44 protein-coding genes and 1 other RNA gene (1 of these 45 running past the window's edge) are annotated in these 57671 nt (G+C 51.8%); 13 read left to right on the forward strand and 32 right to left on the reverse strand.

The window, feature by feature from the left end; translation table 11 throughout:
* Nucleotides 1-476: 476 nt before the first annotated feature.
* Nucleotides 477-4331: a hybrid sensor histidine kinase/response regulator gene (locus QEH59_RS13360; RefSeq protein ID WP_308985879.1), complete on the reverse strand. Its 3855-nt coding sequence runs from the start codon at nucleotides 4329-4331 to the stop codon at nucleotides 477-479.
* A 347-nt stretch (nucleotides 4332-4678) separates the two neighbouring features.
* Between QEH59_RS13360 and QEH59_RS13365 the strand changes: the two genes are divergently transcribed.
* Together QEH59_RS13365 and QEH59_RS13370 are read left to right on the forward strand one after the other, a co-directional pair.
* The gene (locus QEH59_RS13365) at nucleotides 4679-5572 is read left to right on the forward strand and encodes a hypothetical protein (protein ID WP_308985880.1); all 894 of its coding nucleotides are present in this window, start codon (nucleotides 4679-4681) and stop codon (nucleotides 5570-5572) included.
* 41 nt (nucleotides 5573-5613) lie between these two features.
* The gene (locus QEH59_RS13370) at nucleotides 5614-6264 is read left to right on the forward strand and encodes a response regulator transcription factor (protein ID WP_308985881.1); all 651 of its coding nucleotides are present in this window, start codon (nucleotides 5614-5616) and stop codon (nucleotides 6262-6264) included.
* A 385-nt stretch (nucleotides 6265-6649) separates the two neighbouring features.
* On the opposite strand, the gene QEH59_RS13375 is transcribed toward QEH59_RS13370, so the two are convergent.
* Complete coding sequence (locus QEH59_RS13375; RefSeq protein ID WP_308985882.1) at nucleotides 6650-9376, reverse strand: TonB-dependent receptor domain-containing protein; 2727 nt, start codon at nucleotides 9374-9376, stop codon at nucleotides 6650-6652.
* A gap of 260 nt (nucleotides 9377-9636) precedes the next feature.
* On the reverse strand, nucleotides 9637-10194 hold the full coding sequence (gene efp, locus QEH59_RS13380; RefSeq protein ID WP_308985883.1) for an elongation factor P: 558 nt from the start codon (nucleotides 10192-10194) through the stop codon (nucleotides 9637-9639).
* A gap of 181 nt (nucleotides 10195-10375) precedes the next feature.
* On the opposite strand from efp, the gene QEH59_RS13385 reads away from it, so the two are divergent.
* Nucleotides 10376-10882 carry a hypothetical protein gene (locus QEH59_RS13385; RefSeq protein WP_308985884.1) on the forward strand — a complete coding sequence of 169 codons (507 nt, stop codon included), beginning with the start codon at nucleotides 10376-10378 and terminating at the stop codon, nucleotides 10880-10882.
* A gap of 72 nt (nucleotides 10883-10954) precedes the next feature.
* Entirely contained in the window at nucleotides 10955-11617 is a 663-nt protein-coding gene (locus QEH59_RS13390; RefSeq protein WP_308985885.1) for an energy transducer TonB, read from the forward strand.
* A 432-nt stretch (nucleotides 11618-12049) separates the two neighbouring features.
* On the opposite strand, the gene QEH59_RS13395 is transcribed toward QEH59_RS13390, so the two are convergent.
* From QEH59_RS13395 to QEH59_RS13425, 7 genes are all read right to left on the reverse strand, one after another.
* The gene (locus tag QEH59_RS13395; protein ID WP_308985886.1) at nucleotides 12050-15199 is read right to left on the reverse strand and encodes an efflux RND transporter permease subunit; all 3150 of its coding nucleotides are present in this window, start codon (nucleotides 15197-15199) and stop codon (nucleotides 12050-12052) included.
* 39 nt (nucleotides 15200-15238) lie between these two features.
* Nucleotides 15239-16378 (reverse strand): efflux RND transporter periplasmic adaptor subunit, encoded by a 1140-nt coding sequence (locus QEH59_RS13400; RefSeq protein ID WP_308985887.1) that lies wholly within the window; start codon nucleotides 16376-16378, stop codon nucleotides 15239-15241.
* 41 nt (nucleotides 16379-16419) lie between these two features.
* Nucleotides 16420-17793, reverse strand: coding sequence for an efflux transporter outer membrane subunit (locus tag QEH59_RS13405; protein WP_308985888.1), 1374 nt, complete (start codon nucleotides 17791-17793; stop codon nucleotides 16420-16422).
* A 48-nt stretch (nucleotides 17794-17841) separates the two neighbouring features.
* The gene (locus QEH59_RS13410) at nucleotides 17842-18087 is read right to left on the reverse strand and encodes a hypothetical protein (protein WP_308985889.1); all 246 of its coding nucleotides are present in this window, start codon (nucleotides 18085-18087) and stop codon (nucleotides 17842-17844) included.
* A 102-nt stretch (nucleotides 18088-18189) separates the two neighbouring features.
* A complete protein-coding gene (locus tag QEH59_RS13415; RefSeq protein WP_308949580.1) occupies nucleotides 18190-18807 on the reverse strand; it encodes a TetR/AcrR family transcriptional regulator in 618 nt (205 codons plus the stop codon).
* Nucleotides 18808-18968: 161 nt separating this feature from the next.
* Entirely contained in the window at nucleotides 18969-20462 is a 1494-nt protein-coding gene (locus QEH59_RS13420; protein WP_308985890.1) for a hypothetical protein, read from the reverse strand.
* Between the two features lie 101 nt (nucleotides 20463-20563).
* A complete protein-coding gene (locus QEH59_RS13425; RefSeq protein WP_308985891.1) occupies nucleotides 20564-21322 on the reverse strand; it encodes a hypothetical protein in 759 nt (252 codons plus the stop codon).
* Nucleotides 21323-21594: 272 nt separating this feature from the next.
* On the opposite strand from QEH59_RS13425, the gene QEH59_RS13430 reads away from it, so the two are divergent.
* The gene (locus QEH59_RS13430) at nucleotides 21595-22110 is read left to right on the forward strand and encodes a hypothetical protein (protein ID WP_308985892.1); all 516 of its coding nucleotides are present in this window, start codon (nucleotides 21595-21597) and stop codon (nucleotides 22108-22110) included.
* 111 nt (nucleotides 22111-22221) lie between these two features.
* Here the strand turns inward: QEH59_RS13430 and lipA are convergent, their stop codons facing one another.
* A complete protein-coding gene (gene lipA, locus QEH59_RS13435; protein WP_308985893.1) occupies nucleotides 22222-23142 on the reverse strand; it encodes a lipoyl synthase in 921 nt (306 codons plus the stop codon).
* Nucleotides 23135-24469 (reverse strand): lipoyl(octanoyl) transferase LipB, encoded by a 1335-nt coding sequence (gene lipB, locus QEH59_RS13440; RefSeq protein WP_308985894.1) that lies wholly within the window; start codon nucleotides 24467-24469, stop codon nucleotides 23135-23137. Before lipB ends, lipA begins: the two co-directional genes overlap by 8 nt.
* Before the next feature lie 58 nt (nucleotides 24470-24527).
* Here lipB and QEH59_RS13445 point away from each other — a divergent pair, with 58 nt between their 5' ends.
* From QEH59_RS13445 to QEH59_RS13460, 4 genes are all read left to right on the forward strand, one after another.
* On the forward strand, nucleotides 24528-26138 hold the full coding sequence (locus QEH59_RS13445; protein WP_308985895.1) for a S8 family peptidase: 1611 nt from the start codon (nucleotides 24528-24530) through the stop codon (nucleotides 26136-26138).
* A 137-nt stretch (nucleotides 26139-26275) separates the two neighbouring features.
* The gene (gene metX, locus QEH59_RS13450) at nucleotides 26276-27415 is read left to right on the forward strand and encodes a homoserine O-acetyltransferase MetX (RefSeq protein ID WP_308985896.1); all 1140 of its coding nucleotides are present in this window, start codon (nucleotides 26276-26278) and stop codon (nucleotides 27413-27415) included.
* 6 nt (nucleotides 27416-27421) lie between these two features.
* Nucleotides 27422-28033, forward strand: coding sequence for a methionine biosynthesis protein MetW (locus tag QEH59_RS13455; protein ID WP_308985924.1), 612 nt, complete (start codon nucleotides 27422-27424; stop codon nucleotides 28031-28033).
* Nucleotides 28033-29112, forward strand: a complete 1080-nt coding sequence (locus QEH59_RS13460; protein ID WP_308985897.1) for a coiled-coil domain-containing protein — start codon at nucleotides 28033-28035, stop codon at nucleotides 29110-29112. Before QEH59_RS13455 ends, QEH59_RS13460 begins: the two co-directional genes overlap by 1 nt.
* 9 nt (nucleotides 29113-29121) lie before the next feature.
* Here QEH59_RS13460 and QEH59_RS13465 read toward each other — a convergent pair whose 3' ends face one another.
* Both QEH59_RS13465 and QEH59_RS13470 read right to left on the reverse strand, forming a co-directional pair.
* Nucleotides 29122-30957, reverse strand: a complete 1836-nt coding sequence (locus QEH59_RS13465; protein WP_308985898.1) for a SulP family inorganic anion transporter — start codon at nucleotides 30955-30957, stop codon at nucleotides 29122-29124.
* Nucleotides 30958-30987: 30 nt separating this feature from the next.
* The gene (locus QEH59_RS13470) at nucleotides 30988-31773 is read right to left on the reverse strand and encodes an inositol monophosphatase family protein (protein WP_308985899.1); all 786 of its coding nucleotides are present in this window, start codon (nucleotides 31771-31773) and stop codon (nucleotides 30988-30990) included.
* Between the two features lie 199 nt (nucleotides 31774-31972).
* Here QEH59_RS13470 and QEH59_RS13475 point away from each other — a divergent pair, with 199 nt between their 5' ends.
* Nucleotides 31973-32992: an aldo/keto reductase gene (locus QEH59_RS13475; protein ID WP_308985900.1), complete on the forward strand. Its 1020-nt coding sequence runs from the start codon at nucleotides 31973-31975 to the stop codon at nucleotides 32990-32992.
* A 10-nt stretch (nucleotides 32993-33002) separates the two neighbouring features.
* On the forward strand, nucleotides 33003-33827 hold the full coding sequence (gene folP / locus QEH59_RS13480; protein WP_308985901.1) for a dihydropteroate synthase: 825 nt from the start codon (nucleotides 33003-33005) through the stop codon (nucleotides 33825-33827).
* Between the two features lie 17 nt (nucleotides 33828-33844).
* On the opposite strand, the gene QEH59_RS13485 is transcribed toward folP, so the two are convergent.
* From QEH59_RS13485 to QEH59_RS13495, 3 genes are all read right to left on the reverse strand, one after another.
* Nucleotides 33845-35272, reverse strand: coding sequence for an ATP-binding response regulator (locus QEH59_RS13485; protein ID WP_308985902.1), 1428 nt, complete (start codon nucleotides 35270-35272; stop codon nucleotides 33845-33847).
* A 133-nt stretch (nucleotides 35273-35405) separates the two neighbouring features.
* Nucleotides 35406-37898, reverse strand: a complete 2493-nt coding sequence (locus QEH59_RS13490; RefSeq protein ID WP_308985903.1) for a ribonuclease R family protein — start codon at nucleotides 37896-37898, stop codon at nucleotides 35406-35408.
* A gap of 123 nt (nucleotides 37899-38021) precedes the next feature.
* Nucleotides 38022-39089, reverse strand: a complete 1068-nt coding sequence (locus QEH59_RS13495; RefSeq protein WP_308985904.1) for a hypothetical protein — start codon at nucleotides 39087-39089, stop codon at nucleotides 38022-38024.
* A gap of 93 nt (nucleotides 39090-39182) precedes the next feature.
* On the opposite strand from QEH59_RS13495, the gene ffs reads away from it, so the two are divergent.
* Together ffs and QEH59_RS13505 are read left to right on the forward strand one after the other, a co-directional pair.
* An RNA gene (ffs, locus tag QEH59_RS13500) (signal recognition particle sRNA small type) lies at nucleotides 39183-39280 on the forward strand.
* A 68-nt stretch (nucleotides 39281-39348) separates the two neighbouring features.
* Complete coding sequence (locus tag QEH59_RS13505) at nucleotides 39349-39933, forward strand: methyltransferase (RefSeq protein WP_308985905.1); 585 nt, start codon at nucleotides 39349-39351, stop codon at nucleotides 39931-39933.
* Between the two features lie 123 nt (nucleotides 39934-40056).
* On the opposite strand, the gene QEH59_RS13510 is transcribed toward QEH59_RS13505, so the two are convergent.
* The 15 genes from QEH59_RS13510 to QEH59_RS13580 form a co-directional block, all read right to left on the reverse strand.
* On the reverse strand, nucleotides 40057-41085 hold the full coding sequence (locus QEH59_RS13510) for a DNA/RNA non-specific endonuclease (protein ID WP_308985906.1): 1029 nt from the start codon (nucleotides 41083-41085) through the stop codon (nucleotides 40057-40059).
* A 29-nt stretch (nucleotides 41086-41114) separates the two neighbouring features.
* Nucleotides 41115-41642: a peptide-methionine (S)-S-oxide reductase MsrA gene (gene msrA, locus QEH59_RS13515; protein WP_308985907.1), complete on the reverse strand. Its 528-nt coding sequence runs from the start codon at nucleotides 41640-41642 to the stop codon at nucleotides 41115-41117.
* Entirely contained in the window at nucleotides 41642-41908 is a 267-nt protein-coding gene (locus QEH59_RS13520; protein WP_308949141.1) for a DUF493 family protein, read from the reverse strand. The genes msrA and QEH59_RS13520 overlap by 1 nt, the downstream gene beginning before the upstream one ends.
* 188 nt (nucleotides 41909-42096) lie before the next feature.
* Complete coding sequence (locus QEH59_RS13525; protein ID WP_308985908.1) at nucleotides 42097-42801, reverse strand: M48 family metallopeptidase; 705 nt, start codon at nucleotides 42799-42801, stop codon at nucleotides 42097-42099.
* Nucleotides 42798-46112 (reverse strand): type I restriction endonuclease subunit R, encoded by a 3315-nt coding sequence (locus QEH59_RS13530; RefSeq protein ID WP_308985909.1) that lies wholly within the window; start codon nucleotides 46110-46112, stop codon nucleotides 42798-42800. The genes QEH59_RS13525 and QEH59_RS13530 overlap by 4 nt, the downstream gene beginning before the upstream one ends.
* The gene (locus QEH59_RS13535; RefSeq protein ID WP_308985910.1) at nucleotides 46105-46941 is read right to left on the reverse strand and encodes a hypothetical protein; all 837 of its coding nucleotides are present in this window, start codon (nucleotides 46939-46941) and stop codon (nucleotides 46105-46107) included. The genes QEH59_RS13530 and QEH59_RS13535 overlap by 8 nt, the downstream gene beginning before the upstream one ends.
* Complete coding sequence (locus tag QEH59_RS13540; RefSeq protein WP_308985911.1) at nucleotides 46938-47993, reverse strand: winged helix-turn-helix domain-containing protein; 1056 nt, start codon at nucleotides 47991-47993, stop codon at nucleotides 46938-46940. The genes QEH59_RS13535 and QEH59_RS13540 overlap by 4 nt, the downstream gene beginning before the upstream one ends.
* A 620-nt stretch (nucleotides 47994-48613) precedes the next feature.
* Complete coding sequence (locus QEH59_RS13545) at nucleotides 48614-51895, reverse strand: DEAD/DEAH box helicase (protein ID WP_308985912.1); 3282 nt, start codon at nucleotides 51893-51895, stop codon at nucleotides 48614-48616.
* On the reverse strand, nucleotides 51892-52686 hold the full coding sequence (locus QEH59_RS13550; RefSeq protein ID WP_308985913.1) for a hypothetical protein: 795 nt from the start codon (nucleotides 52684-52686) through the stop codon (nucleotides 51892-51894). The genes QEH59_RS13545 and QEH59_RS13550 overlap by 4 nt, the downstream gene beginning before the upstream one ends.
* A 31-nt stretch (nucleotides 52687-52717) precedes the next feature.
* Nucleotides 52718-53257: a hypothetical protein gene (locus QEH59_RS13555; RefSeq protein ID WP_308985914.1), complete on the reverse strand. Its 540-nt coding sequence runs from the start codon at nucleotides 53255-53257 to the stop codon at nucleotides 52718-52720.
* 2 nt (nucleotides 53258-53259) lie between these two features.
* Nucleotides 53260-54273: an AAA family ATPase gene (locus QEH59_RS13560; protein WP_308985915.1), complete on the reverse strand. Its 1014-nt coding sequence runs from the start codon at nucleotides 54271-54273 to the stop codon at nucleotides 53260-53262.
* Nucleotides 54274-54391: 118 nt separating this feature from the next.
* Nucleotides 54392-55783: a hypothetical protein gene (locus QEH59_RS13565; protein WP_308985916.1), complete on the reverse strand. Its 1392-nt coding sequence runs from the start codon at nucleotides 55781-55783 to the stop codon at nucleotides 54392-54394.
* Nucleotides 55783-56400, reverse strand: a complete 618-nt coding sequence (locus tag QEH59_RS13570) for a hypothetical protein (RefSeq protein ID WP_308985917.1) — start codon at nucleotides 56398-56400, stop codon at nucleotides 55783-55785. Before QEH59_RS13570 ends, QEH59_RS13565 begins: the two co-directional genes overlap by 1 nt.
* Complete coding sequence (locus QEH59_RS13575) at nucleotides 56387-57247, reverse strand: hypothetical protein (RefSeq protein WP_308985918.1); 861 nt, start codon at nucleotides 57245-57247, stop codon at nucleotides 56387-56389. Before QEH59_RS13575 ends, QEH59_RS13570 begins: the two co-directional genes overlap by 14 nt.
* On the reverse strand, nucleotides 57247-57671 hold the final stretch of the coding sequence (locus QEH59_RS13580) for a DUF4209 domain-containing protein (RefSeq protein ID WP_425609249.1). Its footprint extends 1450 nt past the window's final position; 425 of the gene's 1875 nt are visible here — the last part of the coding sequence; its start codon lies off the right edge, out of view — the gene reads right to left on this strand; its stop codon occupies nucleotides 57247-57249. The genes QEH59_RS13575 and QEH59_RS13580 overlap by 1 nt, the downstream gene beginning before the upstream one ends.

Genomic DNA, 57671 nt, shown 5'->3' on the forward strand with positions numbered 1-57671 from the left:
TGAGCCGAAATACAGTTTTCAGCCCCTGCCCGTCCGGGCTAAAAGTTAATTCGCCAAAGGCCCAGGAGCGGCTCTCCAAGCCAAACAGTTGATCCGCATGGTAGCGACAAGCGCCGCTGTTAACGCCAGGAACTCTCGTCTCTGAAGAGAATGATAGTGATTCATACAAATACAGGGGGGGATTAAACAAGTCGCCGAAGGAGGGATCATATATGAACAGCGAAAAAATTCTATCGCGCGTTTAAGCGAGATTTCGCCCTTTAATGTATTCAGGGCGAACTTAGCTTGTTGCAGCTGGCAGCAATGTCTGTGCAGGCAAAAGAAAGGCGCAGTGCCGAAGCGCTGCGCCTGCTATTCCTCTCCATATATCTCAAAGGTATGTGCTGTGTTTTAGCACTCCATTTTATTGGATGGAGCCTAAATGATCAGATACTCGATTTTATTGAGGAGATACTGCACTGGTCATGGTAAATGTCCTAATTTTGTAGTTCGACGTCTAGTTGCTCAATAAGTGGGGTAATTGTTTCTATCGGAGCTCTTTGTTTGGACTTTGTGGAGATGTTCTCGACCAATGTTTGAATGCTTTCGCATTGCTGTACGCGACAGAGGCCTAGGAGCTTGTGGGTAATTGTCTCTTGTGCTTTGAGATCTTGTGCTGCAAATGCCGCTTTAAGTTTGGCCAGCTCTTCTCGGAAGGTTTGTGTGTACTCAGCTTTAAGCTCCTGGAGGCTAATGGGGCCATTCTGAGAGAGATAGGCAAGTAAATCACTTTTTGTATCTGCTCGTGTATTTTGTGGGTGGAATTTCAATAGCTTTTTTAATTTCTCAGGATCGAGTGGTTTTTCAATGAAGTGCTTGAAGCCGGCGCCTAGGCACTTATCTTCGGCATCTAGACTATTGTAAGCACTCAGAGCTATAAATATTGGAGGTGGTGTGTGTGGGGCCTTTAGGTAGTTCTCCACGACTTCCAGACCGGACATCTCCGGCATGTTGATGTCTAATATGACAATTTCGTAATGTGTTTTGCGCAACATGTTTAGAGCGATGCGTCCATTTTCGGCGATGTCGATTTTGGCTCCCATACTGTTGAGCACTGCGGCGCTAATATAGCGGTTGAAGCTCATGTCGTCAGCAATTAGTACCCGTTGGCCTTTAAGGATTTCTGACTGAACTTGTTCTGGATTGGCTCTTGTTTTGCGCCGGAAGAGTTCAAGTTCAAATTGTAGAGTGAGCAGGAATCGGGCGCCCCCTGTGTAGTCCGGATCGAGTGTGAGCTGACCTCCCATCAGCCGAGCCATTTGAGAAGATATCGTGAGGCCGAGACCAGTGCCTGGAATATGACTGGTTTGACTTTCAGGCAGCCGTGCGAATTCTTCAAAGATGAATACTTCCTGTCCCTCGGGGACGCCGGGGCCAGTGTCGACGACTTCAAAGCAGGCCTTTACGGACTCGTCTATTTCCTGGCTGCTTAGCCTCAAGCTGACAGAGCCTTCCTTGGTATATTTGATCCCGTTGGAGACTAAGTTAATTAGGATCTGGCGTAAGAGGACTGGGTCGCCCTTCCAGTTGTGTTGAACTTTCGGGACGTCTAGTTGTAGTAGAATCCCTTTTTCCTGGGCCATACCGTTTTGAATTTGAATCACCTCTTGCATGAGTTCGCATGGGTTAAATGATTCGAATCGAGTTCTTAGTTTGCCGGCCTCTAAGCTTGAGTAGTCGAGAGTTTGGCTGAGCAGTTGATTCAGGTGCTGGCTGCAACTATAGAGATGGGTGGTCTCTTCAGTTTGAATGCCTTGTTCTTGCTCCTTTTGTTTAAGTAATCGTGCGATACCGATGATTCCATTGAGTGGATTACGGATTTCGTGGCTCATGCTGGCTAGGAAATTTTGTTTGGCGCGGTTGGCCTTGATGAGTTGTAACTTTTGCGTTTCGAGTTCGTAGGTCCTTGTGTTCACTAGCGCTTCTAATTGTTCGTTACGGATGCGTAGTGTGCGATTTCTCCAGTGGTTTGAGAATACGAGTATAGCGATCGCTGAGAGCGCATAGCCTACATAGGCGTAGGCGGTTAAATACCAGGGTCTACGGATCGTAAAGCGATACTCTGTGATGTTTCCGTTACGCCCAAATTCATCGATGGCTCTGACTTGGAAAGTATAGTGTCCATGAGGTAGGTTGGTGAATTCCCTATAAGTTGTCGGGCTTGGTTGCGTCCATGTTTCATGAAAGCCGAGCAGCCTAGTCTGGTAGCCCTTGACTTGGAGCCTAGTTGGAGGGGCAACGAAATTGACGACTAATGCTTTCTGGGGATAGTCTAAGAGCGGTTCTTTTTTCAAACTGCCATTTCCGTTGTAATAGACTTTGCTATCTTCTTGTTCGGCAACTGAAACGAGTCGTGTCGTCGGTGCAGGAGCGGATGAAAGTTTCGTTAGATTATATCGAAGCAGTTTGGATGTGCCTCCGACCCAGAGTGCCGCCTGTCCTTCGGATCTTTTTTCGTGGAAGAGCGAGGTGACTTTGCCAGCTTCGTTGAGTGAGGGAAGTTGCAGCGGGGACCAGCTCAAGCTTTTGTCGACGTTGACTTTTAAATGTCCGATTTGGTGGCGTTTTCCTGTGGCGGGTAGATTCACTATCCAGCCGTCGCCACTGGCTTCCCGACAGGTTTCGAGTGCGTAGGCGTCAGTGCCTAAGTCGTTTCCCAAAATAGGATCGTATTGAAATTGTCCGGTGTCGATCGCATAGGTGAATAGACCTTTATTGGTGATGACTAGAATCGTTTGGTCGTCCCGTAGGCTATACGCCCATACAAATTTATCCAGTAGTCCCTGCGATTGACCGAGTTTAGTGAGTGTCGATTGTGATTGCCAGTCCACTAGCAAGATGGGGCTGTTTTCACATGAAATTAGTAGCTTCTCATTGGGAAGTTCGGTGATTGATAGGACTGAATAATTGAAATTTTGAAGTGAGTCCAAATACTGCCAGCCGGTTTCGCTGTGCTGCCAGCGACTGACTTTTGGAGGATCACTGGTATAGATTAGTGAGGGGTTTAAGTTACTTTCAAACAAGTAGCCGACATGTCGGGATGAAGGTATTGTGTAGTTTTGTTTCCCAGATGTAATGACTCCGAGGTTCTGAGCGTCGCCGTACAGTAAATCAACTGAGGCGGAATATAAGTTCCAGATTGCATCGCCTTGAACGATCGTGCGGGGGCTCCACATCGCTCCTCGGCTTTGGTGGATTTTTTTTACTGCTTTCTCATTAGTATAGTAGAGTTCGTTTTGATGTTGTATGATGTCGAGTGCCTTATCGGGGAAGTGGCTTAAGGCCGAATTGGGGATTTCTATGATGGTACTGGTCGTTGCTGCCCAAATCGCACCTGAACTGTGTTCGAGTATATCATAGACTGAACTGTTGTCATGTCGCACTTGGCCGATGAGCCCTGTTGAGGGATCTATGATTTTGATCCCATCATGTGTAGTACTGACTGCGATGGTCTCATTTTGAAGTCGCTGCGCGTTTAGGATTTTGGACGCTTGCCACTCGATGTTGCTCGGGGTAAATGTGTCGTTCTTGAGTCGATGAAATCCATTGGCGACTGTGGCGCAGAGTAGGCCGGATTCGCTTTTTTCAATGATGGAAATAATGCCTGATGCGACTGCAGCTGTTTCGGGTGCGATCAGTGTGAATACATCCCCGTCTAAACGAAACAGGCCGGTTCCTCGATTATGCAGATACAATTGACCCTCGACCCAGTCCGTTAGGATTCTTCGTTCTATATCAAAATGCCAGTGTTTCCACTGTTGTCCGTCCCATCGCAACACTGATTCCGTGGTGATCAGGTAGATCTTGTCTTGCTGAGCGTAGATTGTCCAGAATGTGCCTAAATCTGGACTGTTCAATTGTTGTTGAATTGTATGAGTCAGGTCCGTATAGCGATAGTGACCTTGTGGGTCTAAGTAATAGTAACCAATTGTGGTTAGGCTTGATATCCAGATGCGATTTTGTGAGTCGATGGCGACTGAACTAATGTAGTCGGTTTGTCCAGTGGGTGGCATTGAATGCCAGTGTGCTCCGTCATATTTGAGTAATCCTGATTCGTTGGCGACAAACACACTACCGTCTACATCTTCAGCGATCGAACTGGACATAGGACCTCCTCCGTGTTGGTCCGGCGTATGTGCAGTGCTGAGTAAATTTGCGAGAGGTGCTGGCTGTGCAAATAAAGTCGCTAAAATGAGTTGGTTGCTGGCGATGGCTATCGCCCAAAAAATAGCTAGCTTTGATGGTAGATGCAGGGGGAGCGTGGAGCGATGGATCCAGAACTTAAATTTCATTTGCTTATCAAATATGGTGCAAAAGGACTAGTATGGTGGGTTGTCTTGAGCGTCGAATGCGAAATCTTTATCAAGTGCTTTCAATCAAGTCAGCACAGAATTAGGATATACATAGATGAAATCACTACTAAGCACCTTATTCCTAAATTTGGGAATGCATAAGAAATCAGCACATGTTGACCAAGTGCTTTCTCAATCTGAGGAGAAGACCAGTGTAGATGCCGCGACACCTACCTGTTTGCCCACTGTCTAATTTATAAAAAGTTAGCATGTCAGTGCCTAAATCAATGCGTGTCCGCGCGATGGTTTAGGCACTTTTTGTCCGATTGTTTTTAGAATAAAACCGTATGCTAAATTTAGCTCCGCTGCGTTATGTTAAGGTCATGGAGGCCGATGGTGGGCCGATTGCACGGCTGGAGCATGCGTATTGTGATATCTTTGGAGTACCCTGTGTTCACGCTGTTGCTTATTTAAAGCAGGGGATCGTAGCTCCTGAATTATTGCAGATGCGGGTGATCGCCCAACCGGATGGTGCAGGGGCTCATGAGAGTGCTCAGATTGCCTGTTACATGGCTATTTCGGAGGCAATGGAGCGTTGGGCAGTGCATTATTGTCGTGAGCGTTTAATTTCTGGTATGGGGGGCATGGATTTGGATTTTAGTTCAAATGGCTTTGCTGCCTATCCAGGCGTTTTTCGTCGACAGGCGCGGGAGGCTGCATACCGGGAGTCGATCGAACGTCATTGCTTGATTGGTTGGTGGGAAGGCTTATTAGGGCATCGCTGTATCGAAAATCCCAGACCCGGAGTTTCTGCGATTATCATCGATCATCGGTTTAGTGCGCACACGGTGGTATTGCTCTGGTCTATGACTGCTTATGGGCACTCTTACTCTTTCGGCGCGGGACACAATGTAGCGCATGCTGTTCAGCGGGCCTTGGTTGAACTGAGTCGCACCCAGAGTATGTTGAAACAGCTGGTTAAGCTCTCGCTTCCGCTTCGAGCGGGGCGACGCGGTGATGTGTTCGAACGTAGAATTCACTACTTTTCGACTGATGAGGGCGTGTCCCTTTTTTTGGAACGGCTGAAGCGGCAAGTCAAAACTGTACGCGCGCGGCCTAAGGTTTTATTTGATTCAGCCGTGTATGGACCCTGGGATGCCTATGCCAGCGTCTGGCGAACTGTTTTTGAGGCACCTAGTCAGGATTACTTGAGTGAGCGTGAAGACTATTTCTTTTGGTAGAATTCTTGCAGCTCAGGCTTTTGTGCCTTTAGTCCTCATACATGAAAGCCCTAATTGTTGAAGATGAGAAATTCGTACGCGAGTATCTCTCGAGCTTATTGCAGAATGAGTTCGATTTTGATGAAATCGTTCAGGCTGTGGATGGTGAGGCAGGTTGGGAGCTTTTCGAGCAGCAGTCCTTTCAGTTTATTATATTAGATTTGTTACTGCCTAAGTTGGATGGTATACAGTTGGCTAAGCGGATTCTAGAACGCGGGCGAGGACACCGTGTTTTAGCAATTTCCAGTGAATGCGATGATTTCACGGTGCGTGAAGTGACACGGAGTGGCATTTTAGGCTTTGTGAGTAAGAAGGATATGTCGGAAGGCATTATGAATCAGGCCTTTACTGAGATATTTGACGGGCACGTTTATTACTCTTCCAGTGTGTTAGAAGTTTTAGAGCGTGTGCGTAATGATCCCGATGCCTATTATAAGGTGCTCTCCCGCAGAGAGCTGCAAGTTTTGCGTTATATAGCCCAGCGCAAAACGCATGAGGAAATTGCAAGCGAGCTTGGACTGAGTGACTTTACCATTAAACGGCATCGTCATAATGCGATGAAGAAGCTAAATTTAAAAAACGAGTCGAGCCTACTTCATTTTGCTTTGGATAAAGGTATTTTAAAGCATAAGGGAGGTTTAGACTGGAGTTGAGAAGCTGATGTTTTCGGGAGATTAAAGTCGTTTAAATAGAATTGGTCTTTTTATACCATTTCCAAGTAATCGGCCTCCAGTTTACCTTTTTTGCCGATTAGCAGAGCTGTAACTTGTCTTTTGGACGCAGTGGATGATTGAACTATGGATTAAATTTGCTTGGCTGGAGTCTGTCGAGAAACTGGTTCATTCATAGTAGGTAATTCGTGCCAGACTTATTGCTTCGGTGTTTGCCCGAGGCACTTGTGAATGTGGTGACATTTGTGGGCTATTTTATGAGCCAGTTTCTTGATGCCTTATCTGGCTGGCAGTGGTTTTGTAGCTGATGTTACTTTGTCAGCTATTCGGATTCAGGCAGGGCATTGTAGATGTTTGCTATAGTTGTTTAGAATTCGCGACTCAAACTGATTCGGTACCGACGTCCTTCGAGATTGTAGAGTGAGGAGTCGTAGCCATCGGCAAAGGCTCCAGCTGCAAAAGGAGGTGGTGTATTACCTACATTATCTACGCCGAAGGTAAGTGTGGTGTTTGCCAGCCAGTCGTTAGATGTCTGGGGCCAGTGGTAACTGGCGACGAGGTCGAGAGTCGTCCATGCTTTTACTTCGCGTGGTTGATTTTCTGTGGTAAAGGCAATGTTGTCTTCAAGTGAATGGATATAGTTAAGCGTGCCTCCTAGTGTGAGTGATCCGCTTTGCCAAAGTAGTTCTAGATAGCCCTTGTACTCTGGAATGGAGCCGCGACCGATCACGTTGCCGCCTGACGCGCGTGGGTCGATTAGTTTACCCAGATAGTTGCTATAACTGGCATTCTCAGAAGCTTTTAATTTGTAGCTGAGCACTTGGTTCACCCCCAGGGTCGCTTGCCAATAGCCATTGAAGCTTGGTTTTTTGTAGCGTACTTTATAGTCAATACCGTCAGTGATGGATTCGGAGGCGTTAAACCAGTTGGCAAACACCCCACTGAGTGCCTGTGTGTTGGGGTCTCGAATCACTGCTGCGTTTCCTATGTCGTTGCCGAGCGCAGCTTGATCGATAAAATATTGTGCTCCATTAACGATGACATCCTCGGTTTTGATGTTATAGTAATCGATTGATAATAGCCATCCGCGGGTAGGATCTGGCTCGAATCGAATGCCAATGTTCAGATTAATGGATTGTTCCGGATCCAGATCGGGATTGCCACTGACGATGGTGTCGATGCGAGCACTGTCTGAAGTGTAGCCCAGAGGGTCCTTGTAGATAGGGGATGTGGAAATGCCAGCTCCATAGCTTTCTGTAAGGGTTGGGGCGCGAAAGGAGGTGCCTAAACTCGTACGCAATTGAACTGTATTATATGGACGGTAAACGAGGCCTGCTTTGTAAACGAGGGCGTCGTATTGATTGTCCCCTTGTATGCTGCCACTGGTAGGACGATCACTATAGTTTTCGTAGCGCGTCGAGAGGCTGACCGCTAGCTCATGCTGTGTGTCGGAAAAAATTGGAATCCAAGTCTCAGCAAAAAATGAGCTTACCTCACGCTGAGCGGAGTATGAGTTTTCCGCTGCGCCTCCCAGATTTTCGCCTGATTCGAATAAAGGATCAATTTCAACATCAATTGTTTCCTTGCGGTATTCGATTCCTGTAGCGAGTTGCACTGGGCCGTGTGAGAGTTCAAAGATTGAGGTCTTGGCTTTTAAGTCGTAGCTCCAGAATTTTTCGTTGTAATGATTACTTGGCTGACGAGCTGCACTCTGAAGCGCAGTTGCATTGTTGTAGCCGGGGCCAACGGCACCAGCGCTTGCGAATGGATTGAAAGCTCCGCTGTTGATGAGCTCAACTAATGCTGACTCATCGACAATGCCAGTGTAATTGGCTTCTAAATCTGTTTGGATGTAGAGGGCAGCCGTTTCCCAATTCCATTCGCCAAGTTGTCCGCGTAGGCCTAGTAGCCCACGTAGTGCGGATTTTTGTTGCTCAATCTCTAGTTTACCGAGTTCGAGACTACGATAGTTGACCTGTTCTAATTCGGATGGAACGATACCAGCGGGGAGGTAGGGGCTGCTGCGTGCTGCTTCGAGTACTGTGGGGTGCACTGGGAAGCTGAAACCTGCAAAAGGAAAGGAGCCACCAAACCATGGAGCTGGAGCTAACCCGTTGTCGAAGACACTTTCAGTCCATAGAAATTCCCCCCAAACTTGTAGGTCTGGTTGAATGTCGTGAGTGAGGTGGGCCATTAGGCTGCTGCGTTCAACTTCGGGGACCGCAATGGCTTGCTGGCTGAAATTGTAGAGATCCTCGTTCGCGTTCCATGGACGATAGTCTGTCAGATTGCTTGGACTCGAAATCCCTTCCTTGAGTGTATATTCGCTGCCATCTACTTTGATCCTCCCAGGATAGGTGGGACTGCCTTGGTTTTGACCGCCTTGATCTCGGCGGTCAGCATCTGCAGAGCGCGCCCGATCTCGGGTAGCGATCGCGTTGCGCTGATACCAGCTACCGAAAAGCAAGAGGTGCGTTGATTCGTTGAGATCTTGTCCTGACAAAAATGAAATCGTCTTTTCCGATGCGTCCCCGTCTGAAGTGTCACTGTAGCTTGTATCCACTCGATTGCCGATATATTGATCCTGTAATAGCAGATTTACGGTTCCTGCAACTGCATCCGAACCATATGCCACAGCAGTTCCCTCTGTGGCAACCTGCACTTCCCTGATCGCCATTGATGGGATTAGATTTAAATCGGCAAATCCACCATGTTGAAAACCAGTTGCACTATTGCCGCCAGAGCGTCGTCCATTGATCAGTGTCAGCGTAGATAAATTGCCAAGGCCATGAAGATTAGCACTTGCCGAACCGGTGCCGCTATTACTGTCATTCTCATTATTGCTGGCTCCATAAGAGAATGGCTGCTTGCGAATGGATTCGATCGCAGTGTACGTGCCCCATAGACTGAAGTGGGCATTCTCAATCTCTGTCAGGGCGGTAGCATGCAGTTCTTCGGAAATTGGTAAATGACTGCCAGTGACGACAAATTCATCCAAAACCATTATCTCACCCTCGGCGACACTCTGAAGTGCTAGTTGCGTATTCGTAAGCGCGGCACATAAGGTGGGTAGCAAAAATCGTTTGTTTTTCATTAGGAGAGGGCTGAACTGCTGTGCAGGTGAATACCTTAGTCATTATTGGGTATAAGGACTAATTTCGAGTAGGCTAGGTTATAGTTTGGTAAATGTGCTTCGTTATAATTATCGCTAATGGGTTTTGTTCGTTTAATAAGCTCAATGAGTTCATTATTGGTATGAGGACTGGTTCGTTTAGACAAAAAAACGGCGTCGATTACTCGACGCCGCTCACTTAGAGAGGGAGATCTTAATTTTGGAAGAATACCTATTATCTATTATGCGCGTCCACCGTAGGAACGGTCAGCAGTATTTACTTTAATGACTTCGCCTTCTTTGATAAAGAGAGGCACTTGAATCGTGAGACCGGTTTCAAGTGTGGCGGGCTTTTGCACATTGCTGGCAGTATCTCCCTTGATACCTTCTGCGGATTCAGTGACTTTCATCTCAAGGGACGCAGGTAGGTCGATTGAGATGGGTTTATCATCCACATGCAGCACGCTGTAAGCCTGTGTTTCCACTAAAAAGTCCTTTGCGTCTTCGACCAGGCTTTCATCTAGGATAACATCTTCGAAGCTTTCAGGATCCATGAAGTGATACCCATCTGCATCAATATAGCTGAACTCTAGTTTCACCATATCGGTATGCATAATTTCGACACTATCGGTGGTGCGAATCTTAGTGTTGGTGCTGGCACCGGTGTTTAGGTTGCGCATCGTGACTTGCATGAAGCCAGCTTGGCGGCCTTGCGTGCGGTGTTGCACATCAAGTACGAGGTGCGGATTGCCTTGATAGTTGAGAACTTTGCCTTTACGGACGTCTGTGGGTGATGCCATGGGTATTATTGGTTAAAAAACGTCTGATTTGTCAGTGAGCTGAGCCAGTGTCAAGAATCCCTCTATTTTAGATCGAATGTCGGCGTTTCGGCACAAATAAGACTCTGATTGGCACGATACACAGGAGTGGGAAATTAAAAATTGAATCGCTTTCGTCGCTAAGTTGGCTATATCAGTGGGTATGGTAAATGAAGTTATCGAGTCAATTTTACGCCTAATTGAGGCGGTTTTTGGCTATTCAATCGGAGAACCGGACTTCAATATTGTAGTGGGAATATGTGTATTTGCCTGGGTGTTGGCAGCGCGGGCCTTTATGGCCATTTTTTCAAGTAAACGTGGAATTCTGGCAGCTTTCTTTGCTTTTGCGATTCCAGTGACAATTGGGCTAGTTGGATACGCGATGGCGGAACTGTATGTGGTGCCATTGATGAAATCCTATGGCTGGAGAATCTTTGCCCTACCAAGTGCAGTGTTCGCATTATTTGTGTTTCTTTCCATTCTGTTGCTTGCGAAACGTGTTTGGGCGCTTTCTGCGGGGGTGAGTCTGTTTATTTATGTTGTTGCCACCGCGGCAGCGATTGGAGCCTACTTCGGAACGGAAGTGACTCTAGGGGTGATTGAATATGGTGAAAATCAAATGGAGCAACGTGATCAACGGGTGAAGAGCGAGATTGATGCGCTTCTCTAGGTTGAAAGCGCGGTCGCATTGATGCTCGGACTTTGACAAAGTATGTTCGGCGGCACTTAAGTGGTAGCCAGCATGCCAACATTTCAACCATCTCCCAACAGATCGTCTAGTTTTGGACTCAGTCTATTATTTGGCTTTGGGGTGGCTTTGTTAATCATGTTGTTGGTGCCGCTGACTCAATTAATTCCGCCGCAGCGGGAATCGGTAAATGTAATTGAAGTGGCGGAGGTCGCCGCGCCGCCACCGCCTCCTCGCATTGAGGATTCACCGCCTCCTCCGGACTTGGAAGAGGCGCCGCCCCCTCCGGAATTGGAGGTGCCGCCTCCGATGCCGACACTGGAGCAGCTTGAGATTGCGCTCAATCCGGGCACGGGGGATCTAAGCGTGGCCTCCGGACTGGGCTTTGCAGTTGATTTTTCGACTGAATCGGTCGCTCAGTTGGAACAGCTTTTTGGTTTTGGCGAACTTGACGAAGTGCCACATCTTGTGCGTGAGGGACGTTTTCGCTATCCGCCCAATTCCCCGCGTGGGCGCGGGGAGGCCTATGTCAAACTGCTCATATATGTTGAATCTGACGGTAGGATTTCCGTGCAAAAGGTAATCGACTACTCGCACCAGGAGTTCCTTGAGGCCGCGAAACGAATGGCTGAAGGCTCTCGCTTCTCACCCCCCATGCGAAATGGCTTGGCTGTGCGCTCACAGTATGAATGGCCCATCCGAATCCCCTTGAAGTAATATTGGTAGTGTCTCAGGATTCGATCGCAAGAAGGGGGAATTCCTGCTCGCTTCTACGCCGGTCGGTGTGCTTTCTGCGATTTTGGGCCGCATCACTTTGCCTGTTTTGCGAGATAGCGACCAAAGGCATGCATGCGCGTAGGTGTATGAGCGCCTGTGTATGGGCATATAGCCACCACGGCAAAGTCGGGGCAAATTCATGAATTCTAGTAGGCAAATGCCTAGCCCCCGGATCACAAAGCGCAGGCTCCCGTCCACTGCGCTGTCCACCGTCAACAAGCCGCGAAAACGTCGATTCAGCCATTTCCCGCAGGCGTCGACCACCTCGGCTGCTGTCCTTTGTTTACGAGGCTGGATGGGTAGGCACAAAAAACTCCCGCCGTTTTGAAGCTTGGCGGGAGTTGAAGCGTGTGTCTTCGAGCTCAAACTTCTTTACTTCAAGCGCTGTACTTTATGTGAGGACTTGGCGTATTTTTGAATGATCACGTAGAACACGGGTGTCATGAAGATTCCGATCGCGGTGACGCCGAGCATGCCGCCGAAGACGGCGGTGCCTAGGGCCTGGCGCATTTCGGCACCGGCACCTGTGGCAAATACGAGTGGGACTACGCCGAGGATGAAGGCGATGGCGGTCATCAAAATAGGCCGTAGGCGTAGGCGTGAAGCTTCGATTGCGGCGTCGAAGCGGTTCATGCCTTCGTCTTGCTTTTGTTTGGCAAACTCAACGATGAGAATGGCGTTCTTGGCGGCTAAGCCGATGAGTACGATGAAGCCGATCTGTGTTAAGATGTTGTTGTCAAATCCGCGTAAGGCAACGAGACCGATGGCGCCACTGAGACTGAGGGGGACGATGAGTATGATGGCCAGTGGTAGTGACCAGTTTTCGTATTGTGCCACGAGCACCAGGAAGACGAAGGCGATGGCCATCAGGAAGACGACGGTGCTGCCGCCGGCTTGCTTTTGTTGGTAGGCGAGATCGGTCCATTCATAGTCCATGCCGGGAGGCAGAATCTCGGCAGCGAGTCGCTCCATAGTGGCAATTGAATCTCCGGAGGAGTAGCCGGGTGTGGTGGAGCCTTGCACCTCGGCTGAGGAGAATAGGTTGTAGCGCACATAGCGGTCGGGGCCAGAGGAGTTCTTGAGTTCGACCAGGGAAGCGAGGGGCACGATGTCGCCGTTATTGTTGCGTGTCTTGAGGCTGTAAAGGTCTTCGGGTGTATCGCGAAACTTGGTGTCGGCCTGGGCGGTCACTCGGTAGGTGCGGCCGAGTAGGTTGATGTCGTTGACGTAGAGTGAACCGAGATAAATCTGCATGGTGCTAAAGATGTTATCGAGTGGCACATCCAGCATCTTGGCTTTGACGCGGTTCACATCGGCATAGTATTGCGGCACCGAGGAGCGATAGGAGGTAAAAGTCTGCGTGATTGAAGGCTCGGCATTGGCCGCCATGGCGAGCTTCCATGCGGTTTGTTCGAGCACGGCGGGGCCGAGTCCGGCGCGGTCGCGCAGTTGCATCTTAAAGCCACCGCCGCTACCGATGCCGCGCACGGGTGGGGGCGGGATGACGAAGACGAAGGCTTCTTGAATGTCGCCTAGTTTTTGCCGTAGTTCGGCGATGATGGTGTCGCTATCGCGTCCGGATTCGAGGCGCTCCTCGAAGGATTCGAAGGGTGTGAAAATGGCCGCGGAGTTGGGACTATTGGTGAAGGAGGCACCATTAAAGCCAGCAAAGGCGACGGTGCCCTTGATGCCGTCGACAGTCATGATGGTATCGACGATGCTACGCGTGAGCTCGTCGGTGCGCTGCAGTGAGGAGCCGTCGGGCAATTGGGCCACCACGATGCTGTAGCCTTGGTCTTGTGTCGGGATGAATCCGACCGGTACTTTGCCAAAGCCAAACCAGGTGACTGCGAGTAGGCCGACATAGATAATGATGGCGGCGAAGCCGAAGCGCACGATGCGGCGAATGATGCCGGTGTAGCCGCGGGTGAATTTATCGAAGAACCAATTGAAGCCCTTGAAGAACCAGCCAAAGAGGAACATGTAAATGCGAGTGAAGCGGTCCTGCGGCGCATTACTCGGGCGCAGCAAAATGGCACCGAGTGCGGGGCTGAGGCTGAGTGATACGATGGTCGATATCACCACAGCGCCAGAGATGGTGAGCGCAAACTGTTGGTAGAATTGACCCGAGATGCCAGGGATGTAGGCGGTCGGCACGAAGATCGCGACCATCACTAAGGAGGTGGCGATTACCGCACCGGTGACTTCCGACATGGCGGCGAAGGCGGCTTCGCGTGGGCTCTTGCCCTCGTCGATATTACGCTGAATATTCTCCACCACCACGATGGCGTCGTCCACCACGATGCCGATCGCGAGCACGAGTCCGAAGAGTGTGAGGTTGTTGAGGGAAAAGCCCATGATCGCCATGGTGGCAAAGGTGCCGATTAGTGAGATCGGGATGGCGAGGAAGGGGATAATGGCAGCGCGCCAGGATTGTAGGAACACTACGATCACTAAGACCACGAAGAGTATGGCCTGAAGCAGGGTGATTTGCACTTCGTCGATCGACTGCTGAATGAACTGGGTGGGATCGTAAATGATTTTATACTCCAAATCATCTGGGAAATCTTTTTCCAGCTCAGCCATGGTGGCGCGTATTGCGCTCGCAGTCTCCAATGCGTTCGAGCCGGGACGTTGAAAGATCGGCATCGCGAGCGCGGGTGTTTTGGTGGCGTAGTTGACGATGCCATAGTCTTGTGCGCCGAGCTCGACTCGAGCGACGTCGCGTAAGTGTACGACTTCACCGTTCTGGCCTGTTTTGACGACGATGTCTTCAAATGCGGTCTCGTTGTCGAGGCGGCCGAGTGTGCTGACATTGTATTGAAAAGCATTGCCTTGGGTGGTGGGCGATTGCCCGATCACACCGGCGGCGACTTGCACGTTTTGCTCGCGCAGTGCTGCGACTACATCGCTGGGGATCATCGACAAGGAGGACAATTTTTCCGGGTTCAACCAGATGCGCATGGAGTACTCACGTGCTCCAAATAAGCGCACGTCGCCCACGCCTTGTATGCGGCGCAGCTGCTCGCGCACTTGAGTGATCGCGTAGTTACTGACGTAGAGATTATCGTAGGTGCCCCCCGGCGACATCATTTGCACCACCAGTAAGATGTCGGGGCTGTTCTTGGTGACGGTGACACCTGCGCTGCGAACTTCGTCGGGTAAGCGGGGCTCCGCAATGGCGACGCGATTTTGCACCAGCACCTGTGCCTGATCCAAGTCGGTGCCGAGCTCGAAGGTCACGGTAATGGCCAGTGAACCGTCCGCGGTGGAATTGGACGACATGTAGAGCATGTTTTCCACACCGTTGATCTCCTGTTCGATCGGCGCGGCGACGGTGTTGGCGATGGTTTCCGGAGTGGCGCCGGCGTAGCTGGCGCGCACCACAACAGTCGGTGGCGCGACTTCTGGATATTGTGCGATGGGCAGTGTCGGAAATGCGAGTATCCCGAGCACGGTGAATACGATCGATATGACGATCGCAAAGCGCGGACGCTTAATAAAAAAGTGAGAGAAATTCATGGCTTGGTTCGGTAGTCGGTCAAAGAGGAGCGCGGAGGATTATTGAGCCGCCGCTTGTGGATCCACCGTCATACCTGGACGGATGAATTGGATGCCGCTTACAATGATGCGGTCTTCGGTGCTGAGGCCCGAGCGCACGATGCGTAGACCCTCATGTGTGGGGCCTAGCTCGAGTGTGCGGCGCTCGACGCTGTTGTCGTCTTTGAGTGCCCAGACATATTTGATGGTTTGGTCGGTGCCGATCGCTGTATCGGGAATGAGGATACGGTCGGCTTTTTCCGTGGTGGCGACACGTATGCGGGCGAAGAGCCCCGGTGTGAGGAATTCATCTTCGTTTTGGAACAAGGCACGCACAGTGAGTGTGGCGGTGTTGGGGTTGAGCTGATTACTGGAGAAGTTGATGATGCCCTGGTGTGGATAGCCCTCTTCATCGTCGAGGCCCAGCCAAGCAGGGATTTGCGCATCGGAGTGACGGCCCCCAGTTTCGCCATTAAAATAGCGACGCAGGCTGCGCAGGAAGGCACGTTCGTCGACTTCGTAGTAGGCGTAGATGGGGCTGTGCGGCACGATGGTCGTGAGTTCAGTTTCTGAGGCGACCACCAGATTCCCCACTGTGACTTCGCGGCGGTCGGCAATGCCGTCGATCGGTGCGATGACTTGCGTGAACTCGAGGTCCAAGTGAGCGGCTTCCAGCGAGGCGATGGCGGCGGCGACATCGGCTTCCGCTTGCAGTGCTTCACTGTTACGAATGTCGGCCTCCTCTTGGCTGATCGCGTTGACTTCGATCAGCTTTTCAGCGCGCTTCAAGTTTGCTTTGGCGAGTGAACGCGCAGCTTCGGCTTGATTGACCTGTGCTTGCAGGCGATTGACCTGTGCCTGAAATGGGCGTGCATCGATCACGTAGAGCAGATCGCCGGCCTTTACTTTTTGTCCTTCAGTGAAGTGAATCGATTCGATGTAGCCACTCACACGCGGGCGCACGTCGACGATTTCGACCGCTTCCAGGCGACCGGTGTAGTCGGCATACTCAGCAATGTGTTGTTGCGTGGGGTTGGCGACTGGCACCGGCAGAGCTGCGTTGGCAGCGGGGGAGGCGGGGCTGGCGGCTTTATTATCGCAGCCGACGAGAGTGGCCAGTAAGGCTAGAGTGGATACGGCGAGGGAGAGTGGCTTATTCATTGGTAGTGGTATTCTTTTTGATTTTTAAAGTGGGAAGCAGCTTAGTTCCAGTTGCCGCCGATCGCCCGGATGAGGCGGATGGAGTTTTCGTATTCGTCGCCGATGATCTGGGCTAGGCTACGTTCGGCCTCCAATGCGGTGCGCTCGGAGTCGAGCGAGGAAATGAAGTCGACGATACCATTGCGGTATTGATTGTCGGATATCGTTTGCGCGCGTGCGGAAGCGTGTGCCGCGCGCTCCAGTGCGGCGCGTTGCACGGAGAGGTGACGCCAGCCCGAGAGTGCGTCTTCCACTTCGGCAAAGGCTTCCACTACGGTTTGCTCATAGTTGGCGGCCGCTTCAGCGTAGGCATATTCGCTGCGACTGAGATCGGCGCGTAGGCGTCCTCCTTGGAAGAGCGGCAGGTTGATATTGGGGCCGAAGCTGTAAAGTTCGGAACCGGTCTTGAACCAATCGCTCGCTGCTGAGGCGGCGAAGCCACCGCTGGCGCCTAGGGTGATGCGTGGAAAGAAGTTTCCCTTGGCCACGCCGATACGTGCGTTGGCTGCGCGTAAGTTTTGTTCGGCCAGACGGATGTCGGGGCGGCGCTGCAACAGTTCCGAGGGGAGGCCAGCGGGCGCGTCTACGGGTTTGCCAGTGAGCGCGGTGACTTGAATCGAAAAATCCGGTGCCGCTTGTCCCGTCAAGACCGCCAGCGCATTTTTGCGAGTATCGCGCGAGCGCAGCAGGCTGGCCAGGTCCGCTTCCGATTGTGCTAGCAGCGTCTCAGACTGTGCGACATCGAGGTCGCTGACGGCTCCATTTTCATAGCGCTTTTTAACGATTTCCAGTGATTCACGGCGTGTTTCGACACTGCGTTGTACGGATTGCACTTCGCGCTCGATGGCGCGTAGGCGGAAGTAGTTGATCGCTACGTCGGTTTCGGTGATCAGGAGTAGATCTTGATAGGCGGCCTCGCTGGCCGCGGCATCCGCCTCGGCGGCTTCGACTAAGCGTGCCACACGACCGAAGAGGTCCAGCTCCCATCCTAAGGTGAGTGAGGCATTGTAGGCATCCTCCGCATCGCCAGTATTGCCCAGTGCCTCCGAATCTTTGTAGCGTTCGTAGGTACTGTCTGCATCCACTTGAGGGCGTCGGCCAGCCTGCTCTTGCCGAATGAGCGCACGCGACTGTCGTGTGCGCTGATAGAGCGCATTCAAGCTGTGATTGTGGGCACGCGCCTGGCTCACCAATTGAGTGAGTTGCACATCGGCGAAGAGCTCTGTCCAATGCTTCACGTCGATTTCAACCGAGGGGGTCGGCTGTGTGTATGCCTGGGGCGTGGCGGGCTCAGGCTGGGCGAAATCGGGCCCCACCGCGCAGCCGGAAAGCACGAGCGATAGGACAGTCATGGATGTCAATAGTGGTTGGATCATGGCTTGGTCGTTTGCGAGGTCGGTAGTGGTCGGTCGTCTTGTCGCGTATTATGCGGCGTGGCGCTTTGCGTGCGTGTTGAAGCTCAGCGTGCGTGGCTGACCGATGCCGCCCGGGAGCCCGAGCAACTTGTGGCCTGTGTATTGGCGCAAGGGACTCGGCTGCGGGCTGGCTGCTCTGTTACCTTCCGCTGGAGTGCGGTTGGTTCTTTGAACTCCGAAGATGCGATCCGCCAAGCGGTCGTGACGACCGTAGCGCGCGGCGTTGAGTTCGAGGGTGTCTTTGATTCCGATCATAATATAAATTGGTTAGTAGTTGACTGTTTAGTAAATAATTAAGCCTGAGTATCTGCCGACAATTGTGCATCAGCAATGGGTGGAGGCAGCGGGCCAGCGCTCTTAGGCGACTGAGATTTCGGGCAGCTGTTGAATGCGGAGGATACGGGCAGCTGCGACGGGAAGATCTTTGAGTATCTCCGGGTCGTTTTTCATGCGCGCTTGGGTAATCATACCCTCATAGAGGTTAAACAGAATGCGTGTGGCTTCTTTGGTATCCATTTCAGGGATATCTCCATTGGCGACCGCCTCCGTGATGGTCGCTTCGAAGTAGCGCTGGAAGCGGCTTAGCATCTGGTTCACCTTATCGGCTAGCTCCGGCTCGATGGTTGAGATCTCGGCGCCGATGTTAAAGAAGGGGCAGCCCAAGACGCAGCCATGTTCGGCCGCGACTTGCTGGGTGCGCTCGTAAGCTTCCTGGAGTTTACGGGCCAGGCGCTCCAAGGGCGGGCGCGAGGGTGAAAAAGTCGCATCTAGGCGAGGTTGGATCTGAGTCCACACATGGTCCATTGCGGCGATACCGAGATCGAGCTTGGACTTGAAAAAGTAATAAAAGCTGCCCTTTTTGACCTCTGCCTTTTCGCAGATGACATCAATCGTCAACGAGCCATAGCTGCGTTCCCACATCAGGAGCACCATCGCGTCGAGGAGTTGATTTTTTGCATTACTTGTTCGTCCCATGGGATGCACTAATAGATGACTATTTGGTAAAGTAAAGTCGTTCTGCTATTTTTTTTGAAAAATAGAGCGTTTTTCAGAATGGCGCCTGATTCAGCGGCGAGCAAGGGCGCGGCAATCCAGCGATTGCCGCGCGCAGAGTGTGCATGCTATTTTTCTAGCGATTACTCTGCTTCGGTGCGCGGCGTGACGCTATAAAACTCTGAGGTGGCTGCGGCATCGCTGCGGGTAATGATGCTGCTGCCTTCAGAGTCGCTCAATTCAGTCCATGTGCTGGCTGCAGTACCCAGAGTTTGGCTGCTTACGATTTTAAGGTCGTTGCTCCCGTTGAGGGTGAATACGGCTTCACCGTCGACTTGCACCAATCGTAGGTCCACGCTTTCTTCGAAGGTTTCGGGCGTATCGCTACTGATCTTTGTCAGCAGGCTGATGTTTACGCCATTGGTGTCTTGGCTAAAATTGTAGGCAAAGTTCTTAGAGGCATTAATGTACAAAGGAGCAAGATCTCCCGAATCGTTGAACAGCAGCGAGTTTTCAGTATTGGCAATACTGAAGCTACCATTGATGGCCCCGCTGGCATTGCCGGAGGAGTCGATGTGAATGTTACCTTGTTTGGTGGAAAACTCGTCCGTGTAGTAGATGTCTACGAGTTCTTCGCTCAAGCCAGTGCTGCCGGCATAGTCGTTAATATCGCCCGTGCGGTTGTTTCCTGTTTGGCTATTATAGTAGCTTTCCGTCATCTCGATAGGGATGAATAGGGAGGTGTAGCGCCAGTTGCCAGACAGCTCTGCCAGGTTTAGGGAAGAGGGGAGCTTGCTGATAATGATGAGTTCCACATATTCGCCTGCTTCCGTTTTGACGTGCACAATCACATCTTTGGCAGCATTGATGTTCATGGTCATCGGGCTGGTATCGTCGCCCGGGGCGATTACGGGGCGAACACCATTGACAGATATGCTGCCTGAAAAGAGTCCACTGAAAGAGCCATCATTGATGGTGAGTGTGCCCCAATTACTTTCGAAATCTTCAATTCGGTGTAGATCGACCAATCGCTCACCTTCCCGCGCGTAATCGCTAATATCAGAGTGACGTTGATTATCGGTACTCTGATTATAGTAGGTCTCCTGCATCGCAGAGCCAATATAAGCGTTGCCCAGGCCCCATTTGCCGTTGAGTTCACTTAGGCTCAGGCTTGCCGGTTGCCGCAGGACAATGCTGAGCTCTTGGCTGTTGGAGTCCGCAGTGGAATTAGTAATGATGTCTTTCGCTAGATTCACGTAAGCCGGGCTGGCATCGGATAAAGATTCGCCGTCATCTTTGGCCAGTAGGCGCCCCCGGTTATAGTCGAGAATTTGGGCTGCTGCGCCTCCGCTGATATTGCCGGTGGCGTCGATGCTCAGGCTGCTGGCCTCGGTGGCAAAATCACTGCTATAGTAAGTATCCACTAAAAGTTCTCCACTCTGCGCATAATCCTGAGAGTCGCTGGATCTGCGCGTTTCGCCTGTGCTTATATTATAATAAGTCTCGATGAGAGCGGCGGGAGTTTCGAGTCGCAGTTCTCTCCAATTACCGGCAAGATCGGCTGTGTCGTCCGCGTAGGTCGCGCATGTGACGCTTAGGATTGCGAGTGTGGATGTGAGTTTTTGGTAGGTAGGCATAATTTTCGCAACTATTTCGCTGCAAGTCGTGCAGTCAATGATTGGAATCGCATATCTTAATTATGTGATTGCTATATGGCCCTGCTCCAGGCGGCGAATGGTTATTTATTTTGTTTCACGTATTCGACGAAGCGCACGAGCCCTTGCAGTGCTTGTGCGAACATTTGTGGTCGGACTGTTTCACTGTCGTACTGGTGGCCCGTGTAATTTGAGTTGATTTCAAGTTGAATGCAGGGAGTGTCCATAGCCGTGACAAATTTCGTAACGGTCTGGTGTGCAGTGGCCGCGAAGTAATCCATTGAAAAATTCGACATGCCTTCCTGCTGTAGGTAGGACATGAGCGAGGTCACAATCCAGCGGTTGCCACGAATGCTTGCACCATTCATAGTGCCGAAGTCCACATCGTATGGGCGATACCAATGCGAGGCGTGGATATCGAGCACCAGTCGAGGCTGTTCCGTTTCGATGAGTTGTGCCAGTGCACGTTTAAAGTCGTTGTCATCGTAGTAGTTTGGATCGGAGGGGCTGGCATAGGTGGTGTAGATCACGGTGGAATCCGTCAGCTCCGCAAGCATGACAGCCAGTGATCCCGTGCCACCATCTGGAAAGCGCAGTTTTCCCTCGCGCGTGGGGCGAGTGGCGTGAGGGGCTACGATCAGCACATTCGAACTGCCGTGTTTGATTTCAAACCAAGACTCGCCGGCCGGGGCGAACTCTGCGCTGTTGTGTGCGAATGTCTCTTCGATTTCAATTGCACGATCAACATGTTTTTTGGTGATGATCGCCTTCTCGGGCAAGGTTGCGCATCCCGCGAGCAGCGAGAGTAGGGTGATTTGGAGGACTAATACTGAATGACGCATGTTTTTATTGATATGGTCGTCTCGGGTGGTGGCATGGCCTGTGGACACGGAAGAAGTGACCACGCCGAGCAAGAGAGTGTGTGGTATTGTGCATGCGGATGAGCACTAACTAAGCCGATTGCTGCGAGGGCTGGTTAAGTTTACAAATTTTTTGAGCAAATGTATGGGCTTTGATGACGTAAAAATATGTAAATCAGATGCTTGTGAGGAGCCATGCTCTGTTCCCGCTTGTTTTGTGGGTGTCGTTTTTGATATTTAAGCTGATCATAAACATGAAGAAGTGTATTCTAATTTGCATCCTGTTTCCTGCGCTCGCACTGACGCTGATGGCGAAAAGTCTGAAGATTGCGGATACGATTCTTTTTAAAGTTCCAGAAGATTGGAGCTACCTGAGGGCCGAGAAGCAAGTGGTGCCACACTTGGGCGTCTTAACCCGTGCGATGTTAGAGAATCCCGAGCAAGGGCAGAAGTTGACCGTTTCAGTGCTTCTAGTTGAAGAGCTCGATCCCAGCGTGCAGTATTCAACTGAATTGATCGAGGCGACTTTATCGCCCTTGGTTGAAGCCTATCGTAAACAGGGGAGTCACTATTATCCCCGTAAGATATTGGGGCGAGGGAACTTTGTATTTTACTCTCAGGAGGTGGGGCGTCTAGACGCTCGGAAGGTCGAGCTACGTGGTGTACTGATGAAGCGTGGCGATCATTGGGTGAATTTTTTCTGTCAGGGACCGACGGAGATCACGTGGACTCAGTATGAGCAACTGATCCTCGGCACGCGATTATTGTAGCCTGTACGGAATCCGCAGTCCTCACTCTCAGTGAGCTGTTGCCGGAGGTGGACTATTCGCCAATGTGGCTTTGCCGAGACGCTCGATCAGAGTGAACGTCTTTGCAGATATTTAAGCTTCGGCGAGCGCTGTTTCTTTTTGCGCAGCTTGGTTCGCCAGCATTTGGCGGCGACGGGCGCGCACATCGAACATGTCGGATTGTTTGTCCGCGTGGTAGGAGGAGCGAATCATCGGGCCGGACTCGCAGGCACCGAAGCCGATTTCCAGAGCAAATTCCTTCCAGCGCTTAAACTCCTCGGGCGTGACCCAGCGATCGATATTAGCGTGTTTCTTAGAGGGCTGTAAATATTGTCCGATCGTCAAGATGTCGACACCGGCTTGGACCATATCGGTGAGGACTTGTTTGATTTCGTCTTCTTTCTCGCCGATACCCAGCATGATGCCGGACTTAGTAATAAATCCACGTGACTTGGCGTGTTGCAGTACCCAGAGCGAGCGATCGTAGCGGGCGGTCTTGCGGATGGGGCGTTGTAGGCGCTCCACCGTTTCAAGGTTATGGTTGAAAATATCAGGGCAAGCGTCGAGTACCACGTCGAGGTATTCTTGTTGGCCGCGGAAGTCGGCGGTGAGCACTTCGACTGCGCACTCGGGGGAGCGATGGTGTACTGCGCGGATGGTGGCGGCCCAGACGGAGGCGCCGCCGTCTTTCAAATCGTCGCGGGCGACTGAGGTGATGACGGCATGGCGGAGGTTCATGCGGGCGATGGATTCGGCGACACGCGCGGGCTCGCCGAGGTCGAGCTCGGTGGGGCGACCGGTTTGAATCGCACAGAAGCGACAGGAGCGGGTGCAAATATTACCGAGAATCATCACGGTGGCAGTGCCGCGGGACCAGCATTCACCCATGTTAGGGCATTGGGCACTCTTACAGACTGTGTGCAGATCGTTGGTGTCAACGATCTCGCGCACTTCCTTATATTCGTGACTAGTAGGGAGCTTGGCTCGGAGCCATTCTGGCTTTCGGTTATCCATCTTGTGGCGCAGTGTTCCCAAAAATTGTTTTAAATTCAACTGCTAATCGCGCTTTTACGTCTGCTATGTTCACATCCTTATCGAGTTCATTAGCGAGTGAAGTCACCGTGCCATCCGTAATACCGCAGGGGACGATGCCGTTAAAGTGCGTCATGTCAGGGTTTACGTTGAGGGCGAAGCCATGGTAGCTGATCCAGGAGCGCACGGCCACACCGATGGCACAAATTTTGCGTTGGTTGTCGAGCCAGATGCCGGTCTTGCCCTCGCGGCGAGCGCTTTTGAGCCCATAAGTGGCTAAAGTCCGGATGACGACTTCCTCTAGATTCCGAAGGTAGGCGTGGAGGTCGCGCTGGTGGCGTAAAGAGAGGATGGGGTAGCCGACGATTTGCCCGGGGCCGTGGTAGGTGATGTCGCCGCCGCGGTTGGACTGCACGATACTGATGCCCTGGCGAGCGCATTCAGCCTGAGCCCAAATGAGGTGTTGAGCGGCATCCTTGCGCATGCCCATGGTATAGACGGGGGCGTGTTCGGTGAATATCAGTGCATCGGGGCAGCGCCCGGAACGCCTTAAGTCGACGCGTTCTTTTTGACGGGCAAAGGCCTCTTCGTAATCGGTGCGGCCCCAGTCCAGCACTTCCAGCGGTGCGGTCATGCCATCCAATATATTAAAGAGCACCTGGCGCATCCGGGCGTAGGTCTGGGGCGGCTCGGCCAGCAATTGCTCCGCGTTCATGACGAATGGACCGTCGTTTTCGAGCTCGTCGGCGCAGTTTCCGATCAGCGCGCTGAGGCTTTCGTGAGTGGTCTCCAGGTGACACTGCCAGGCTAAGACGCGCTCGTTATAGAGGAAACTTTGATTGGGACAGGCGGCGCTGGAGGCGATACGGATGGCTCCATTCGGGAGTTCGAAGCGGTCACCGTGCCAGTGTAGCACGCGCAGGTCTGTGGGCAGTTCGAGCCATGCGGGAGTCGTTTCCTCGGGCTGGATTGGATACCAGCCGATCTCCACTTGCGGCCCCTTCGTGACGCTGGCGCCCAGCGCGTCTGCGATCAGTTGTCCGCCCAGGCAAATGCCGACCACATATTTACCTGCGGCGATGGCTGAAACTATCAGAGCTTTTTCGGCGATAAGCCATGGATGCGCTTCAACTTCGTAAATATTCATCGGCCCGCCCATGATTAATAATAGATCGAAACGATCGATGGTGGGCAGTGGCGCTGATTCGAAGAGTCGGTGGCAGTGGAGGCTGTGTCCGCGCGAGTGGGCCCAGTCTGCGATGGCGGCAGGCCCTTCGAATGGCACGTGTTGGAGACATAGAATACGCATAGTGAATCGAATGCAAAGACGGTTGTCTTTATCCGCTCAGAGTCTAGTTTAAATATATATGAAATCCCTTCGTTTGCCTTGGATCCTGCTCGCTTTCGCATTGCTGGGAGCGCTGATCGGCTACTATCTCTCGACCCAGCGGCCCTTTTTTCTTGCGGTAGATGTTGCGCCTGAAGTCGTCGGACAGGTCACGCCGGCCGAGGAAGTCACTGAGACGGTGCACGGCGATTGGACGGGGCAGGCCATTGCGCGGGCTGTGTCGGAGGAGTTGGACTATCCGCGTGGTGCGATTGAGGGGGAATTGTTGCTTCAATTTGCCACACGTGAGGCGTATTTGTCTTATTTGCAAGCCTTGGCGGCGGCTGGCATGGCCCCCTTGGGGCAGATTGATGCTTTGATGGTGTTGCGCATCTCAGAGGGCGCCTTGAGTGTGGCAAATATTGGTGAATCTGGTGCGCGGGCCAGCTATTCGTATCGGGTCGAGCGGCCACTGCCTCCGGTGCAAGTCGACCCCGAGGCGCTTGCGCGTTTAACCGCATTTGGCCAATCCGCACGCGTCATTACGGGCGGTCCGATTGCCGGCTCGGGAGCGGGGGTGAGCGTGGCGATTCTCGATTCGGGCATAGAAAGACATCCGCAATTTGACGATGTTTCGATCGTGCGGCTGGATTTGGCCGGCGGAGGCGTGGGGGGCCTGGGAGCGGGGCATGGCACTTCGGTGGCATCCATCATCGCAGGTCGTGAAGGCATCGCTCCGGATGCGGAGCTCTTCGTTGTGCGCGTGCTGGATGCGGAGGGGCTGGGCAATAGTTATCATGTCGCTCAGGGCATCGTGGAGGCCGTCGATCGCGGAGTGCAGGTGATCAATATGAGCCTCGGCGTTTATCAGGATACTGTTATACTGCGCCAAGCCGTCAATTATGCGCATGCGCGTGGAGTATTGATGGTGGCTGCTGCGGGCAACGACGGCTATGGGCGTATGCCATATCCTGCGGCTTATCCAGAAGTGCTGGCGGTGACTGCGGTCGATGGGAACGGGCAGTATGCCCTGTTTCCAAATCAATCCATGCAGATCGACTTTGCCGCGCCGGGTGTGGGGGTGTTGACGGCTTTGGAGGATGAGGGGACGGTGCTCTTTTCCGGCACATCCGCGGCTGCGCCCTTTGTGAGTGGCACTTTAGCCTCCCTGCTGTCGGGGGAAGGCGCGCTGCCGCCTCAGCAGGCAGTCGAGTTATTACAAGCTTACTTAAATGATCGAGGGGCCCCTGGCGTGGACCCTGTGTATGGCGCAGGCTTGCTGGATTGGGATCGCTTGCGAGAGCGTGCGACTCCGGGCATACTTGATGTTGCACTGGCGGATATTTATCTGCAGCCCGATTCCTTGCCTGGCACGACGATGCCGATTGAGGTGACGGTGCAGAATCGTGGCACTACCTGGTTCAGTGATGCCGAGTTGGAAGTATTTGTGGGTGAGGCCGAACCCGTCAGTTTTATACTCGGTTCTTTGGGCCCAGGGCAGACCACGAGCCGTAAAGTCTTTTCCCAGATCCCAGCACAGGGTAGCGACGAAGTGCTGAGCCTCGCGGCGCGTGTGATTCTCCAGAATATAAATCAAGACATACGCTTTGAGAATAACTTGAAGTCGGTGGCCTTTCGCCCGGTCAGGTAGAGCTTGAGGTGAGGCCGGGGGGGGGATTTGAGGTCGCATTTTGTCAAAAATATGTGTGAGCCGCTGGGAGCTCCCTTTTTAACTGGATTTGACTACGCTCTGCGTGTACCGCTATCTGGCTAAAGTAAACTTTCCATATGAATGATTCCGAACAAGCGCCGCTAATCTCTGATGAGGGAGAGGTCGGCTTCGTTGAGTATCAGGATTTTGTCTCCAAAGAGCCGTTTCAATTCGTCTCGGGGGGCAGTATCCCTGAGCTAACGCTGCGCTATGAAACCTATGGACACCTCAGTGCGGCAAAAGATAATGCCATTTTGATCTGCCATGCCTTGAGTGGTGATCATCATTGTGCCGGGGTGCATGGTATCGAAGAGCGCAAGCAAGGCTGGTGGAATTTTATGGTGGGGCCGGGGAAGCCAATCGATACGACGCGTTATTTTGTGATATGCTCGAATGTCCTGGGCGGCTGCCAAGGCTCGACGGGTCCAGGTTCGATCAATCCGGCCACTGGCCGACCCTATAATCTGGATTTTCCTAAGTTGACTGTGCAGGACATGGTTAAGGCACAGTCGCTGTTGATTGATTCTTTCGGTATTGATCGCTTGCACGCCGTGATTGGTGGTAGCATGGGCGGTATGCAAACCCTGCAGTGGGCGATCGACTTCCCGCAGCGCGTGGGGCGTTACATCGCGCTGGCATGTGGTGCACGTCACACCGCGCAGGCAATCGCCTTTAATGATACGGGGCGGCAGGCCATTATTTCGGATCCGGAGTGGAAGGGCGGTAATTATGATCCGCAAGAAGGTCCGGCTCAAGGGCTGGCGGTGGCACGCATGATGGCCCACATTACCTACCTCTCCGACGTGGGGATGGAGAGTAAGTTTGGGCGTAAGCGTCGCTCCGGGGATCAATCGCGGGAGCATTTTGAGGTCGAGTTTGAGGTCGAAAGTTACCTGCGCTATCAGGGCGCGAGTTTTGTGACTCGGTTTGATGCCAACACCTATTTATATTTGACCAAGGCGCTTGATCGTTTCGATTTGCACAGTCCCGAGTCCTTGGATGTCACTTTGCAGGCTGTTACCGCGCCGGGCTTGGTGGTGGGCTTTACATCCGACTGGCTCTACCCGCCGCAGGGGAATCGTGAGGTGGTTGAAGCCCTGTTGCGTCTGGGCAAGGATGCCACTTATGCGGAACTCGCGATGGACTTCGGGCATGATTCCTTTCTCTTGCGGGCGCCGCAATTATACGAACTGATGCACCGATTCCTGAGTCGTTAATCTGTGATGAAAGCAATTGATAAAAAGCGCCAAGCAGACTTTCAAATCATTGCCCATTGGGTCAATGAGGGCGACCGCGTGCTCGATCTGGGATGCGGACGTGGCGTGCTGCTGGAGTATTTAAAACAAAAAAAATCGATTTATGGCGTCGGTGTAGACATCGATCTCGACAAAATTCTTAGCTGTGTGAAGCGCGGTGTGCCGGCTTATCAGGGCGACATTCGAGCTATGTTAGCGACCTTTCCAGAGAATGCATTTGATCGTGTCATTTTCAGTCGCACAGTTGAGCAGTTGGAGGACCCCGATGCTGTGTTGGCCGAAGGCCTACGAGTGGGGCGGCGTGTGGCGGTAGGCTTTGTGAACAAGGCCTTTTGGTTGAACCGCTTAAATATATTTCTTAAAGGCCGTCGCACAGTGAACGAGGTCTACCCCAAGCCTTGGTATGAATCATTGCCAGCCAATCCCTTTTCTGTGGCCGAGTTTGAGGATTATTGCGATGCGCGTAGGATTGTGATCGAAAATAGAGTGTTTCTTTCAGGAGATTGGCGCAGTGAGTGCTCCAGATTTCCTAATCTTATGGCAGGTTATGCTATTTATGATTTAGCCTCGATTGATTAATGGCCGGAAAAGACAAAACAGCTGAATTAGAGCACGCGATTCATCGGTTTTACGAAGGGTATTCGACGAAACGAATCGTGATGGCTACTTTTGTGGTTGGCGCACTCAGTTTGGTTCTATCTTTTGTCGTATATGCCTTGATGGCTAGTGGCTTATTAGCCTCGATAGTGTTTTTATTAGTTGGGTTCATTGGGATTAATGTCGCATTTTTAACCACTGTGCCGCCAGCTAGTTCATTAAACAGATCGAGAAATTTAATTTGTGAGGCGATCAAAGAGCCGTCGCGCATTCAGTCGTATGACATGAACAATGTGCAGCTGCTTGATTCGTCCGGTAAGGTTCAGACATTATGTGCGCGTGATATGGCGCTGTGGAGCTCGCTGGTCGTTCCTTATTTAATTGAATCTCAGGCGAACGGTGAGCAAACTTCGCGCAAGAAGAGCCAGCGTCAACTGACTGCATCCGAGCGGAAATACATTGAGCAACGACGCAAGGAAGTGCTCGAGATGGAGAAGAAAATCGAATCTGAGCGTAAGCGATTAGATCATGATCGTCTTGAATTAGAGGCGCGTAGCGCGGATCTAAAGCAGGCCGAGGAGCTGGTGATTGAGCGTTTAACTGTGGTGGAGACTGCTGAAGCGGAGCTGGAGCAGTTGAGAATAGTTGCAGCTGAGCGTGCTGATGTCGACGCCGTTGCATATGATGCGCAAGCGGCAGATATGAAAGCAGCTGAATTGCGAGAGAAAGAAATTGAATTGGCGGCGCTCAAAGAGCGTTTGGCGGAGGATCGACGAAGCTTCGAAAGTCAAAAGGCTGAGCTGAGCCGTTTGCAGAAGACTGTCACGCACACGCCTTTTGATACCGTCAAGCAATCTCCGGATAGTCAAAGTGTGGAGGCACGTGAGGCGGCACTGGAAGCGCGTTTGAAGCAACTTGAAGCGGAGGCGGAAGCCTTGGAAGCACGCGCTACTTTCCTGACCGACAGTGAGAATTCTTTGATTGAGCGACTGGATGCCCTAAGTGAACGTGAGGCGCATGTTGAGCAAAGCGAGGTGGATGCGGGGTTGCGCCAAGATTAGCGAAGTGTCTCAGGCGCGTTCTCCCTGCTTCGTTTTATCGCGAACTGGGTCCACGTAGATGGAGACATCGGCTTGTGTATCGCCCAGATGTTCTTTCGCGCGTTTGAGTGCTTTTGCGGTGGACATAGTTGGATTACTGGGCACATCGGTAAAAATGTTGCGCTCTTCGATTTTGAAATAGAGTCCTGATTTCTTCAGGACTTGGATCATGTTCGCTTTTACTTCGCTCAGAATCAGGTAGCGACCTTTCTCTTCCATATAGAGGAGTAATTCTTCCAGTGCCATGACACCTGTGGCGTCCAGATTGTGGGCATTGCGCATCTTGAGTACGACAATCTTGAGGTTGGGCTCTTCGCAGATTCGGCGCATTTGATCACGAAACAGATCGGCGGCACCAAAGAAAAGTTCACCTTCGACGTGGACGATTGAAACTTGAGGTACGGAGCGTTGTTCCCGCTCGTTCATTTCTGCCAATTGGCCTTCTTCGTTAAACGTGTATTCCACCATTTCGGGGCGAGCGACTTTTTTCAGGAACAGCATGATAGAGGTGCCGACTCCTACATAGATTGCTGTGTCTAAAGGCATAAATAGGCCGCTGCCGAAGGTTGCTGTGAAGACCGCCGCGTCCGATTTTGTAGTGCGGGTGACGATATGGATGGCGTGTTTATTAATAAGTGAGATGCCGATTGCAATGACCAGCACTGCTAAAGTGCACTGTGGGATATACTGAGTGAATGTTCCGAGTGCAAAGGCGCCGATGAAAACGATGACCCCGCTAATATAGCTGGCTAGTACCGTGTGGCCACCGCTGGTGGCGCTTAACGTCGAGCGCGTCAGTGAGCCCGAGGCGGGCATGCCAGAAAAGAAAGCACAGCCGATATTAGCCATTCCTATAGAGAACATCGCTTGATTGGCGTCCAGACGGGCGCCGGTCTTAGCTGCTAACGATTTTCCAATTGAGATGCCTTCCAAAATGCAGAGCAAGGCAATGGCCAGTGCCGGACTGGCTAGTAGATGTAGGCTACTTAGGGAGAAATCAGGTGCTTGAAAAGACCAGTCGCTGGCGTTGATGCCTGTTAAGAAGTGTATCTGACTTTCACGGCCTAGGTATTTCAGATGCAGTCTCTCGATAACAAATTCGGTGAGAGCGGATATTGCTAATAGACTGATCGCAACATTAGGTAGCGACCTGAATTTTTTATTTAAAAGAAAGAATAGTCCCGCTGTTGCTAGGCTGATACTGACTGTCGCCCAATGTATCGTGTCGATGGATAAGCACATCAGGCGCATTGACTCATAGAAGGTCGCGCCTTTGCCGGGCATCTCTAAACCCAATGCTTTGGGGATCTGGTTGGTTATAATCAGGAGTGCTGCTGCTGTAATATAACCTGTAATGACCGAGCGTGAGATGTACTGAACTAGATTGGCGACTTTAAAGTAGGCTCCAACCGCTATAAAGAGGCCCACCATGAAGATGAGCAGGGGGACCATTTCCAGTTTTTCCGCGCCCACGATACCGAGGCTGGCAAAGGCACTCAGCAGCATTACGGAAGTGGCGTTGGTCGGACCCAGTGTGATTAAGTGGCTCTTGGCAAAGACTGGAGCTACCATTGCTGCAATGGCGGAACCATAAATTCCGTATTGGATTGGCAAACCTGCGATGAGCGCATACGCCATTCCTTGGGGAAATGCGAGCAGGGCAACATTCAGGCCTGCTCGCAAATCGCCGCCAAAATAGCTCGGTTGATAGCCTTTGAGTGACTGCCTGAGCGGCCAGAAATTGAGAGTGTTATATTCTTTGGCTGCGCAGAGCCCGGTTTTTAAATGTTGAAGGAGCGCGACCACGTCTGACTCAAGGATGAGAGTGAATGAGTCCTATTTTGTAGGATAGAGTGTTGCCATGACTTCGTCGTGGAGTGGCGCCTTGGCGGCGATGATACAGCGCTCGTCGAAAGCGTCGCCGCCCTTCCAGCCGGTTACCTTGAAGCCAGCACCTTCCAAGCAGGGGAGGATGGCTGCGCAGTCCCAAATTTCCATCATCGGGTCACACATAATGTCGATAAAGCCGGAGCAGAGTAAGATGTAGCCCCCCGCGTCGCCCCATGAGCGGTAGAGCGCAGTCTTCGGAGGGAGTGCGGTCCAATCAGCTTCATTTTGCCACAGTGTTTTGCGAATCGGGTCGGTAGTGCACAGGGTGGCTTGACTTAGAGAGCAAGCTTCGCGGCCAGAGACTAGTTTGCCATTCAAAGTCGTGGTCTCACAGTCGCCAATAACCATTTGCTTCAGCACTGGCTGGTTGATTGCACCGATGACTGGACGGCCTTTATACATAAGAGCGATCAATGTCGCAAAAAGTGGCACGCCGGAGATAAAGGATTTGGTGCCATCGACTGGGTCGAGCACCCAAACGAAGTCGGCGTCTTCGCGTTCGCGGCCGTATTCTTCACCGATGATGCCGTGCTCTGGATAGCGCTCGGCCAAAATCTCGCGAATGCGTTTCTCTGCATTACGATCGGCTAAAGTCACTGGAGTGGCGTCTGACTTGCGCTCGATTTCTACGTCTGGGCCGTAGTGAGGAAGTATCTCCTTGGCGGCTTCATCGCAAAGGTAAGCGATAAATGTGATAAATTCGTCTTTTTGTGCGCGTGTAAGTTCGGACATCTTGCTATGCATTTTGTGTGAATATAAAGTCATGAGGCTGGAGCTTCTGAATCTCTGAGGCAACAGCAGATTCACGTAAGATGAAAATCGTTGGTCATCTCAGCCATATCCGGAGGTGGATGGTGGTGCTAGGTGGGCTTCTTTCTTTTCTAAGCATAAGCATTTGTAATTTCATTAAATCATGGCATAGCTATTGGGCATGGAAAAAAGACGTTTAGGACGTAGTGGCATAGTCGTTTCTGAAATTTGCCTTGGTACAATGACTTTCGGTTCGCAACTGGATGAACGCGAGTCGTTTGCCATTTTGGATGCAGCCTATGAGGCGGGTATTGATTTTTTTGATACTGCAGAAATTTATCCGGTACCACCGAAGGCGGAGTGGGTGAATCGCACAGAAGAGATTGTGGGGAAGTGGCTAAAGGGGAAGGATCGTAGTTCGATTTTGTTGGCCACCAAGGTGGTGGGGCCCGGGCATGGCTGGTTTGTGCCGCCGATACGTTCGGGCAAGACTGCTTTGGATCGGCACCACATCCGCGCGGCGATTGAGGGAAGTTTGCGTCGTTTGCAGACGGATTATGTGGACCTTTACCAGACCCATTGGCCGGACCACGATTTTGGTTATGAAGAGACGCTACAAACGCTGACTGAATTGCAAGAGGAGGGCAAGGTGCGTGTAGTCGGGAGTTCCAACGAAACAGAGTGGGGGACCATGAAAGCGAATCAAGTGGCTCAGGAAAATGGCTACGCCCGCTATCAGACCATTCAGAATAATTTTTCAATAAATAATCGTCGTTTCGAAGATGCTTTGGCAGATATTTGCCGACGCGAGGCTATTAGTTTATTGCCGTATTCCCCGATTGGTGGCGGTGTTCTAAGTGGCAAATACAACGAGGGCGCTTTGCCGGAAGGGGCCCGCTTTACCGAGTATTTAAAAGGTGGTGGAGAACGGCAGCGACAGATGGCTGAGCGTTTTGTTAATGAGAAAAGTTTGGCGACCACTGCCGAATTGATGAAATTGGCGAAGCAGTTGGAGATCGATGTCGTGACGCTGGCTGTCGCCTGGAGCAAGCAGCATGACTTTGTGGCTTCAACGATCATCGGAGCCAATTCAGTGGATCAATTGAAACCGAGTTTGGCTGCGGCAGGGTATCGCTTGAGCGATGAGGTCATGCAGCAAATTGATGCAATTAGTGCAAAATATCCTTATCCTATGGGGTAGATGAGATCGTATGGCGATTTATCACACGCGACGTCGCGATCTCTTGTTGGGGGAGCGCACTTACCTGATGGGGATTCTAAATCTGACTCCGGATTCCTTTTCTGATGGTGGGGACTTTGTGGATTTAGATGCGGCAACAATGCATTTTCACGCTATGGTCAAAGCTGGTGCGGAGATTATCGATGTAGGCGGCGAATCAACGCGTCCTGGACACATTCCTATCAGTGCTAAAGATGAGATGGCACGGGTGGTGCCCTTTATTGAGAAAGTGCGACCACATACGAAGGCACTTATCTCGATCGATACTTCAAAGGCGGAGGTAGCAGCGGCGGCTTTGGTTGCTGGTGCTGATATCGTAAATGATGTTTGGGGAGCGCAGCGTGATCCCGCCATGGCTGAAGTGATGGCCCAGGGGCAGGCATGTGTCCTGATGCACAACCGCAGCGCAGAGGAAGCGGAGACGGGGGATGTGATGCAGGCGGTTCAGGCATATCTTCAGCATTCCATTGAATTGGTGAAGCAGGCCGGCGTGCGGGATGATGCGATTATGCTCGATCCAGGTTTGGGTTTTGGAAAGACCTACGAGGAGAATTGGGAATTGATGCGTCGCTTACCAGAATTGGTGGCACTGGGCTATCCTGTATTATTGGGGGCATCGCGTAAGTCGATGATCGCAAAATTATTGAATTTGAAAGATCCGAAGGCGCGCTTGAGTGGTACTTTGGGGACGACTGCACTCGGGATACAGGCAGGGGTCGATGTGCTACGTGTGCACGATGTACGTGAGAATTATGAGTGTGCGGCGGTGGTGGATCGCTGTGTGCGCTCGAAGTAAGCGCGTCGGTGCGTCGGCTAGGACTGTGCCTTTTTGATATTTACGATGTCGAGTAAGGTTGCGCGTAGTTCTTTCAGGCCTACTGGCTTGGGGAGATAGTACTGCATGCCTGCTTCTTTGAAGCGACTGCGGTCAGAAATGACATTGAAGGCAGTGACTGCGATGATGGGAATGTCTTTAACTTCATCTCCGGCGAGACCATTGCGGATGGCTATGGTGGCTTCCACTCCATCCATGATCGGCATGTCGACATCCGTCAGCAACACGTCGAAGCTTGGATCTTTTTGCAAGGCAAGGATGGCCTCTTGTCCGTTCTCAACAGCGGTGACTTCTTGCCCCATTTTTTGGAGTAGCATCACGATTAGATTGCGGCTGGCACGGTCGTCTTCAGCTGTGAGGATTTTTAGTTTTTCGGGTAATTCACGCAGAGTTTTGAGGCCGCTTTTGCCACTTTGCACACGCAGGCCACCGATTGGTTTTGCAGCAGATGGGGAGGCGATCATGTGCTCCATGGTAAAGCGTAGGATAGTGTGTACGCCCCCTTCAGGGATTTTTTCGGATTTGATGCTGCCCTTGTAGAATTCGAGTAAGGCCTTGGACACTGCTAGGTGCAGGTATTCGATCTTGATCCGACTGCGTTGCGAGCCTCCGGCGATGTTGAGTATATCGTTAACACATGCATCCCGTGAGTCGTCCCATGCTTCTAGCGGGTTGGTGATGTGTAATTCGATGTCGGAGCCCTGCATTTGCCAGCTCACATGTAGGGATTGTTTCTCTTCCGGGAGTCCCGTCATGGGGATCGCTTCGATCGATCCCAGAATAGCCGACTTTATGATCGTGCTGATGTGATCGCCATCACCGCGCAGGCGAAGGCGGTTGTTTTCGTGCTGAGTGAGGATTTTGATCTGGCGTCCACTGGCGCGGAAGGTGATGTCCTCGCGGATTTGTTCGATTGCATCGCGTAGGGAGACCCATTCACGATACTGGGGCAGGAATTCGTTCTCGTTTTGAATGCGTGCCAGATTGGTCAAGGTGTGGAGCACGGAGTGCATGTGGTGGGCACAGCCTTCTAGTTCGATGAGTTGGCTGGAGGAATCGTTTTCCTCTCGCAGCATTTGGGCAATTCCCATGATGCCATTGAGCGGCGTTTTTAATTCGTGTGAAAGTGTGGCAAGTAGCGAATCAGAGCTGTCGAAATAGGCAGGTTGTGTTTTGGACTTCTCCTTTGAAATGGTAGGCTTTTGTTGGGAAATGACTTTTTCTTTTGTGACTTCAACTGTCGGACGTGTGATGTCGCGTCGTATGACCTTAGGAGGCACTGGCTCGGCGAGCTTCTTCTCTAGCTCGGCGATAGTTTTGCTTTTACTCTGTAAGCGGATAATTAGGAATAGAATACTAAATCCAAGTAGAAGGGTGGGGATGAGTGCTGCAAGTAGTGAGTGCATTGTCAAATGTGTGCCTGTGAAAAAATAGTAAACATAAGGATGATGTGGGGGCTTGCAAGTCAACAGGTCGTCGAGTCTTGGCTGTGTGTCGCGCCCAATACGTATTGCTATCGGGGTGCCTTGTTTCTGATGACTATTTCGGTTTACGCGTTCGATTACGGTTGTTTTTGGTCGGGCGTTTAGTCAGGGTTTTCCCGGTGGGCGGAGTTTTCTTATTGGGGCTCGATTGCTGCGAACTAGACGCTTGGTTACTGGTCTTTCGAGTGTTTTTATAGTCTGACTTTTGTGGCGTGCGGTCTATAGGCTTACGGCGCCCTTTGAAGGGCTTTCCAGGCTTCTTTCCTAGGTCGCGCTCATCCGCAAGGACTACGCGGAAGTCGATTTGACGTTTGAAGCGGTCGACACGCTCTACTTGGACAACGATGTATTGCCCGAGTGCATAGGTTCTTTGTTTGCGACGTCCAACCAATGCCGTGCCTTCTGAGTTCGGATGGTAAAAGTCGTCATCCAAGGTTGAGATATGTATCATCCCGAAGGCTAGCGTATCGGTCAGTTCAACGAAGAGCCCATGGTTTTTCACATCCGTGATGATGGCTTTGAAGTGTTGTTTCTTTGGTTTTTGTAGCTCTTGGTCGTAGAATTCGAGTAGTTTAGTTTTGACGGATTCGCGTTCGGCATCGACAGAGTTCCGCTCGGTGATGCTGATGTGGTCGCCGAGGCTTTCCAATTTGGCTTGATTGTAGCGGATGTCAGGCTTGTCGAGCGCAGAGTCGGCGCCGATCTTGCACAGGTAGCCGTCGAGTACGCGGTGCACGATTAGATCAGAGTAGCGACGAATGGGAGAGGTGAAGTGAGTGTAGTCGGGCTTGGCGAGGCCGTAGTGACCGTCCGCCGATGCGCGGTACTGTGCTTGTTTGAGGCTGCGTAGCACATGCACTTTGAGGGTATAGCCCTGGGGGTGCTCTTTTAGCTTTTGCAGCAGTTTGGTCATCTCGCGTGGCTTTTGCAGGTTGCCGCATTGCACGCCGAAGCTGAGCATGGTCTCGCGTAGCTCTTTCAATTTCTCTTCTTCAGGCTCGTCGTGCACGCGATAGATGCAGGGGAAGTTCTGCTTCTTCATGGTGCGTGCAACTTGCTCGTTGGCAGAGAGCATGAACTCTTCGATCAGTTGGTGGCTCTCGTCGTTGAATTGCTTCTCGATGCGGTCGGCATAGCCGTTTTCGTCGACGTAGATTTTAACATCTGTCATGTCGAGGTCGAGTGAGCCTTTGGTGAAGCGTCGCTGGCGTAGTTGCTTGGCAATACTCCAAAGCTGGTCGATGTGTTGTTTGAGCGTGGCCATTTCATCGTTGCTGACCTCGTCGAGTGAGCGGCCCGTGGAGCCAGTCTGGTGCTTGGGGGGGAGCGGTGTTTTGCGGATTTCGGCAAAGTCGTCCTGCGTCATGAATGCGTAGGCCTGTTTGTAAGTGAGGCGTTTGTTGCTGCGTATTACGGTGTTGGCGAATTTGACGTCGGTGACGTCCGCATGGTCGTTAAATGTAATGAAACAGGTCTTGGTGAGGCGATCTTCGGCCTCGACCAGTGAGCAGAGTCCATTGGAGAGGGCGTGTGGCAGCATCGAAATCACGGTGCCAACCAGATAGGTGCTGTTGCCGCGCTCTTGGGCTTCGCGGTCGAGAGGAGTGCCAGGCTTAACGTAGCCGCTGACATCGGCGATGTGTACGCCCACGCGGAATTTGCCATTTTCTAGGAATTCCAGTGAGAGGGCATCATCAAAGTCTTTGGCGTCGTCGGGGTCGATCGTGAAGGTGAAGAGGTTGCGACAATCTTGGCGGTTTCCAATATCTTCCGGGCGTACCTTGTCGGGGATGGCCTTTGTTTGTTTTTCAACTGCTGCGGGAAACTGAGGGTTGAGGTCGTATTTATAGAGGATCGCTTTGAATTCGGCGTCTGGCTCATGGGTGCGACCGAGCACTTCGATAATTTCGCCTTCGGGGTTGAGGTGGCGCTGTTTCCATTCTAGCATTTTGACCACAACTTTATCCCCCTTTTTAGGGGTGGGGCGGATGCCGGAGTTCGTGGGGTCGGGGACCAAGATGTCTTGAATGATGCGTGGATCGTCGGGAATGACGTAAGTGGCGTGGCGTCCCTGTTCGAGTGTGCCCGGGATTGTGGTCTGCGCGCGCTTGAGGATTCGGATTACTCGAACATTTGGCTTTTCGTTTGGGTTGTATTCCGGGCGTTGTTGGCGGCCCTTGCCGCGGTAGGGGCGTCGAGATTGCTCCACTTTACGCGCGAGTACGATGTCACCGTGCATGGCGACACCTGTATCTTCGGCTTTGATCGGGTAGCCATCACCCGCAGGGGCAGCATCCGGTATCAGAATCGCGGAGCCGCTTTGGCGCACCATGATGCGCCCGCTCACTAGGTCAGCATCTTCGGGGATGCAGAGTCGATCTTTTTTCAGTCGTGCGATTTCTCCACGTTCCAGCATTTGGTCGAGAAGCAGGTGAGCTTGCTGGGTTTCGTCTTCGTCGAGTTTGAGTACTGAAATGATTTCCATGCGGCGCATGGGGACGTAGTCTTTAGCTCCGAAGAGCTTGAGTAATTTTTGGCGTAATTCCATTTTGGTTGTAAATTGTATGTTTGTAGGGGCCTTGGAGGAGCTGTGCGGGGCAGCGATGCATCGACTCTATGCGGGGGCATTATTCGAGCAGCTCATGATCTTTAGCCAGTAAAGCCTTGGGGGTTAAGCGCCGTCGCCTTCGGGGTAGTAGGCAGCATTGCCTTCCAGACCGAGTGTGATGGTAATGTTTAGGAAAGTGATTTCGCCCATCGACTGGCAGAGCATAAAGCGATGATCGTTATGCATTTCGGCAAGCTCCTTGCGTAGTTGTCGCATCTTTTCAGTGCTAGAGATTTGGTCGGAACACATACAGTTGCGCAGGTGCTGCACGCGGTGAAGGGCAAAGCGTAAACGTCGTCGAATCAGTGAGCGCTCCTCACGTTGGTACTGTTGACTAGTTTCGACATTAATCAACTCTGTACAGAGTTTTACCACTGGAAGGTTATTTTTGAAAAACTGGGGTAGATAAAGCGAGCGGCGACCTTCGTAGCATTGTTGATCGAAGTCGATTGCGCGCACACGGTATTGGCTTTCTTCAAAGTCGGGAGTGACCTCGACCACATAATTATAGGCGCGCATGTCGCCGAGTAGGCGCACGAAGCAGCGTTCATTGAATTTGATGAACTCCTTGGCTAGGCGCACTGAATGGAGGTCGGGCTGGGGTAAATAGTGGCGAATAAAGTCGTCGCCCGGGACACCGATGATGTGTTCTTCGATCAGGGTGTCCTCATATACGAGATAATTGATGTGGTTGGGCGAGAGTAATTCTTCCAGCTCCAGTCCATAGACTCGTGAGGCGTCGGCTTTTTTTACATAGAAATAGTCGTGATTGTCGTTGTATTGATTCACCACTCGTACACGCATCGGCTTGGTGTTGCCAAAGGTGCAAAAATCCACGCGATCAATATATAGGTTGGATAAAATGGTTTCATCGCCACCGGAGCGCAGGGTGACGTAGATTCTTTTGAGGCCTTCGTAGAGTTCGCGTCCAAATTGTTGCTCGTAGATCAGAGTCTGCCATAGAGTGTCGTCACCATTTTTATTAATGAGCGGAAAGGAGTCCTCGTATTTAAGCATATCCTCATAGGTCACCGGTAGTTCTACTGCGCGGTGATATTCCGTCAGATACTGCCGGAAGTGGGAATTTATGGGGAAGAACTGCTTGCGATGTTGTGTGGCGGCTGCCTGCATAAAGGCTATTGAAAGGCTCCTTACTTTAATGGCGAATGAATTTTCTTCATTTTAGGGTTGCTGCAATGTGAGTTGTGGGTGTCTTCTGGAGTTGGCCGGGTCCTATGCAACGTTGGACAGGTTAACCTCGTCAGGCCCGGAAGGGAGCAGCGATCGCCTAATCCTCGTGTGCCGTAGGGTGCCTGGCCACTTTTGTGTACAGTGACCAAGAATCAGATCTGAATGCTAGTGCATCGGGTCTGTCGGAGATGTTGAAATCATGGCTAGAGATTGGGAGATGGCTTACGAGCAGAATGAAACGCCTTGGGACAAGGGCTATGCCTCGCCGCCTTTACTAGAGTTTTTGCAGCAGAATCCAATTCTGGGGCGTGTTTTAGTGCCTGGTTGTGGCACCGGGCACGATGTGCGAGCATTGGCAGCTCAAGGCGCCCAAGTGTTGGGGCTGGATGTCGCGCCCAGCGCTGTGCGGAAGGCGCTGGCATTTCCCTGTGTGAGAGATGAGCGCTATGAAGCGGGCGATTTTTTGAATTTAGATGCGGGGCATTGTGCTGCTTACGATTGGGTGGTCGAGCACACCTGCCTGTGTGCGCTGGATCCCTGTGAGCGTGTTGCTTATGCGCGAGCGGTGCAGCAAGCGCTGAAACCAGGCGGGTATTATCTCGCGGTGTTCTATCGAGAGGTCAGCGATTACACAGGCGACGGCCCCCCGCATCCGATTACACCGGCGGAGTCGCATGCCTTGTTTGCGCCTGTCTTTGAGCCGTTGGAAGCCTTTGTGCCAGCGCAGGGGTATGCCAGCCGGCCGGTCGGCTCGGAGGAAGTTTGCTTGTGGCGGAAGATGTAGGGGGCTTCACTTGTGATGCCCGCGTTGGATTGTCTGCTTGGGATCGGCGGTCTTCACAAGTGAAGCCCCTGCAATCTTAGCAGTTAATTCGCTTGAGGGCTTTGTGTGCCGTCATTTGCTCCGCTACCAAACACTAGGGCTTACATAATTGCCCAGTGTGTCGCGGATACTAAAACCGAGCTCGGGCAGAAACTGCAGGCCAGTTTGCTTTTCGATCTGTGTGATCGAAGTTAGGTAATCGTTTAGATTCTTACTCTCAGCATCGCTGGGGATGAGCAGTGCCATCGCTCTTAAGCCGCCCGCATTGGTGAGGTCCAGCGCGATCGCGTAGTAGGCGTCTGGAACTAGAATCCCGGAGGCGAGTTTAAGACTGTTGTTGCTGTAAACAGGACCTAAGTAGATCCAGACTTCGCCAAAGCGTTGTGGATAGCGTTGTGTGAGTTCATGCATCGCTTTTTTCCAGACGCCTGAGGCGAGGGCCTCGCTCATCGGGAAGTGGTTGGTGGCTAGCTGGGCGTCCTTGGCGCCCCGTGTTCCGTGCTGACGAATGAGTGCGCTCGCGGGGGCGATGGGCTGTGGCTGCCATTGCGCGTCTGTCAGTGCTTGAGCAGTCAGCTGGGCAACGCGTGCGTCCACTTGAATGCCTGTGTCTGCTTCGGCCTTTTTCTTAGTGGCATCGTCGAGGCGAATCGCGACGCAGGTGGCCTGTAAGCTGTTTTCAGAAAAGAGGTTCGAGTGGCTGGGGTTTGGTAGCACGCGGACTGCTTGCCGACTGTGGGGGATGCCCGCGAGGAAGAATGAGTTGTCGTTGCGTCCGAGTTCGCCGCCCTCGACTACGAGCCCCTCGCTGCTTGGTAGTAAATCATGCAGGTTGTCCAATACGGCTGCTATCGGGGCTGGGGTCACTGCGCTGGTGCGTGGCAGATTGATCGCGGAGAGGGCGCATTGTTCCATTCTGGCACGGGTTTCAAATGAGCCAAAATAGTACATACCGCTTAGAATGCACACGATCAGCGCCAGCAGTATGAGCAGCTTACGCTTCCAGCGTGAAGTGGCTGGCTGCGCGGCTGTCTTTTTACGAGTCGCTTTGCGCGCAGTTTTACGAGTCGCCCGTTTTTTAGTCGTTTTCTTTTTTGCGCGTTTGGTAGCCATGGCTGCGGATACAAGTGCAGCGATTTGAATTATTCAAGGTCGAGCTTGTGTAACTTTGGGCGAATCACCATCTGGCAATAGGGGGCCGCAGCATTGAGTCGGTAGTAGTCTTGGTGGTAGTCTTCTGCCGGGTAGAAAGTGCTCACCGGGGTGATTTCAGTGACTATGGGCGCGCTGAACTGCGCTTGAGCGGCGACTTTGGAAGTTTCGGCAGCTGCGCGTTGGGCTTCGTTGTGGTAGAAGATGGCCGAGCGGTATTGGGTGCCGCAGTCGCCGCCTTGTCGATTTAGAGTCGTCGGGTCGTGTGAGCGCCAGAGCCAGTCGAGCAAGGTTTCATAAGTGATCACGCTAGGGTCGTAGTGGATCTGGGTGACTTCCGCATGGCCCGTATCGCCGGTGCAAATGTCGCGGTAGCTAGGATTCTCAGTTTGGCCGCCCATGTAGCCGGATTCGACGGCTTGCACGCCCTCGAGGCGCTCAAAGACCGCTTCCACGCACCAAAAGCAGCCCGCCCCGAAGGTGGCGATGGAGAGGGAAGGTGTTGTTTGAGTGCTCATTACAGCGAAATCACACCAGGCACCTGCGCCACGCGTTGATAGATGGCGATCACCTCGTCGCTGGAGTGCACATGCATTTCCATGGTGTAGGCGATAAAGCGACCGCTGGAGGATTCGTTAGCCTTGACTGGATCGTCGGCAAAGAGGTCGAGCACTGTCTGGCACTGCTTCTTTGGCACGATGAATTTGAATGGAAACAGGCAGGGCCATTCGTAGTTGGCGTCCAGTGAGGAGCGGAAGGAGTCAAGGGATTCGTCGTCTTTCATGCGCACGAGAGAAGGGCATCGCGCTGGCTTGTCAAAGCGAAGTGGCGGTAAAGAAGCGGTTCGATTGGGGTTTTCTCAGTGAGAACTGTTTTGTGTAAAATTACTATAGGCCCGAAGGGGCATTTCCAGAGTCGTGGCAGAGAGGGTGATCTGTGAAGTTGTCTGAAATGCGGGGGCTGTCAGTCGCCTCACACATCCAATCCCGCGCCATTGACCTTCAGCCATTCTTTACGTTCGCGGTAATTAGGCATGACCTTATCGACCTCGTTCCAGAACGCAGCTGTATGGTCGAGGTGATGAAAGTGGCACAGCTCGTGGACGATGATGTAATCGATAATCGTTTGCGGGGCCATCATGCACTTCCAGTGAAAGCTCAGCTCTCCTAGTGGTGAGCAGGATGCCCAGCGATGTCCGAGTTCCTTGACTTTCACCCCTCGCGGCTTCGCATCAACCTTGGGGGCAAAATACTCAACGCGCTTTGAAATACGCTCTAAGCCACGGGCTACATAATACTCCCGGAAGGCGGCCTTTGCCAATTCAACATCGCCTGTCTCAACCAGATTCCGCCGCAGGGTGAAGCGTCCATTCTTTAACAGCAATGGCTCTGCCTGTTCCGCAACGAGCTTTAAACGATATGAACGACCTAGATAGAGAAAGCCTTCACCGCTCTTGTATTCTCTCAGAATACGAGTCGAATTCAGATCTCTCCACTCCGCTAAATTCCGATAGATCCAGTGGAGCTTCGAATCCACAATCTTTTCGATCTGTTCATCTGCGACCGATTCTGGCGCACGCACGACGATACGACCATCGCGCTCCAGCACGATGTCAGCCGTTGAACGTTTTGAGCGCACGACCTCATATTCAGGACGTTCTTCTTTCACTGCATTCATGCTGTCAGCTCCTTATGCCGCTTCTCAGCAAGCTTGATGATTTCAATCGCAACACGCTCATGTTTCTCAACCAGAGCCGGGATATTCGCGATCAATATTTCAGTATCTAAATTACCTCGAAGCTTTTTCACCTCGATCGCCTTGTCCCAGAAATCAATGACTCCAATCGTCTGCTGCAAGAGCGCCACGATCCGCTGTAACAGTTTCTTCAGTGCCTCATGATCCTCCAATGGAATCACACCATCAGGATACGCCAGTTGAGTCACAAACTCATAGAACGTGGTCTCTTCTTTCGTCAGCCCATCCTGGCCATCCACACGCCCGGCAGCTGCCTCGTCACGCAGCTTCTGATATTCATTCGCCAGCACCTGCCAGTTTTTACCATGCTCCTGGATCAAGCGCTCCAGTTTCTCGCTCATCCGGGCATAGAACGCAGGATCTTCGTCAAAGTGCACCGTGCAGTGCTTGCGAATCGCATGCTCCATCTCGCTGGCCTTGGCTTCGGCATTCCCCTGCGCGTGCTTGTTCACATGTGCTAGAAAGTCATCCGACAGTAATTCCACTGGCGGGATCTTCGGATTGATGCCCAACTCAATCAAATGCTCATTAATCAACTGCTTTACCTTCGCGCCCGCATCCGCGATATCCAACGAGTCATCTTTGTAGCGCTCCTTCACCATGCGAAGGATGTAACCAAAGCGCCGAGCGGGACCACGATACTTATGCGCTGCGGCACTCGGTAGAATCAAATTCAAGCTGTGCAGGAACTTTTTAAAGTAGACCTCAAAATCCGCCCGCGGCTGGATCTTTCGCAATGCGCCCACCGCACGGTTCAACACTTCGACTTCAGCCTCGGGACTCGATAGTCGTCCGTTCACAAAGCCATCAATTTCCGCGACTCCACACGACTGAAAGTGCTGCAACAAGCGATGGTAGCGCTCTTCCAATATCGGCAATTCACTCAAGGCATCTTTCAGCCCGTTCTCCAAATCCTGCCGATCCTCTTCGGAATAGATCGACAGCGCCTCACTGAGGTTATTCGCGAGACCAATGTAATCCACGATGAAGCCACGATGCTTGTTCTTCGCGACTCGATTCACGCGGGCAATGGCTTGCAACAAGTTATGCTCACGCAGCCGCTTATCAATATACATCACCTGCTCGACCGGCGCATCAAAGCCAGTCAGTAGCATATCGCAGACGATCAAAAACGCGATGCCCGTATCCGCCTTATCTGGGTCCTCAAAGTCAAAGGGCTTACAAAAGTTCTCAACCGCGTTCAAGCGCTTCGCTTCCTTGCGAACCTCCGTAATCGCAGCGGGCTCATTAGTCGGATCAGCCGAGACGATCACCGCTGCTTTCAGGAACTGTATACGCTCAATCAAAACCGCATCCGACTTCTCCGCTGACTGCTCACGCAAGGCACGCGTTGCCAGTGCCTCTTTGATCGCCTTCTGATAGCGAGTCGCCGCCAACTTCGAGTGACACACCACCTGTGCCTTAAACCCATCAGGCAGTACATTATCCACATAGTGATCCACAAGATCCCGAGCAATCGCCTCGATACGCTTTTCCGCTTCGAGAATGTCACCCGTCGCGCCATACTTCTTTTTAATGGCAAGTATCTCCTCATCGGTGCGTGTCCGAAAGAGATCCTCAAACTTCGTATCGAAGCCATGCTTATCCCGGATCGCAGTATCTGCGGTGCGGCCCTCATACAGGATCTGCAGCGTCGCACCATCGTGCACCGCATCCATCAGCTTGTAGGTATCGATGTATTCACCGAAGCGCTTCACCGTTCGCTTGGCACCATGCTGTTCCGTGATCAAGGGCGTGCCCGTAAAGGCCACCCGTGCCGCATTCGGAAAGGCCTCAAATAAATTATCCCCCATGTCCGAGCCTTGGGTGCGGTGGGCTTCATCAATGCAAAGCACAATACGATCCGAGCGATTCACCACTCCAAAAGTCTCCGTCGAAGGCAAGGGCTTCGCGTTATATGCGGCCTGCGCTTCTGCCGCCTTCAACTCGGAACTGTCGCCACCAAAGCGCACGACCTTTAATGCCTCAGCGACTGAGTCCGGGACGCGCTCCACTCGATCCGAGAACTTATGAATCATCACCATGTTCAGATCCGATGCCTGCGTGCTTAGATGCTCCCGCAGCTGCTCCGTGCTCTCGATCACATTCACCTTACCACCGATCAATTTCGCAGTGGCTGCCAACTGCTCTTCCAGGTCGATGCGGTCATTGACCAACAGAACTTTATAATCATTCAGATCCTCAGAGGCTCGTAGCATCCGCCCCAGGAATACCATCGTCAGCGACTTGCCAGAGCCCTGCGTATGCCAGACCACGCCAGAGCGCTCGTCTGCGGTCGTGCCATGCCTTAAGCGTTCCATGATCTTGCAAGCCGCCCGATATTGCTGATAGCGACAGGTCACCTTAATCCGCTTCCCGGCATCCGTATCCTTAAAGACCGTGCAGGTTCGCAAAACACGAAGCAGCGTCTCTGGGCAAAGTAAGCCCTGAATCATCCGCTCCTGTTCACGCTCCACCCCCAGCGGTTTTACGTAGTCCTGATTCGCTTCCGGCCAGATGTCCTTCCACGCATAGAAATGCTCATGCCCCGAGCTGATCGTTCCGAACTCCGCCTTCTCTCCGCAGGTCCGGATCACCAGCAGGTTGGTATAAAAGAGTTTTGGCTCACCTTCCCGCAGTTCCGCCGCTAAGGTCTCGGCTCGTCCATTGCGATAACGCAGCAATTGCTCAAAGGCCGCATGCATCGGATTCGCGGTATTCGCATCACCGACCTTAGCCTCGATCACCACCAGCGGCAGCCCATTTACAAACAGCACAATGTCAGGGATAATGCACTGCTTCACACAGCCGGGCGTATGGATCTTAAACTGATTGATCGCGTGAAACTGATTACGCTCCGGGTGCTTGAAGTCGATGAGCTGCACCACCGGATCATCCTCACCCGTCAGCTCATTCACATCCACCTGCGCCTTGAAAAGCAGATGCTGCACCGCTTCGTTCGCCTCCAGTAGGCTGAGATTCGGCTGACGCAGCAGCTGATCGCGCAAGTCCACCAGCTGTCGATCGGTCAACCAAGACTCGCCCGCATCCGTCTGATTGAGCGCACGCACCGACTCCCGAAAGACTTCCGGCAAGATCCACTCACGGAAGTTCGCCCGCAAGCTCTTCGCCGGATCGGATGGAATCCCACCATTGCCCTGGTTCACAACCGTCCAGCCCAGCGCACCCAGCTGATCCAGAAATGGCTTTTCCACATGAAGATATTCAGACATCGCGCATTAACTCACTTGCCAGCGTTACGCATTGCTGCCGCAGCATCAAGGATTCTTCTGCACGCTCAGGCAAACGATGTTCCTGATTCATGCGAAAGGCGGCACAAGCCATCGGCCCCAGCGCATCCGGCCCATCGAAATACTGCCGTAAACACTCAAGCGCCAAACGCGCCCCACGATTCTCGACACGCAACTCTTCCCTGAAGCCTTCAATTGCAGCAGTCGTGCCATCTAGGTAGTCCATGGCTAGGTGCATCACGTCATGCACATCCTTACCGGCTTTACGTCCTTCTGGGCCACCAAACGCATTCAGTTTCAGCGCCAGCATCGGGCCAACCTCTGCCACCCGCACCAGTTGCTCCACTTCAGCGCCGATCATGTTTTGCCCTTTGATACGAATCAGCCGATTACACTCCAAAGCCCGCTTAATCCCGGGGATCACACTCACGGCCAGGCCATCATCCACAGCGACCGTCCCGCGATCACTCTCACCATCATCAGTCAGCAAATCGATATACAGATCCATGCCTTCCACGTCCTTGTGAAAGCGCTGCCCATTCCAATGAAAACCGTGCGCCGACAAATTAGACTGAATCGAAGGATACCAACTACTCGAAACCCCAATCGTCACACCAAAATTCACATCAATGGTAACGGGGTGATAAGCGCCTGCGTTGAGCGGTTTCGTCAGATACTTAGTCGCTAAACCGCCTACCAAAACCAGATCACCACTAAACGAGCTCAGGCTATCCCAAGCCGTGAGCAAAGCCTGCTCTGCCATCGCCAACCGCGCAGGCGAATAATCCTTATAATTCTCAAATTTACTCATTGCTTAGCAAAGCCTCTCCATTCCCTCAGTGCATCTGCTGCCTCAGGACCACGCAACCCGGAACCGATCAGGTCTAGATATATCTGCGGATCACACACCAGCGGAAAATTATCCACATATTGATTGCCTTGAAAGACCCCGATGTCCTCTGGCACCAACAGCCACAAGTTCCCGCCGTTCGACACTTTACGGCCCAACTCGAAGCGAGAAGCCACGTCCTCAGGCACATAGAGTGATACAATCGGAGGCGTCGTATAGGGTTTCCTTAGCCAAGCAGCGATCCACTGGGTGAAATAGAAAGGGGAGCCCTGTAAAGCATCCCGAACTTGAGCCGCGATTTCCATCGGGTCCGACGCCAGCACCGAGTATTCCACCCGCTTCACGCGCTTTGGAAAATTATCTTCACGCACCCAAGCATCCAGCAGGCGATCAAAGTCGATCAGCCGATAGGAAGCTTGACGCCCGGAATAACGAGCTTTCTCCACATACCCCCCATCAATGAGCGTGCCCAGAATTCGCGATACGTAGCCCCGCGATGTTTGAGTGCAAGCGACGATCTCGTCCTGCGTCCATAATGTGTTACGCTCCGACAACAAGAACCGCACAATCCGCGATGCCTTCGCAGTAAAGAGACTAGGCTCAGCCACCGGGTTGCGGTGCTTCGCAATCAAAGGCTCACGAGCGATATAGTAACCATCGCCCGCCAGAAACAAGCGCCCGTTCAAGTCCGCATGATTCACCCGCCATTTTCGCAAATCAGCAGCCAAAGGCTTTGCAATGTCCGCAGCCACATACAGCTGATCAAACTCCAGCCCCTGAAACGAACCATCCGGAGCCACGCGCTCTTCCCGCTCAGCAAAAGTCTTACGAGCCGGAGAATCCGTCCACAGCACTGGAAAAATCTTTTTCTGTCCGCCAAAGACGTCCACCCGCACCTCCAGCTCACCATTCGCACGCGTTCCCACGCGCAACGAAGTCGGATGCAACGACTCTAGGTTCAAGGCATCTTCCAGCGCCGAACGCTTCGCTTCACTATTATCCAAGGCACTCATTTGAACTTCAATCTGCCTAATTTTTACTAAAAACCAAGCTTTTACTGGTCAGTAAAACTAGATAAAATAGTAAAAAAACGGCTATCTCGGTGGATGAATGCCTTTGAAATAGAGTCTAGGGGCCACATTTTCACAAAAAAATATGTTCAGTGTAATAAATAATTACAGTGAAGAAGAGAAAAAGAAAAACGAAACAATACGACAGAATCGTCGAGGCGGCAAAAATACAAGCAGCAACAATTATAGCGGCATGGATAGTATTCGGGGGAGCTATTATTGCAGCAATGATAGGATTCGCAGGAACACCCGTGCCATCGATCCCAGTTCAGCCCATAGTAATCGAGGAAGTGCAGATCATTCAACAATTCAACTACTACAAAACTCCTAATCCGCAGGAACTGCTGCATTTCCCAAATTCACCAGATCCTTCAGACCCTCCAACTGCGACCGCACCAGCTTGCCAGAAAACCCCATCCGCTTCGCCATCAGGATATAGATCGCAGCGGATATCCGAGAGTAGGCGTTTAGCTCCTCTGCGAATTCGCGAGTCTGCGGGGCCGAATTGAAGGTTGCGCAGGCCCTCGCACTTACCACGTTCTCTTTCTTCGACTAGAGCTACGTCACCGACCTTCACCGCCAAGTATCTTCCATACCTCTTGGTATTCACGGCCAGACAATTGCCCATTAGCGGGACGTGCTTGGTTCCAGGCCTTCAAACTCGCATCTTCAAGAAATGAACGAACTTTTTGAACTCCCGAACCTTCGCCAGATGAGGCGGAACTGGCATTAAAGCTTTCACCGAGTTTCCCCGCGATAGAACGTGGCACACCGTTCATACGCATCAAAACAGCTTCCTCCGTTTTAACGCCATGATAGATCATTGCAGGCAATAGGTCGATCTGCCGTTTTTGCTCCGATGAAAGTGATTCGAAGTCGATACCGGATAGCCGACTCAGCGCCGACAGTCCCCATGTGCCATTATTCACCAGGTTGCGATAGATTGCACGGCACGCATCGGTGATGGCGTGAGTAGCGCCGTCTTCTGCCTTGAAATAAGCGGTGGCAATTTCCTCGATACTCTGCCCATCCACCCATGCCTGAGTGATCTGCGCGAGTTGGCGCTTATTCGTCCCAGAAATGGTGAGATCATTTAAGTTTCTGGCTAACTGTGGTATCCGCAACATGATCCCGTAAAAGTCAGCCATGCCGCCAGCGTTGCCAAAAAGCTTCTCAGCGGAAAAATCCTCGACTGCCACATCGCGTTCTAAAGAACGAATACCATGCAACGCACTGCCCACTCCCTCAAACGAAAAGCCAGTCATATCCGCCATAGCCACTTGCCCGGGATTGGAGGAAATCTTACGAGCATAGAGTTTAGTCGCTTCGAGCAGCTTTCTCGCACGAGCCTGCCCCTCTGGGCTTTCTTGTAAAACTCGGTAGCCAAATGTGTTTCGCAAAGATAACTCCGCGCTGGAGAGGACCTGATCCAGATTACCAATTTCCCGAACGAGGTGGTTCACGTAACAGCGAAAGTCCTCCCATTGCTCACTTTGAATGACGGCAGCGAGTTCGTCTGACGAATTAGCAGCATCCAATTCGGCGACCACAGTCACTAGCCGTGATACTAATTCGCCCGTGGCTTTCTTCACGTATTCAACAATGTCTGTGGGGCGGTTCGCTTCAGCAATTCCAACAACTCCCACGCTGTCTTGATTCATACGACCGGCTCGTCCCGCCAAGTTCCAGAACTCGCGTGGCGACATCTCAATAGAGAAAGGGTAACTCCTTTGTTTCTTCTGATTCGTCGCCATAAAGACCGACGATACTGGGAAGTTAATGCCTTGAGCAATCGTTGTAGTCGCACAAAGCACGCTCAGATCTCCCTCCTCAGCCAACCATTCCACCAAGGTTCGCACCTCGTCAGGGAGAGCGGCATGATGCACTGCCACTCCACGTTCCAACATGTCGATCAATTCAAAGTTAGGACTAATTTCAGTCGCTAGAAATTTCTGCACTAGCCGAATCCGATCCGAGGGATTCTCGCGGGGTTGAAGCTTTCTCGCTGCCTCTCTAGCCATCGACCAGACGGATGGAATCGTTCCACCCACCGCAATGCTTGTGCCCCGAGCCGAGAAGACCGTAGCCATTGCCGCAGCTTGTAGCGCAAAGCCCTTCTGCTCACCATTCGCACCAATTAATTTCGATTTAGGGATGTCGAGCGGTTTAATTTTCCCGACGGGATGCATCCCAGCGAGGTGAATCGTTTTTGGCGTCGTAACCAGCGTCTGGTAATTTAGTCGCCAGCCCGCCCGCTCACTATCGTCTGCTTCCGCTCGGAACATCCCCACGATGCGCTCATTTGGTTTCCAAGCACTTGTGCCGAGACTAACCGAGCGTCCACCACCGACATCATTCGCCAGCCAGCGGGCTAAAACCTCCGCACGTTCCACGAACGGCATTAACAGTAGAAAGTTCGCCTGAGCACTCTCTTGTTTGACAGTAGCCAGCAAGAGTTCGATCCGCATGCCCCGGCGTTCACTTTCCATGTTGTGGGCCTCGTCCATTACGAGTAAAGCCAAGGGGCGCGGCACTTTCTTATTGCGAATGATCAATTGCAATTTTTCTGGTGTCGCCACCAGCACATCAAAACTACGAGACGCCCCCTCGGCAGTTGAAGAGAGCATTTCTTCTTCGATTGCATCGATCTCCACCGCTCCAGTCAGCTGTTCCACTCGAACACCAATGGGTGAGAAATCACGTCTCAACCGACGAGTAATTTGTGCACTGAGAGCACGAGTCGGCACCACGTAAGCAATCCAGCCGCCGTCATCGGCAAATTGATTCAATGCCTGTAATAAGCGAAACTGTGCCAGCAAGGTCTTCCCGCCAGACGTTGGTAAGTCAATCACAACAGCTGTAGCTGCCTGATCTAGTAATCCCTGCTCTTGTAGAGCTGCACGTTGCGGTGGAAGCAGTTCAAACATCGCCTGATGCTTCGTGGTAGAGCCGACAAAACGTGTGACCCGCGAATTAATCGAATGCGCCACCCACCAGAGCGAACCAGCCACCATTTGTCTCGCGGCAGCATGCAACCAGCGAACCAGCACTTCCAATTGTGCATCGCCAGCAGCTGTCGCAGCATCAATAGCAGCCTCAAAATACTTGTCGAGCAAGCCATTGATACCTCTCGGTTCCCCTTGCAGGACATACTTCGCTAGTAATTCAGTTGCTTTCGCCCAATTATAAAAGGCAATTAAACGCAAAGCCATCGCCCGGTCTCGTGCATTTGAGCCGCTTGCCAGCGAAGTTTTCTCAAACTCCCGCTGATCTTCACGCAATCCAGCGATGATTTCGCGAATACGGTCTAGATCATCCCAACCTTGCTTGCGAAATAGGCGCACCCAGCAATCGAAAAGTCGGAAAAGCAAGCGATAGTGCCAAGGTTGATCTGCGGCCGAGGGCTCAATCAGAGCATTGGGATTCTCAGCATACCAGCGCCTAATATCCGACCAGCGATCCCCGCAATAAGCCAAGGCTGATAAATGCAACACATGGAAAAGCCGTTCCTCCACTCGCTCAGGCACCTCAAATAAGCGTCTCAACTCAAAGGTCCGTGAGGCTCCGGCAACGCATTGATTACGAAGTGAATCTTCTACGGAAGAAAGTGTGACGAACGCAGATAAGCCTTCAATCGCCGCCATCTCGTAGGCCATCGCGAGTCGTTGCAGCAAATCATCGTCGCCGGGATGCGAGTCAGTAGACAGGTGCATCTGTCGGCCAATTGACTTTCTCACTAGTCGAGCATCGGCCAGCGTCAACCCACGGTCTCGCTCTGCACTGCCGATGGCAAGCACTGACCAGTGATTATCAACTTGATCAAGATGTTCTTTGAGTAGGCTCACGAGTCACCCCCCAATTCTCGATACTGCATAACTTGACGTCCCAAGTTCGCGATGCGCCCAATTGGCAGATAGAGTGCAAACAACCCGATTGCGGTTGCAGGCGGACAATCTTTCTCCAGCGAAGACACGCGTGCGCGAAGGTCATCTTCATGTGGGTCTACATCACGCACCAAAATACCAAAAATCCTTACCTCACTGGGATCACGTAAATACACCGAAGCCGCAGCTTGATAGCGCCCCCGCCATGTAGCCGAAACCGCACGATGGCCAAGATATTTGACTAGATCATCGCGAATTGTCCGACTATCCTTAAGATCTTCCAATTGCTGTTTAAGACCATGCCGCCCGTAGGCCGCACCTGGCGGGTATGATTGTTCTCCCGAAGTTTTCACCTCTCCAAAGGCAAAGCGTTCCTGCTCACCTTCACGCTGAAACCCAACCAAGTCCGCCCCTGGCAGACTGGAGCTACGCTTCCGCTCATCGCGACCATCTGGCCAAGGAAAATTGCAGTTTTGATGTATCGAGAGGTAAGTCTCCGCTAAAGCCTCGCCAACTCGCCAAGCTTCCGGCTCACGTGCATCACCGAGAAGAGCGGAAAGCGTGTCCTGCGCAAATTCCGTGTCCGCAACTCCCTCAAGAAGGGCCTCAATCGCACCATGCCCTTCATCATCAAAAACTGCTGCCGATACTGGCCCAGCCAATGATTCGTCTAAGCTGTGATCAGACACAGCCAAACCCTCCCCCGTCACGGGGGCTGAGCCTAGCGTATATTCTGTCGCAGTGATGAGCATTACAGTGATTAAGTGAATATGTCTTCAGCACTCAAGCATCCTCGCTGCCCAAGCCTTTGATAAATCCATTCTTCCGTGCCCCTTCTTCATTGAGAACTAAGACTGACCTTGGCCCAAGATTCCAAAGCTTGACGTGCCCCCTCAGAGCAATGCGGAGCGCGTCCTGTATCGGAGGCAACCATTCCTTTTGTGCATTCTTGATCACGAGCAAAAGCCGATGTTCGCACGTGCCGAAGTCAATGGCATGAAAACCTAAAGGTAACACTTCACCAACCTTATGATGACGTCCTAGACGGATGGCGTGCGCAAGGTGAAACCCGTTCATCAACTTACTGCTGACCGCTTCGATGTAACTCGAAAAATCCGGTTCATTCTCCGCCCGAGGAGAGCTTGTTTTCGCTTCTAAAGTGACCAGCCGAACCACAGACCCATTTTCAACGACCACAAATTCGGCCATCTGTACACCTTCTTGTATGTTTTTGTAAACAGCAGAGGTCTCCAACTGGAAGACATCTCCATCGGCGAACGGCCCAAAGTCCATCCCCGATTCGGTTATTGTTCCGGCAGCCATGCTCAACCCAGCGAAAGCTCTACTTCCTGTTCGTAGAGACGGACTGATTCCGATAAGATCGGGTTGTCTGGCATCTCGTCTATTAAATCGGAAGCATGCCAGCCATTCACGTTTCCGGACAATACCGGAATTGACATCTGCTTCTCCTGTGCGATCAAAAACAACTTCTTCACTACAAAGTAAGAGTGACTGGAGAGGAAAAACTGAATTCCACAATCTGCGAGTGCCGCGATAATATCGAGAAAACGGGAAATCGCAACTGGGTGCAGTGCCGCCTCCGCTTCATCGATAAAAACTACCGACTGCGGGTCGAGAAACCGATTGCTCAATAAAGTATCCAATATCGCGATCTTCTTAATTCCTTCAGCGGTCACCCCAAGCGGGAAGCGATATTTCCCAGCCTTGAATTGCCAATTTCCAGAACCGTCCCTATCTTCTATTTTACCTCCGAGCAGTTCTTCCAACTGTCTCCTCGAATCCGCAAATACCTGGTAGTTTCTACCTCCACGTCCAGCTTGTCGAAGAGCTCGCGCCAAATCCAGATAAGTATCATCAAAGCCAAAAACTTTATCATCCTCCCGTGACTTGAGGATAATATCTAAAAGGGACAACACCTCCTTTGCTGGGAGGAAAATCGAATTGCTGTCACGCGGTGGAACATTGTTTTCTACAAGTCCAATCTGCTTTACTGTATCTTTCCCGTAGGTATACATGAAGTGGGATCCATCCACGTGCATGTCGAAGCGCAGATTCTTATCCGCCCCCTTGGCGACTAAGTCGCCGATTTTATCCCCCTGAAAGGTCCAACGGAGCTTCTTGACCAAGATCTCCGAACTGGTTTCCTCCACATTCCCGCGCCGGTATTCTTCGACCGTGCGCATCGCGCTGTAAAGTGACTTCAGCAGAAATGTTTTCCCGCTTCCGTTGCCGCCAATAACAAGATTGATCTTGCCCAGGCCAGACCACGCCACATCCGAGAGGGGGCCGAAGTTTTGAAGTTTTACGCTTTCGATCATTTCTGTGAAAATGTTTGGGTTAATATTTTTTGCAATCCTTCATGACAAGGTCGAAGAAGTCATTCATGAACTCAGGGCCTTTTGAATTCAGTTATTTCAAAAATAAAACAGCTCTTTCTCAAGTTGTAATAGCCCCCAAATCCACCAAGTCATCTCCCTCCAACTGCGAGCGCTCCAGCTGCCCTCGGAACCCCATCCGCTTCGCCATCAGGATGTAAATGGCACCGGATATCCGGGAATAGGCATCAAATTCCCTCGCCGAATTACGATTGCCTGGATCAGGATCAAAACCATGCGCCAACTGGTTCCTAATAGTCTGCCGACTTTCATACACCGGCAGAAATTCCTGCCAATCCAACCCCGCACGGTCCACCGCTGAGCGCCAGGAATCCGCGTCACCTAACCTCAGAGTTGCGATATCAACGTCTTCTCTATACCGTCGCGAAAAACGCTTTAATACCCCCTCCAAAATACTGCACAAAGTCATTAAGCGCACAGGAAAGGCGACGTGCTTATCGCAGGCCGAACGCATTAACCAAAGGCTCCGATTGTAGTAGCGCACCACTTCCCCTTCATTAGAAAAAAACTCAGCGGCCCGCAGGAACAGATTTCGGCCATCCTCGGAAAAATACATGCGGCTTTTTCTCATCGGCAACAAGACGCCCTTCTGGAGTTCCGAAACTGGTCGCACCCAGCATTCCAAGGTTTGGCCTCGACGCCCATGCGAGAAATAGCCTGGCCAAGGATGGCAACCGTGCATGAAGCCGACTGCATTCAAGATTCCATCAAATATTCGTCGCGCCTCCTCCACAGAAGCTTCGTCTACATCACGCCGAAAAATGACTTCCAGATCACCATCCTTATTCTCCAGACAAAACTCACCACCGCTGACTTCACCAACATAGCAGCACCTTCTGGATGAAGGAAGCTCACCATGAAACGGATGCTGTAGAACCGTTGATGTGCCGTTCGGTTCGATTAGAAGCTTCACTCCGGGAATTACCGCTTGAAACCAGTCACGAATTGGCCGGTTTACCGCGATTTGATCCCGCTCTTCTTCCGACTCTAAAGTTCCAGCCAAATATTGATCCACTTCAGGCAGGCTCAACTGCCCCATATTCGATAGCGGCAGCTCGATTCTGCCAAAATCAAATGCAGCTGAAAGCACCATATTTGGTGAATACGTTTGATGTGGCACCGGCGAAACAGAACGAAGTAGCACATGCACGCCGGTCGCGGTCCTAGCAGATACTTCAAGCCAATCAGAAGAGCCTACTGTCACGAGCCCGCCACCAAAGCTCAGATCAAACAACTGAGCGATTTCAGGCGAAACAGCATTTCGTTGGCCCGCACGAAAGTGGAAGAGCAGTTGACCGTCTTCCGTCGATATCCAGCAAGGAAATACCAAGTGATGCCATTCTCCAGTCTGAGAGCGGACGTGCACATAATCCAGGTCCAGTCGCAAAGTGCCTGCTTGGACTTGCTGCCTGATATCGCTGATTTGTGACATTATAATATAGGTTCCTGCCCGCCTCTGATTTCGCTGTAGTCATCAATAAAAGTCAGTGCCCGAAACTTCATATATTCATGTGAGGAATCATATTTCCCCAAGTGTTCAATTAAGTGAAGAGGTAGTAAATCCCATTTCTCAATGTATTTGTGAATGTTGAACCTTTTAGAAGGGCTGCCTTTTTTCAGAACTTCACCATTTAACATAATCCGGGGCTTCATATGAACGATCGTATTACGCTGACCAATTAACATCTTGAGTGCATCATACATAGCCTCGTCTTTAGGGAAATTGTATTCAGGTAAGAATACTCCAGGCAATGCCGTCCACTTTTTCAAAATCTCAACCTGCTCAATCGCCTCAAACTCTCGCGCAGCTAATTTTACTGAAAGGTAGTTATTCGCCAATGCCTCGATGTAATTGGCAGTCAGCAAAATGATCTTCAGCCGCAACTCCTCAGTCTTCATACGATCTGGCTTCGTATAAACAGGAGGGTTTCCACGCGTATCTCTCTGCTGGAAGCGTCGCTTCATGTATTCCGAATGCTCAAAGTAAGCATTCATTTCACGGGCAAGTGCAGTCGCAATATATTGATGATAGCAGCTAAAGGTTTCCATTCTCTTTCTCAAATCGTGCACGAACCATTGACTGTTTAAAAGCCTCTTTCGTTTGCGGGCGCTCCTGCATGTAGATCGGCCACCAGCGGTTCACCTCATAGAAACGCATGCCAAAATTCCAATACATCTGCCTTCTCACAAAACGCTGCATCTTTGAATCCGTCATAAAGAACTGTAGGCGACAGAATACATTCTCATAAGCGACCGCCACCGCGACCAACCAGAGAAAAGGGATAAACAATACTGTAAGCACAATCGGCAATGAGAAGGAAAGCACCGTCGACCATTGCCAGAAATTGGAAAACTCAGGCGGGAGCCTGTAGGCCGCATACGCAATCATGGTGAAGCCGAGTATTGATAAGACCCCATTAAGTAATCGCTTCACAGGCGCGAATTTTTCATCCGTTTCGCAAACAGCGATCATCGCACCGATTAATGCGGCTATCGGAACCACGAATAATTCGACCACCAGCGGAAACACGTAGAGTTGCACAACAAACTCCAGCACTACGGAGAGCTTTAACCCACCCCAAACCGCCGAGCCAAAAAACTTGGTCGGCGTCGCATCGTTTGAAATTACTTTACCGACCATTAGAGCTGCTGCTGTAAGACTCCAGATGATCGTCGCTTTCAAATTGGAACTATCCCATACTCCATTGAGCCATAGAAACAGCACACAGCTCGTAATGTAAGCCAGCATCATAACAAACCCTATGACGAGCTTAGGCTTCAGCGCAGACGCCAATAAATTGATGAGTCCCTCGCGAATTTGCCTATGAGTGCAGCCCCACGCGAGAACGACGGCCAGCCAAAACAGTAAAGAAATCTCGCGGTTATCTAGCATCATTAATCGATACCCGCATCGGATGCATCTCCTGCTGCTTGTTGCCGTTCTTGATACTTCGCGATCCGATATCCCCTCCAGCAAAGATGTAAAACAAGCCACCATAAATAAACCGATGCAGGTTGATAGAATGAGACTTCACGCATCAATCCATGGGCTGACTCATTACGCATATTGTGTCCAAAACGTTCAATTAAGATTCCCCGTAAATCAAAAAGAATATCCTCACCTAGCATCTCATCTACCTCAGGCATCCACAGCAAATAATTCAAGTCATACTCCTTCTGCTTGCCATCCTGCTCAATTTTTGAGGTCACAATACCGTTTTGCCTCAGAATAAACCGTATCGATGCTTCTATTTGAGGCACCAACAAGTTTATCGCTACTAGCCAGTCACCATGAAATCCAGCCTGTAGGCCACGCATGA

Origin of the sequence: Thalassobacterium sedimentorum, from assembly GCF_031127905.1 — a bacterium.
Lineage (GTDB): Bacteria > Verrucomicrobiota > Verrucomicrobiia > Opitutales > Coraliomargaritaceae > Thalassobacterium > Thalassobacterium sedimentorum.

Excerpts from the sequence above, each read along its gene's own strand:
- QEH59_RS13360 (WP_308985879.1), bottom strand. The coding sequence starts at position 4,331 with ATGAAATTTAAGTTCTGGATCCATCGCTCCACGCTCCCCCTGCATCTA.
- QEH59_RS13365 (WP_308985880.1), top strand. The coding sequence starts at position 4,679 with ATGCTAAATTTAGCTCCGCTGCGTTATGTTAAGGTCATGGAGGCCGAT.
- QEH59_RS13370 (WP_308985881.1), top strand. The coding sequence starts at position 5,614 with ATGAAAGCCCTAATTGTTGAAGATGAGAAATTCGTACGCGAGTATCTC.
- QEH59_RS13375 (WP_308985882.1), bottom strand. The coding sequence starts at position 9,376 with ATGAAAAACAAACGATTTTTGCTACCCACCTTATGTGCCGCGCTTACG.
- efp (WP_308985883.1), bottom strand. The coding sequence starts at position 10,194 with ATGGCATCACCCACAGACGTCCGTAAAGGCAAAGTTCTCAACTATCAA.
- QEH59_RS13385 (WP_308985884.1), top strand. The coding sequence starts at position 10,376 with ATGGTAAATGAAGTTATCGAGTCAATTTTACGCCTAATTGAGGCGGTT.
- QEH59_RS13390 (WP_308985885.1), top strand. The coding sequence starts at position 10,955 with ATGCCAACATTTCAACCATCTCCCAACAGATCGTCTAGTTTTGGACTC.
- QEH59_RS13395 (WP_308985886.1), bottom strand. The coding sequence starts at position 15,199 with ATGAATTTCTCTCACTTTTTTATTAAGCGTCCGCGCTTTGCGATCGTC.
- QEH59_RS13400 (WP_308985887.1), bottom strand. The coding sequence starts at position 16,378 with ATGAATAAGCCACTCTCCCTCGCCGTATCCACTCTAGCCTTACTGGCC.
- QEH59_RS13405 (WP_308985888.1), bottom strand. The coding sequence starts at position 17,793 with ATGATCCAACCACTATTGACATCCATGACTGTCCTATCGCTCGTGCTT.
- QEH59_RS13410 (WP_308985889.1), bottom strand. The coding sequence starts at position 18,087 with ATGATCGGAATCAAAGACACCCTCGAACTCAACGCCGCGCGCTACGGT.
- QEH59_RS13415 (WP_308949580.1), bottom strand. The coding sequence starts at position 18,807 with ATGGGACGAACAAGTAATGCAAAAAATCAACTCCTCGACGCGATGGTG.
- QEH59_RS13420 (WP_308985890.1), bottom strand. The coding sequence starts at position 20,462 with ATGCCTACCTACCAAAAACTCACATCCACACTCGCAATCCTAAGCGTC.
- QEH59_RS13425 (WP_308985891.1), bottom strand. The coding sequence starts at position 21,322 with ATGCGTCATTCAGTATTAGTCCTCCAAATCACCCTACTCTCGCTGCTC.
- QEH59_RS13430 (WP_308985892.1), top strand. The coding sequence starts at position 21,595 with ATGAAGAAGTGTATTCTAATTTGCATCCTGTTTCCTGCGCTCGCACTG.
- lipA (WP_308985893.1), bottom strand. The coding sequence starts at position 23,142 with ATGGATAACCGAAAGCCAGAATGGCTCCGAGCCAAGCTCCCTACTAGT.
- lipB (WP_308985894.1), bottom strand. The coding sequence starts at position 24,469 with ATGCGTATTCTATGTCTCCAACACGTGCCATTCGAAGGGCCTGCCGCC.
- QEH59_RS13445 (WP_308985895.1), top strand. The coding sequence starts at position 24,528 with ATGAAATCCCTTCGTTTGCCTTGGATCCTGCTCGCTTTCGCATTGCTG.
- metX (WP_308985896.1), top strand. The coding sequence starts at position 26,276 with ATGAATGATTCCGAACAAGCGCCGCTAATCTCTGATGAGGGAGAGGTC.
- QEH59_RS13455 (WP_308985924.1), top strand. The coding sequence starts at position 27,422 with ATGAAAGCAATTGATAAAAAGCGCCAAGCAGACTTTCAAATCATTGCC.
- QEH59_RS13460 (WP_308985897.1), top strand. The coding sequence starts at position 28,033 with ATGGCCGGAAAAGACAAAACAGCTGAATTAGAGCACGCGATTCATCGG.
- QEH59_RS13470 (WP_308985899.1), bottom strand. The coding sequence starts at position 31,773 with ATGTCCGAACTTACACGCGCACAAAAAGACGAATTTATCACATTTATC.
- QEH59_RS13475 (WP_308985900.1), top strand. The coding sequence starts at position 31,973 with ATGGAAAAAAGACGTTTAGGACGTAGTGGCATAGTCGTTTCTGAAATT.
- folP (WP_308985901.1), top strand. The coding sequence starts at position 33,003 with ATGGCGATTTATCACACGCGACGTCGCGATCTCTTGTTGGGGGAGCGC.
- QEH59_RS13485 (WP_308985902.1), bottom strand. The coding sequence starts at position 35,272 with ATGCACTCACTACTTGCAGCACTCATCCCCACCCTTCTACTTGGATTT.
- QEH59_RS13490 (WP_308985903.1), bottom strand. The coding sequence starts at position 37,898 with ATGGAATTACGCCAAAAATTACTCAAGCTCTTCGGAGCTAAAGACTAC.
- QEH59_RS13495 (WP_308985904.1), bottom strand. The coding sequence starts at position 39,089 with ATGCAGGCAGCCGCCACACAACATCGCAAGCAGTTCTTCCCCATAAAT.
- QEH59_RS13505 (WP_308985905.1), top strand. The coding sequence starts at position 39,349 with ATGGCTAGAGATTGGGAGATGGCTTACGAGCAGAATGAAACGCCTTGG.
- QEH59_RS13510 (WP_308985906.1), bottom strand. The coding sequence starts at position 41,085 with ATGGCTACCAAACGCGCAAAAAAGAAAACGACTAAAAAACGGGCGACT.
- msrA (WP_308985907.1), bottom strand. The coding sequence starts at position 41,642 with ATGAGCACTCAAACAACACCTTCCCTCTCCATCGCCACCTTCGGGGCG.
- QEH59_RS13520 (WP_308949141.1), bottom strand. The coding sequence starts at position 41,908 with ATGAAAGACGACGAATCCCTTGACTCCTTCCGCTCCTCACTGGACGCC.
- QEH59_RS13525 (WP_308985908.1), bottom strand. The coding sequence starts at position 42,801 with ATGAATGCAGTGAAAGAAGAACGTCCTGAATATGAGGTCGTGCGCTCA.
- QEH59_RS13530 (WP_308985909.1), bottom strand. The coding sequence starts at position 46,112 with ATGTCTGAATATCTTCATGTGGAAAAGCCATTTCTGGATCAGCTGGGT.
- QEH59_RS13535 (WP_308985910.1), bottom strand. The coding sequence starts at position 46,941 with ATGAGTAAATTTGAGAATTATAAGGATTATTCGCCTGCGCGGTTGGCG.
- QEH59_RS13540 (WP_308985911.1), bottom strand. The coding sequence starts at position 47,993 with ATGAGTGCCTTGGATAATAGTGAAGCGAAGCGTTCGGCGCTGGAAGAT.
- QEH59_RS13550 (WP_308985913.1), bottom strand. The coding sequence starts at position 52,686 with ATGCTCATCACTGCGACAGAATATACGCTAGGCTCAGCCCCCGTGACG.
- QEH59_RS13555 (WP_308985914.1), bottom strand. The coding sequence starts at position 53,257 with ATGGCTGCCGGAACAATAACCGAATCGGGGATGGACTTTGGGCCGTTC.
- QEH59_RS13560 (WP_308985915.1), bottom strand. The coding sequence starts at position 54,273 with ATGATCGAAAGCGTAAAACTTCAAAACTTCGGCCCCCTCTCGGATGTG.
- QEH59_RS13565 (WP_308985916.1), bottom strand. The coding sequence starts at position 55,783 with ATGTCACAAATCAGCGATATCAGGCAGCAAGTCCAAGCAGGCACTTTG.
- QEH59_RS13570 (WP_308985917.1), bottom strand. The coding sequence starts at position 56,400 with ATGGAAACCTTTAGCTGCTATCATCAATATATTGCGACTGCACTTGCC.
- QEH59_RS13575 (WP_308985918.1), bottom strand. The coding sequence starts at position 57,247 with ATGATGCTAGATAACCGCGAGATTTCTTTACTGTTTTGGCTGGCCGTC.